Raw genomic sequence first — 56,277 nt, forward strand, 5'->3', positions numbered from 1 at the left:
ATCTTGTCCTCGGTGTCGTCCTTCGCGGTGAGGAACAGGATCGGCGAGGTGTAGCCCGAGGAACGGAGGCGCTTGGTGACGCCGAAGCCGTTCATGTCGGGGAGCATCACGTCGAGGATGATCAGGTCGGGTTCCTCCTCGAGCACGGCCGAGATCGCCTGGGCCCCGTTGCCGACCGCACGGACGGCGAACCCGGCGAAACGCAGCGAGGTCGTGAGGAGGTCGCGGATGTTCGGTTCGTCGTCGACGATCAGGATCTTGGGGCCATCGGTCATGGACACATCCTCTGACCGTTCCCTAGAGGTTTCCTGGGAGCGGCTCGTGTGCCGGCTACGCGGCTGCCTGGACCTGGTCGGCGTCGAGGATGGTGTACGCGTACCCCTGCTCGGCGAGGAACCGCTGCCGGTTCTGCGCGAAGTCCTGGTCGACGGTGTCCCGCGTCACGAGCGTGTAGAACGACGCCGGCAGACCGTCCTTGTTCGGGCGCAGGAGTCGGCCCAGTCGCTGGGCCTCTTCCTGACGGGACCCGAAGGAGCCGGACACCTGGATCGCCACGGTCGCGTCGGGCAGGTCGACGGAGAAGTTCGCGACCTTCGAGACGACCAGGACGTCGATGTCACCCTGCCGGAACGCCTGGAACAGCCGCTCGCGTTCGTCGACGGGCGTCGCTCCGGTGATCTCCGCGGCGTCGAGCGACTCCGCCAGCGCGTCGAGCTGGTCGATGTACTGGCCGATCACCAGGATCTGCTCGCCGCGGTGCTTCTCGATGAGCTCCCGCACGACCGGGGTCTTCGCCGGTGACGTCGCGGCGAGCCGGTAGCGCTCGTCGTCGCCGGACGCGGCGTACTCCAACCGGTCGGCGTGCGGCAGGTCGATCCGGACCTCGTAGCAGGCGGCGGGGGAGATGTAGCCCTGCGCCTCGATCTCCTTCCACGGGGCGTCGTAGCGCTTCGGCCCGATCAGCGAGAACACGTCGCTCTCACGCCCGTCCTCGCGCACGAGCGTCGCGGTCAGGCCGAGCCGACGGCGCGCCTGCAGGTCCGCCGTCAGCTTGAACACCGGCGCGGGGAGCAGGTGGACCTCGTCGTAGACGATGAGGCCCCAGTCGAGGGCGTCGAGGAGCGACAGGTGCGTGTACTCGCCCTTCCGGCGGGCGGTGAGGATCTGGTACGTCGCGATGGTGACCGGGCGGATCTCCTTCGACGTGCCCGAGTACTCGCCGATGTCGTCCGCGGTCAGGCTCGTCCGGCGGAGGAGCTCGTCGCGCCACTGCCGCGCGGACACGGTGTTCGTGACAAGGATGAGCGTCGTCGCCTTGACGGTCGCCATCGCACCGGCACCGACCAGCGTCTTGCCCGCGCCGCAGGGGAGCACGACGACGCCGGAACCCTGCGCGAAGAAGGTGTCGACCGCCTGCTCCTGGTACGGCCGCATGTGCCACGACGCGGTGTCGAGGTCGATCGGGTGCGGCTGCCCGGGCGTGTAGCCGGCGAGGTCCTCGGCCGGCCAGCCGAGCTTCACGAGCTCCTGCTTGACCTGGCCCCGTGCCCACGGCTGCAGCTCGATCTCCGAGGACGACCGCTGGTCGCCGAGCAGCGGCTTGATCCGCTTCGAACGGGTCACCTCGGCCAGGACGGACGGGTCCTCGGCCGTCAGGAGCAGCACGGGCTGGCGCTCGAGCTCCTCGGTGGGTGAGTTCGCGATCACCGGGGCGTCCGGACGCTCCTCACGCCGGATCACGAGCCGTCCGTAGCGCGACACCGTGTCGCGGATGTCCACCGTGACGCTCTGCGGGACCGGGAACTTCGCGAAGCGCTCGAGCGTGCCGATCATCGCCTCGGCGTCGTGCCCCGCCGCCCGTGCGTTCCAGAGCCCGAGCCGCGTGATCCGGTACGTGTGCACGTGCTCCGGGGCGCGTTCGAGCTCGGCGAAGGCGGCGAGCTCGTGCCGCGCGTCCTCGGCGTCGGGGTGCGCGACCTCGAGGAGCACGGTGCGGTCGCTCTGCACGATCAGCGGTCCGTTCATGACGGATCAGCCTAGGCGTCGCGGCTGCGAGCTGCCGTGCCCGGCCCGGACGCTGCGCGTCGCGGCCCTCGGCGTCACGCCTCGCTCTCGACCGCCACGACGAGCGACAGCGGCAGGGTGCGTTCGACGTCGACCGCCGTGTCCCGTCCGCGCACACGGCCGGCCGCGATGGAGGTCGGGATGATCGAGACGGGCCGTTCGGATCCGTCCGGCATGCGCACCGTCAGCCGGATCGGGGTCTTCCCCCGCACGGCCAGGTCGATCTGCCGGCCGAGCCACTCCTGCTCCGGCTCCGCCTCGCCGCGCTCGGTCGTCAGCCGCAGCCGCTCGACGAGTGCGTGCGCCGCCTGTTCCGGCGTGCGTCCGGCGGCACGGCGACGGACGGGAGGCACGCCCTGCGTCGCGGGGCGGGCTGCGGCCGTCAGCACGGCCGGGTAGCGCTGGTCCTCGAGCGCCGCGTGCACCACGTGCGCCGGGTGCCGGGTCACGAGGGTCGTCAGGTCGGGCCGCTCCCACGCGAGCTGGCGGAGCTCGGCGTCGACCCCGACCAGGTCGAGCTGGTCCGGCGTGCCGTGCACCCGGGTGCCGACCCCGCCCGGTCCGACGTCGACGACGATGCTGCCGTCGCGTCCGGCGACCTGCTCGACGAGGTAGCCGAGCGGCTGCGGCACGCCCGTGGCGGACAGCCGGTCCAGCAGCGCGAGGAGCTCGTCCTTCGTGCTGCCGGCGCGGAGGGCACGGCGGACGGACTCCTCGGACACGCGGTACCGGGCCGCGAGCCCCGGGGCCTCGAGGTCGGCCACCGAGCGGAGGGCCGCGTCGTCGGCGGGGGAGAGCGGCCCGGGAGCGATGACCGTCAGGTCGTGCTGCAGGTACACGCCCTCGACCGTGGGCGGCAGGTCGGCGGCGGCGGCGTCGGCGTCGGCGTCGAGCACGGCCCGACCGGTCGGGGTGAGCACACCGTCGACCGCGAGCCCGATGGACTCCGCGGTGCCGGCCACGACGAGGAGCTCCGCGTCGAGCCACCGCGCACCGGCCGGGTACGCCCAGCGCCCGAGCGCCACGAGGTCGCGCAGGTCGTCGCCGGCGGTCTCGAGCACGTCGTGCACCGCCGGGTCGAGGGCGTCCCGCCAGCGCCCGGCGAGCCCGACCCAGCGGTCCGGCCACGGCGCGACGAGCCAGTCGTCGCCCGCCGGTGTGGTGTGCCAGAGCCCTTCGCCGGGGTCGGCGAACCCGACGCGGGCGAGGAGCGCGAGCCGGTCGGGCACGAGCTCGGGATCCGTGCCGGTGCGCTCGCCGAGGGTCCTGGCGAGCGGCGTCCCGATCCCGCCCTTCACGAGCTCCTTCACGCTCCCGGCGCGGACGGCGCGCAGGAGCTCGGCGAGGACGGTCATCGTCGCGAAGGCGCGTTCGGCACCCGTGGCGCGCGCGCGGTCGGGGTCAGCCGCCTGCGTGACGTCGCCCGACCGCCGGACGCCGGACGGGCCTCCTGTCCGGTCCAGTGCCACGAGGTCGGGGTGGGCGGCCAAGCGGGCCGCGACCGCGTCGTCGACGCCGCCGGACGCGTCCGCCAGGCCGAGCGCCACGGCGGGGGCGAGTGCGTCACCCGCCTCGCCGTCCCGCAGCGCGAGCAGCGCGGCACGGGGCAGGTGCTCGAGTGCGGCGTCGACGGCGTCGTCGGTCCGCAGCGCCTCGGCGAGGTCGAAGAAGTCGGCGGCGTGCTGCGGACCGGAGTCCGCGAGGACGGCCGCGGGCAGCCGTCGGGCGACGACGAGTCGTTCGAGGTCGTCGTCGGGCGTCGCGCGCAGGCGTGCGGCGAGGTCTGCGGTGGTCGTCATCGTCCGCCGCTCCGGTCGTCGCCGGTCCTCAGCGTGCCGACCGGTTCTCGCGGGCGCGCTTGGACCAGGTGAGACCGAGGAGGACGAAGACGAGCACCATCCCGATCGGCAGACCGATCAGCGGGATCGCCATGATCACGGGCCAGGGCATCGAACCCTGGGCGCTCGGGACGGTCAGCCACATCACGATCATGGCCGCGATGCACAGGAAGGCGGCGATGAAGATGCCCCCGACCATGAACCCGAGGACGCGTTCGGTACGATTGAACGTCACCGAGGAGTCCGCTGCGTCGCGGGGGGTCCCGGTGGATCGGGTCGGCTTGGCCATCGACCCAGGATATCCGACGCACCACGGCCGTTCCACGACCACGAGGAGTCCACGCATGCCCACCGGCAAGGTCAAGTTCTACGACGACCAGAAGGGGTTCGGGTTCATCTCCGGAGACGACGGTGAATCCGTGTTCCTGCACGCGTCCTCGCTGCCGGACGGTGTCACCTCGGTCAAGCCCGGGACGCGGCTGGAGTACGGGGTCGTCCAGGGCAAGAAGGGCTCGCAGGCGCTGTCCGCCCGCCTGCTCGAGCCCGCACCGTCCCTCGCGAAGATGTCCCGCCGGTCGGCCGACGACATGGCCGTCATCGTCGAGGACCTCGTGAAGGAGCTCGACCGGATCAGCGGCGACTTCCGGCACGGTCGCTACCCGAAGAACGGCGAGCGCATCGCCGCGATCCTGCGCCACGTCGCAGACCAGCTGGACGCCTGATGGTGGACAACACGGAGCTCGCGCGGAAGGCGCTGCTCGAGGTCACGCCGGAGTCCACGGTGGGGCAGCCGGTCGGCACGGTCGACGAGGGCGACGGGGTCGTCTCGGTCCAGTTCTCGAACCGGATGCCCGGGTACCCCGGCTGGCGCTGGACCGTCTCGATCGCGCAGGTCGAGGGTGACGAGCCGACCGTGCTCGAGGTCGAACTCCTGCCGGGTGACGGCTCGCTGCTCGCGCCGGAGTGGGTGCCGTGGTCCGAGCGCCTCGCCGAGTACCGGGCGGGGCACGACGACACGGAGGCGGAGGCGGAGTCGGACGAGGACGAGGACGACGACGAGTCCGACGAGGACGACGACGAGGACGCGGACTACGAGGACCCGGACGACGACGAGGCGGACGACGACGAGTCGGACGACGACGACGCGTTCGGCGACGAGGACGAGGACGACCTCGAGGAGTCCGACGACGACGAGCTCGACGGGGTCGACGTCGACGCGGCGGACGAGGACGGCGAGGAGCCCGCTCCGGTGCGCTCCCGCGGCGCCCGACGTCGTGCTGCGCGGGTGCGTCCCGTCGACCCGGACGACGACCTGGAGCTCGACCGGCTCGACCCGACCGAGGTCGACCCGGACCGGCACGCCTGACGCCGAGCGCCGGGCCCGGCCTCCGGGCCCGGCATCCGGGCACGGCCTCCGCAAGACGCAACGAGGGCGGTTTCCCGTAGCGACGTTCCGCTGCGAGGAACCGCCCTCGTTGCGTCTCGGGACCCGAGCCAGCTCGCGCGCCCGGCCGCCGCGGGGGTCAGCCGCGCAGGGCCTGCACCACGAAGTCGATCGAGCGGACGAGCTGGGCGACGTCGTCCGGGTCGATCGCCGTGAAGGTCGCGACGCGGAGCTGGTTGCGCCCGAGCTTCCGGTACGGCTCGGTGTCGACGATGCCGTTCGCGCGGAGCGTCGCCGCCACGGCCTTGGCGTCGATCGCGTCGTCGAGGTCGATCGTCGCCACGACCTGCGACCGGTGCCCGGGGTCGGTGACGAACGGCGTCGCGTAGTCGACCGACTCCGCCCAGTCGTAGATCGTCGCGGACGACGTCTTCGTGCGGGTGTCCGCCCACGCGAGCCCGCCGGACTGGTTGATCCAGGACACCTGGTCGTCGAGCATGAGCAGGGTCGCGAGGGCCGGGGTGTTCAGCGTCTGGTCGAGCCGGGAGTTGTCGACAGCGTTCTTGAGCGACAGGAACTCCGGCACGTAGCGGTCGCTCGCGGCGACCCGCTCCACGCGCTCGAGCGCCGCGGGGGAGAACAGTGCGAGCCACAGGCCGCCGTCCGAGGCGAAGTTCTTCTGCGGCGCGAAGTAGTAGACGTCGGTCGCGCTGACGTCGAAGGCCGCACCGCCGGCGGCGCTCGTGGCGTCGACGACGGTCAGGGCACCGGGGTCGCCGGCCGCGCGGACGACGGGGGCCATCACGCCCGTGGACGTCTCGTTGTGCGGGTAGGCGTAGAGGTCGACGCCCTCGACCGGCTCGAGTGCGGCGAGGGAGCCGCCGGGGGCCTCGACCACGTGCGGGGCCTCGAGCCACGGGGTGGCCGTGGCCTTCGCGAACTTCGAGCCGAACTCGCCGAAGGACAGGTTCTCGGCCCGGCGCTCGACGAGCCCGAACGCGGCGGCGTCCCAGAACGCGGTCGAGCCGCCGTTGCCGAGGACGACCTCGTAGCCGTCGGGGAGCTGGAAGAGGTCGGCGAGGCCGCGCCGGACGCTGCCGACGAGGTCCTTGACGGGCTTCTGCCGGTGGGACGTGCCGAGGATCGTCGCCCCGCGCGTCACGAGGGACTCGAGCTGCGCGCCGCGGATCTTGGACGGTCCGCAGCCGAAGCGGCCGTCGGTCGGGAGGAGGTCGGCGGGGATGACGATGTCTGCCATGGAGCGATCCTAGCGAGCGGTATCCCAGCCCAGCCGACCCTGCACCGGCCGGACGGGGCGGGCGTGGGGCATGCCTCCAGGCCCGTCGCCGCGTGCCGGACGGGACCCGGACGCGCGTGACGATCCCTCGGGACGGTCTGTCCCCTGACGGACGTCGGTCCGTCGCTGTCACCGTGAACAAGTAGGGTGGGGCGCGCTGGAACCGGACCTGAGAGGCGGACCGTGACCGATCTCGTCGACACCACGGAGATGTACCTCCGGACGATCCTCGACCTCGAAGAAGAGGGGATCGTCCCGCTGCGAGCGCGCATCTCCGAGCGCCTCGGTCACTCGGGTCCGACGGTCTCGCAGACCGTCGCCCGGATGGAGCGCGACGGACTCGTCGTCGTCTCCGGCGACCGGCACCTCGAGCTCACGACCGAGGGCCGCTCCCGTGCGACCCACGTGATGCGGAAGCACCGGCTCGCCGAACGCCTGCTGTCCGACGTGATCGGGCTCGACTGGGCGTTCGTGCACGACGAGGCCTGCCGCTGGGAGCACGTGATGAGCGAGCAGGTCGAGGTCCGCCTGCTCGAGATGCTCGGCAACCCGACCGAGTCGCCGTACGGCAACCCGATCCCCGGGCTGGCCGAGATCGGCGGGCCGACGGCGCCGGGCTTCCTCGACGGTGTGCGGAACATCGTCGCCGCGACCGAGGGCACCGACGCCGTGGCGACCGGGGTCGTCCGCCGTCTGGGCGAGCCCGTGCAGTTCGAACCCGAGCTCCTGCACCAGCTGCGGACCGCCGGCGTGATGCCGGGTCGGGTCGCGAGCGTGCAGCGTGCGGGGGCCTACGTGGCCGTCCGGGTCGAGGGCGAGGAGTCGGGCATCGAGCTCCCGGCCGAGGTCGCCCAGCACGTCTACATCGAGCACGCCTGACCCTGGCGCGGTTCGCAACGAGCACCCCTGAGCCTGAGAAACCGCACAAGGTCATGCAGGTGACGGGCCCCTGATCAGGGATTCGTCATCGTTCCGTTACCGAACCACCGTTTCATCTCGACACGGTAACGACGCCCACGTACACTCGTCGAGTCCCGGGTCGCCCACGAGGCCCAGGACCCGTGGCAGGACGTCTCGCGCCCGTCTCCTGCCTCGATCGGAAACGATGACGAACGGATGGGGTTGCACGACCGGGAACACCCGCCCGGCCGTGGTGACGAGACGCCGGAGACACCACCCTTGACGCAGACCGGTTCCGCCGCGGACGGCCAGACCCCCGCGAACCCGACGAACACCGCGAACGCCATCCCCACGGCAGCCGCCCCGCTCACCCGGCGGGCAGCACGCCAGGCCCCCGCGACCACCTCCACCGTCCGCAAGGTGACCCCGGTCCGCGACGCGCCGCTCCCCGGAGGTCGTCGTGCCGCGCAGGCCGCCCTCGCCGCCGAGAAGACGAAGGCGAGCGCCACCGCCCGCAAGCGCCGCTTCCTGGCACCGGTCGTCCTCACCGTCGCGTGCGGCATGTTCGGCACCGTCGCGGTCGCCCCGGCGTTCGCCGCGACGCAGCAGACCGGCTCCGCCGCGGCCACCGCCCAGCGCGAGGTCCGTGCGACCCAGGCGCAGGAGTTCTCCGTCTCGGACGCCGTCGCCCTCGCCGGCACCAACCGTGACGGCTACGGCGCGACCTCGCAGGCGACCCTCGACCAGGAGGCCGCGCAGAAGGCCGCAGCGGACGCCGCCGCCGAGGCAGCGAAGCAGGCCGAGGCGACGCAGGCCGCCCGTGCCGCGACGGCGAAGCAGTACTCGTCGTACAGCGGCCCGAGCGCCGAGCAGATCGCCGCGACCTCGGCGAACACCCCGTTCTCGCTGCCGGCCGTCGTCGCCACCGCCAAGCAGTACATCGGCACGCCGTACGTCTTCGGCGGCGCGGACCCGTCCGGCTTCGACTGCTCGGGCTACGTCATGTACGTCTACGCGCAGTACGGCATCAGCCTCGCGCACTCGGTCCCGCTGCAGGACGCGGCCGGCACCACGATCCCCGAGTCCCAGGCGCAGCCCGGCGACGTCGTCGTCTTCAACGACGGCTCGCACGACGGCTTCTACATGGGCAACGGCATGATCATGGACGCGCCGAAGCCCGGCGGCAAGGTGTCGATCCGCCCGATCTGGACGAGCAGCTACCACATCGTCCGCTTCGGGATCTGACCCCGGCCCTACCCCCCGCGGTGACGACCCGTGTGTCGTTCCCGTGAACACTCCCGGAAACCGGCCCGCACACCCTCGTGCTGGGCCGGTTCCTGACGTAGCCTGATGCTGCACCGGTCCGAACACGGCCCGACCACGGGAGACCTCATGTCAGCGATCCGCACGACCCGCACCACGGGTCGGCGCGCGCTCGTGGACATACGGTCCACCGCCCCCTGCGTGCACCATCACGCCCTGACCTGACGAGAGCACTACCCATCCGGGTGGTGCTCTTCGTGGTTCCGGGCGTGGTCGCAGACCGCGGTCCCACGTCGGCGTCGCTCGGTCCGACGCACCCGCAGCGCCTGGAAGCCGTCCAGGCACGTCGGAAGGGAACCCATGCGCACTCTCGTCCTCAACGCCGGTTACGAGCCCCTCGCGGTGATCTCGGACCGACGGGCCCTCGTGCTGGTGATGAACCAGAAGGCCGCCATCGTCACCGCCGACGCCGAGCACCCGGTCACCGGGTCGACGTCGTCGTTCGACCGTCCGTCCGTCATCATCCTCACCCGCTACGTGCGCATCCCGCACGCCCGGCTCGTGCCCGTCTCGCGCCGCGGGGTCCTCCGGCGCGATGCGAACCGCTGCGCGTACTGCGACCGGCACGCGACGACGATCGACCACGTGCAGCCGCGGTCCCGCGGTGGGCAGGACTCGTGGGAGAACCTCGTCGCCTGCTGCCTGGCGTGCAACAACACCAAGGGCGACCGCACCCCGCAGGAGATGGGCTGGCGACTCCGGTTCCGGCCGAAGGCGCCGCACGGTGCCTCGTGGGTGGTGCGCGGCATCGAGCGGCCGCAGTCGGAGTGGAACGAGTACCTCGTCGCCGCGTAGCGGTGGCTGCCGCAGCGACGGGCGGACGGGAGGCACGGTGCGGCACCGCCACGTGCCTCCCGTCCGGCGGTGGTCGCGCCCGGCGACCGTGGCGGGCCGATCCGCGCGTGGTGGGCCGATCCGCGCGTGGTGTGCCGATCCGCGCGTGGTGTGCCGATTCGCGCGTGGTCGGTCGGGTGTTCCTGCGCATCATGCGCGGAACGTCCTCCGATCGCGAGCGTGATGGGAAGGAACACGCGGGCGTAGCGTGCGCTGCATGAGCGAGACGCCGGACATCGACGACGCCACCATCACGGACCTCCGGGCACGCCTCCGGGCGACCCGCTGGCCGGACGCGACCGGTGTGGACGGCTGGTCGCTCGGCGTCGACCTCGACGAATTCCGCCCGCTCGTGGCGTACTGGGCGGACGGGTTCGACTTCGACGCGCACCGCGCCGCCCTGGCCGCCCTGCCGTCGCGTCTGGTCGAGGTCGACGGCATCCGGGTGCACGTGCTGCACGCGCGGTCCGGACGGGACGACGCGATCCCGCTGCTGCTCGCGCACGGTTGGCCGGACTCCGGGTGGCGGTACCGGAAGGTGCTGCCGATGCTCGTCGCGGCGGGCTTCGACGTCGTCGTCCCGGACATGCCCGGCTACGGGTTCTCGGACGCGCCGCCGCAGGTCCTCGACGCGCGACAGGTCGCCGGGATGTGGGCGGAGCTCATGACGACGCTCGGGTACGAGCGCTTCGCGGCGTCCGGCGGCGACATCGGCACGCACGTGGTCCGGTACCTCGCGCTCGACCAGCCGGACCGGGTCGTCGCAGTGCACCGCATCGACGGCGGCTTGGCGTGGCCGGGGCTCGACGCCTCGGCGCTCTCGCCGACGGAGCGGGCCTTCGTCGACGAGACGGCACGGTGGCGGACCGACGAGGGTGCCTACGCGATGCTGCACCGGACGAAGCCGCAGACCGCGGCGGTGGGGTTGACGGACTCGCCGGCGGGCACGGCGGCGTGGATCGTCGAGAAGCTGCGGTCGTGGAGCGACTGCGGCGGGGACCTGTGGTCGGTGTACACGCGGGACGAGGTGCTCGCGCTGCTGACCGAGTACTGGGCGACCGGGACGATCGGGTCGTCCATGCGGATGTACCACGCGAACGCGGCGATCCCGGCGGAGCAGCTGGCCCGGCGGGTGGAGGTGCCGTCGGGGTTCTCGGTCTTCCCGGGGGACCTCGTGCGGGCACCGCGGGAGTGGCTCGAGCGGACGACGAACCTCGTGTACCACCACGAACTCGACCGGGGCGGCCACTTCGCGCCGGTCGAGGTGCCGGAGCTGTACGTGTCCGAGGTCCGGACGTTCCTGGAGCCGTACCGCCGCTAGAGTGGACGGGCCAGCCTCTGTAGCTCAACGGAAGAGCAGTTCCGTCCTAAGGAAACGGTTGGGGGTTCGAGTCCCTCCAGGGGCACCAGGGGCACCAGGGCCGCCAGAGCATCAGGACACGATCGATCCACAACCGTCGGCCCGGACGGTAGTGCGGCCCAGCGGACCCGTACGATTGTCACCGTGTCCAAGGTCCTGAGCAGTCTCCCCGTCGGCGAACGAGTCGGCATCGCGTTCTCCGGAGGTCTCGACACCTCCTGCGCGGTCGCCTGGATGCGCGAGAAGGGAGCGGTGCCCTGCACGTACACGGCCGACATCGGCCAGTACGACGAGCCGGACATCGACGCCGTCCCCGGTCGCGCCCACGAGTACGGCGCGGAGATCGCCCGCCTGGTCGACGCGAAGAGCGCCCTGGTCGAAGAGGGCCTCGTCGCGCTGCAGACCGGTGCCTTCCACATCCGCTCGGGCGGCAAGACGTACTTCAACACGACGCCGCTCGGCCGCGCCGTGACGGGCACGATGCTCGTCCGCGCGATGAAGGAGGACGGCGTCGACATCTGGGGCGACGGCTCCACCTACAAGGGCAACGACATCGAGCGGTTCTACCGCTACGGCCTGATGGCCAACCCGCGGCTCCGCGTCTACAAGCCGTGGCTCGACTCCGAGTTCGTCGAGGAGCTCGGCGGCCGCAAGGAGATGAGCGAGTGGCTCGTCGCGCGCGGCTTCCCGTACCGCGACTCCACCGAGAAGGCGTACTCGACCGACGCCAACATCTGGGGCGCCACGCACGAGGCGAAGAGCCTCGAAGAGCTCTCCAGCGGGCTGGACATCGTCGAGCCGATCATGGGCGTCGCCGCCTGGCGCGACGACGTCGACGTCGCGACCGAGGTGGTCTCGGTCCGCTTCGAGGCCGGCCGCCCGGTCGCGATCAACGGGGTCGAGTTCCCGGACGCCGTCGCGCTGGTGTACGAGGCGAACGCCATCGGTGGTCGGCACGGCCTCGGTGCGTCCGACCAGATCGAGAACCGCATCATCGAGGCGAAGAGCCGCGGCATCTACGAGGCGCCGGGCATGGCGCTGCTGCACATCGCCTACGAGCGGCTCCTCAACGCGATCCACAACGAGGACACCGTCGCGGCGTACCACAACGAGGGTCGTCGCCTCGGCCGTCTGATGTACGAGGGCCGGTGGCTCGACCCGCAGTCCCTCATGCTGCGCGAGTCGCTGCAGCGCTGGGTCGCGTCGGCCGTCACCGGCGAGGTCACGCTCCGCCTGCGTCGCGGGGACGACTACACGATCCTCGACACGACCGGGCCCGCGCTGTCGTACCACCCGGACAAGCTCTCGATGGAGCGCGTCGGGGACGCCGCCTTCGGGCCGGACGACCGGATCGGGCAGCTCACGATGCGGAACCTCGACATCGCGGACTCGCGCGCGCGGCTCGAGCAGTACGCGGCGGCCGGTCTGATCGGCGGCGCGACGGGCGAGCTCGTCGGGCAGCTGCAGGCGGGCGAGGCCGAGGAGATCCTCGGCGGCGCGGTCGTGACCTCCGACGCGGACGACGCGCTCGGGCGGGCGACGGACGCCGCGTCCGAGGGTGCTGCGTTCGACTCCGGGACCGACTGACCCGTCCCGTCGGGTCGAGGCCGGACACGACGAAGGGGAGCCACCGCGGCGTGCGGGGGCTCCCCTTCGTGGTGCGTGGGCGGCGTCGGTGCCGCGCCGGCGCGCTACCGCCGCTCGGCGGTCTCCGGGCGCTTCTGCCGCCACGGCAGCGCAGGCTGCCCCGGTCCGTCCCACACCTGCACGGCACCCCAGGCCGCGGCGAGCAGCGGCACCGAGATGATCGCGCCGGTGATGCCCGCGAGCACCGTCCCCGCGGTCAGGCCGATCAGGATGACGAGCCCGTGCAGCTTGAGCGTCTTGCCCATCAGGACGGGCTGGAGCAGGTTGCCCTCGAGCTGGTTCACGAGCACGACGATGCCGACGACGACGAGGGCGGCGACGGGGCCGTTCGCCACCAGGGCCACCAGGGCGGCGAGGATGCCGGCGGCGGTCGCACCGACGATCGGGATGAACGCCGTGATGAACACGACGACGGCGAGGGGGAGCGCCAGTGGGACCCCGACGATCGCGAGCCCCACGCCGATGCCGATCGCGTCGACCGCGGCGACGCTGGCCGTGCCGCGGACGTACCCGCCGAGGGTCTGCACCACGCGGTCGCCCACGCGGCGCGCCCGCTCGTAGCGGGCCCCGGTGAAGGGGCGGAGCAGGAACTCCCAGATCGCCGGACCGTCCTTGAGGAAGAAGAACAGCACGACGATCATCAGCACGAGGCCGGTGAGGAAGTTCGCGGTGGCCGAGGCGCCCGCGAGTGCGCCGGAGCCGAACTGCGAGCTGGTCAGGAAGCCCTGGACCCCGTCGACGACCTGGTCCACCTGCTGGTCGGAGATCGCGAAGGGCAGGTGGTCGACCGCGTCCTGGAGCTGCTGGAAGCCGCTGATCGCGGACTTCTGCAGGTCCGGCCACTGCGCGATCACGGCGACGACGATGAGCCACCCGACGAGCCCGAGCACGACGAGCACGCCGAGCAGCACCGCGAGGGTCGCGAGCACCGACGGCACCTTGTGGCGTCGGAGCCAGGAGACCACGGGGTGCATGGCCGACGCGATGATGAGCGCGAGGAGCACCGGGATGGTCACGACGCTCAGCGTCGCGGCGGCGTAGACGATGCCGATCGCGACGACGAGCACCACGATGATCTGCAGGCAGCGCGTCGCGAGGGTGCCGAACGGGTCGGCCCACCTGCGGGCGAAGACACTGGGGGCGGCGTCGGGGCGGGCGGCGTCGGACTGGGCGTCGCTGGGACGGCCGAACAGGGGCATGGGGCTCCTCGTGGTCGTGCGGAGCCACCACGCTACCGGCGCGGCAGCACCTCGGCGGGGTCGCCGCTAACCGCATCCACCTGGACGCGGTCCACCACCACTCCTACCCTGGAGTCACCGGGTTCTCCTCCAGGTCCCGTCGTCACGATGCCCTCGCGGTCTGCGAGGTCTGGCACAGCGGGACGGCCCGGTCGGATCCGAGGTCTGCAACTCCTCGATGAAGGGCTGTCACCATGGCCGCCACGAACTGCTCGTGCACCGCACACCCCCTCGACTTCTCGGCGGGCCAGACCCGCACCCCCGTCGTCCCGTCCGCCACGACCGTCCTGCTGGGGCTCTCGTGACGCCCCGGGCCCCGGAGGACTGGCACCGGCACGGTCTCCGGTCCCCGGAGGAGGTCGCCGACATCATCTCCGAGCGGATCGCCGGCGCCTCGGACGCGTCCGCGCCCGCCGGCGCGGAGCACGACGAACCGTCGTACGCCGACTTCCTCGGCGAGCAGGTCTGACCCGCGCGTCGCGACGCGCCCACCCAACGGACGGGAGGCACGGTGCCAGCTGGCACCGTGCCTCCCGTCCGTCAGTGCGGTCCGTGGCTCTCGCTGGCTGTTCCGCGCGTAGCCTTGTAGATTGCTCATGTCTCCGCGTGCCCGGCGGAGGTGCCTCCACATCACCGGTGGAGCGCGGATCAGCGGCGGGCACGGGGCGACCCGTGGCCGCCGGAGAGCGAGGACCCGAGTGCACGACCACGACACCCACCCCCTGGACCGGCACGTCGGCCCGCCCCACGTCGAACGCTTCCGCCTGACCCGCGGCGACGAGACGTTGCGCGTGGTCTGCACGTGCGCGATCGGGACGGACCACGACAACACCATCCGCCCGGAAGGAGCCGCGACCTCGCGGTGAATCCGTGCCGTCCGCGGCCCTGCGCGCGATACTGGAACGGTGCGTGAACTCCAAGCCGCCATCGCCGCGGACCTCGACGTCCAGCCGACCATCGACCCGGAGCAGGAGATCGCCCGACGCGTCGGGTTCCTCCGGGACTACCTGACCACCACGGGTGCGAAGGGCTTCGTCCTCGCCGTCAGCGGCGGCCAGGACTCCACGCTCGCCGGGCGGCTGACGCAGCTCGCGGTCGAGGGCCTGCGCGCCGACGGGCACCCGGCCGAGTTCGTCACGGTCCGCATGCCGTACCGCGTGCAGGCCGACGAGGACGACGCGCAGCTCGCCCTCCGCTTCATCGCGGCGGACCCGGGCATCGTCGTGAACATCGAGCACGGGGTCGACGGGGTGGTGCAGGACACCACGGCCGCCGGCGTCGAGCTGAGCGACTTCGTCAAGGGCAACGTCAAGGCCCGCATGCGGATGGTCGCGCAGTACGCGGTCGCCGGGCAGCGCGGGCTCCTCGTCGTGGGCACGGACCATGCAGCCGAGGCGGTCACGGGCTTCTTCACGAAGTACGGCGACGGCGGCGTGGACCTCACCCCGCTGACGGGCCTGACCAAGACCCAGGGGCGGCAGCTGCTCGAGCACCTCGGGGCGCCGGCCCGACTCTACGAGAAGGCGCCGACGGCGGACCTGCTCGACGACCTGCCCGGCCAGACGGACGAGGCGAACCTCGGCCTGACGTACGCCGAGATCGACGCGTACCTGCAGGGACACGACGTCCCGGACGAGGTCGCCGAGGCGATCGAGGCGCGCTACCGCGCGACCGAGCACAAGCGCCAGGTCCCGGCGACGCCCTTCGACGCGTGGTGGCGCCAGGGCTCCTAGTCACCAGGAGGGCGCCGGGTCACCACCGCGGCCACGGACAGGAGGCGCGGTGCGGGTTCGTCCCGCACCGCGCCTCCTCGTGTGCTCGGGCTGGTCAGCCGTCGTCGCGGGGGTCGTCGTCGCGTCGCTGCGGGTGCCCGGCGTCCTCGCGCTCGCCGGCATCGGTGTCCGTCCCCGGGTCCGCCTCCGTCGGCCGCGGCGCGCTCGTGGCCGCGGCGTCCCGCTCGGCGGCGAGGCGCTGCTGCCAGACGACGCTCCGGGCCGCGCCCTCGAGCACGTCGTCGACGCTGCTGCCGGTCTTCGCCGCGAGCGCGCCGCTCAGGCCGGCCGTCAGGGTGCCGCCGGCCGAGGCCAGGCGCTCGACGACCTGCTCCTGCCGGTCCGTGAGGGGTTCGTCGACCATGCTGTCGACGGTCTCGCGGATGTTCTCCTCGCTGGCGTCGAGTGCGCCGTCGTCCCCGGCGTGCAGGGCGGCGGCCTCGCCGACGACGACGAGTCCGAGCCGTGCGGCGTCGTCCTCCGGGCGGGGGTGTTCGTTCGCGTCGGTCATGGCGGGGACGGTACGCCGCGCACCCTGGACGCGCTGCGCACTCGACGCGCGCCTGAAGATGCGTGCAGACGGGGCAACCTTGCACTGGTGGCAAAGGTGCCACGGGTGTAAAGTTGCATGGTCTGCAAGAGAGAGTCCCAGGAGGATCGATGTCCACTGCCACCGCACCCGTCGAGGTGCCGCGCGGCCGACCGGAGGCCACGGCTCCCGCACCCGCGAAGCCGATCATGACCCACCGCCAGATCCTGCTCGTCATCTACGGGCTGATGGCGGGCATGTTCCTGTCCTCGCTCGACCAGACGATCGTCGGCACCGCGATCCGCACCATCGGCGACGACCTGCACGGGCTCGACCAGCAGGCCTGGGTCACGACGGCGTACCTCATCGCGTCGACGATCACGACGCCGATCTACGGCAAGCTCTCCGACGTCTTCGGCCGCCGACCGCTCTACATCTTCGGCATCAGCGTCTTCGTGCTCGGTTCGCTGCTCTCGACCTTCTCGACCTCGATGGTCATGCTCGCCGCCTTCCGGGCGTTCCAGGGCATCGGTGCGGGCGCGCTCATGTCGCTGCCGCTCGCGATCATGGGCGACATCCTCGCGCCCCGTGAGCGTGCGAAGTACCAGGGCTACTTCCTCGCGGTGTTCGGCATCTCGTCGGTCATCGGTCCGCTCATCGGTGGGCTGTTCGCCGGTGCGTCCTCGATCCTCGGGGTCACCGGGTGGCGGTGGGTGTTCCTGGTCAACGTCCCGATCGGCATCGGCGCGCTCCTCATGGTGATCGCGTTCCTGCACCTGCCGAAGTTCGGCGACGCCGCGCGGAAGCCGCGCATCGACTGGTGGGGCGCGACCGCAGTGATCGTGGCGCTCGTGCCGCTGCTGCTCGTCGCCGAGCAGGGCCGCACCTGGGGATGGGCCTCCGCTGGCTCCATCGCCTGCTACGTCGTCGGCGGGCTCGGGATCGTGGCGTTCCTGGTCGCCGAGACGCTCATGCGCGACGACGCGATCATCCCGCTCAAGCTGTTCCGCTCGGGGACGTTCTCGATGGCCACGGTCCTCGGGTTCCTGGTCGGCTTCGCGATGTTCGGCGCCATGCTGACCATCCCGCTGTACCTGCAGATCGTCACGGGGCTCACCCCGACGGAGTCCGGCTTCGCGACCCTGCCGATGATCGGCGGCCTGATGATCGCGTCGATCGCCTCGGGCCAGATCGTGGCGCGCACCGGCCGCTACCGGGTGTTCCCGGTGATCGGGACCGCGCTGGTGTCCGCCGGCTACGTCGTGCTGACGTTCATGACGATCGACAAGCCGCTCTGGTTCCTGATGATCGGCATGTTCCTCATCGGCCTCGGCCTCGGCCAGCTCATGCAGAGCATCACCCTGGCGTCGCAGAACTCGGTCCAGCCGCGCGACATGGGCGTGGCGACGTCGTCGGCGACCTTCTTCCGGCAGATCGGTGGGACGCTCGGCACCGCGGTGCTCCTCAGCGTGCTGTTCTCGCTCATGCCGACGAACATCACCGCGGCGACCGCCGACAAGGCGAACCTGACCGGCGCGCTCGACGCGGCCCTGAACCCGACCGTCGCGAGCGCGAAGGTCAACCGTGGCGTGATGGACCAGCTGTGGACACCGATCGTCACCCCGCTCGAGCAGCAGGTGCAGTCCGGGCTCGACCAGGCCACGGCGAAGGTGACCGCGGCGACCGCCGGTGCCCCGGAGGCCGTGCAGCAGCAGGCGCTCGCGGCCGCGGCCGACCAGGCGCACGCGTCCGTGCAGGGTGACCGCCTGGTGGTCGACTGGTCGGACACCGCGCAGCGCACCTACTGGGTCGACCAGCTCGCGCCGAAGCTCTCGGACGCGATCTCGTCCGGGTCCGGCAAGGGCGGGAGTGCCACCGCGGAGACGAGCGACACCTCGTTCCTGAACGGGGCGGACCCCGCGCTGACGAAGCCCTTCATGACGGGCTTCAACGCCTCGGCGGTCACCGTCTACTGGGTCGGCTTCGCGGTGATCCTGCTCGCGTTCGTCCTGAGCTGGTTCTTCAAGGCACCCCCGCTCCGGAAGAGCTCGGCGCTGCAGGAGCAGGCCGACCGGGCCGGTGCGGCGGAGGACCTCCCCGCGACGGCGGCGGTCCGCGCCTGACCCGACCGCGAGCGGGTGTGTGCCCGCCGGGGTGACGCAGTCCGCAGAACGCCCCGTGGCAGCCGCCACGGGGCGTTCTCCGTGTCACCGGTAGGACGACTCCGCCGCTCCTGACCGCAGAACGCGGGCCGATCGGCTCTTGACAGCCGAGACATCCGATGTTTCGATGTCCTCGTTCGGTCGACGGCGACCGGACGGGCAGGAGCAACGATGAGCCGCATCACCGGTCTGCGGGTCCGGGACATCCGGTTCCCGACCTCGCGGGAGCACGACGGGTCGGACGCGATGAACCCCGACCCCGACTACTCCGCGGCGTACGTGGAGGTCACCACGGACGCCCTCGACGGCCTGACCGGTTCGGCGTTCGTGTTCACGATCGGTCGGGGCAACGAGGTGCAGGAGGCCGCGATCGCCGCGCTCCGCGGGCACGTCGTCGGTCGCGACGCCGAGGCACTGCTCGCCGACATGGGCGGCACGTGGCGGAGCATGGTGCACGACTCGCAGCTGCGGTGGCTCGGCCCGGAGAAGGGCGTGATGCACATGGCCATCGGCGCGGTGGTGAACGCGCTGTGGGACCTGAAGGCCAAGCGCGCCGGACTGCCCCTGTGGGCGCTCCTGGCATCGATGTCGCCGGAGGACCTGGTCGACCTGGTCGACTTCCGGTACCTGACCGACGCGATCACCCCGGCCGAGGCCCTCGAGCTGTTCCGCGCCGCCGAGCCCCTCCGTGCGGAACGCCGACGCCGGCTCGAGCAGTCCGGCTACCCGGCGTACACGACCACGCCCGGCTGGCTCGGCTACGACGACGACAAGCTCGCCCGCCTGTGCCGCGAGGCGGTGGCCGACGGCTTCACCCAGATCAAGCTCAAGGTCGGCGGCAGCGTCGACGAGGACGTCCGACGTCTCCGCATCGCCCGGCAGGTCGTCGGCCCGGACGTCCGGATCGCGATCGACGCGAACCAGCGGTGGGACGTCGACGAGGCGGTCGCGTGGATCGACCGGCTGCGGGAGTTCGACATCGCCTGGGTCGAGGAACCGACGAGTCCGGACGACGTCCTCGGGCACGCCGAGATCGCCCGCCGCATCGCCCCGGTGCCGGTGGCGACCGGGGAGCACATGGCGAACCGCGTGATCGCGAAGCAGCTCATCCAGGCGGACGCGATGCGGGTGCTGCAGATCGACGCCACCCGGGTCGCCGGCGTCAACGAGAACGTCGCGATCCTGCTCCTCGCCGCCAAGCACGGCGTCCGGGTCTGCCCCCACGCGGGCGGCGTCGGGCTGTGCGAGGCGGTGCAGCACCTGTCGATGTTCGACGCGGTCGCGCTCTCCGGGGCGCTCGAGGACCGCTGCATCGAGTTCGTCGACCACCTGCACGAGCACTTCGTGACCCCGGTCGACGTCCGCGGCGGCCGCTACTGGCCCCCGACCGCCCCGGGCGCCGGCACCGAGATGCTCGCCGACTCCCTCGACGCCCACACCTACCCCGACGGCCCGGTCTGGGCGGCGGCCTCGGCCGCCGACCCGGTCCGCGACACGATCCGCGTCGCCTGAGCCGGACACGTCAGACCGACTCGCCAGACCAACCCCGACACACCCCAGCACCACCACGACGAAGTGGAGACACCGATGCAACGACGTTTCATCGCGGGGCTCGCGGCAGCAGCTGCCGTGACCCTCGTGCTGACCGGCTGTTCCTCCGGCAGCAGCGCCGGCGGCGGCCAGACCGAGGACTCCCTGACCTGGTCGATGTGGATCGCAGGGAAGGAGGACCAGGCCGCCTGGCAGAAGGTCGCCGACACCGTCAAGAGCGACGACGGCATCACCCTGACCATCCAGGGGGCGCCGTTCGAGAACTACTTCACCAAGCTCAGCACGCAGCTCAGCGGCGGCAGCGCCCAGTGCGTCGTGAGCATGCAGTCCCTGCGCGCGGCGAACTACACGTCGTCGCTCCTGCCGCTCGACGACCTGGCGAAGAAGGACGGGCTCGACCTGTCCGCGTTCGACAGCACCGCGCTCGACGGCATGAAGGTCGACGGCAAGCTCTACGGGCTGCCGTACGACACCGGGCCCATCATGATGTTCTACAACCGGGACCTGTTCAAGCAGGCCAGTGTCGACGAGCCGAAGCCCGGCTGGACCGTCGACCAGTTCGAGGCCGCCGGTGCCGCGCTCAAGGCGAAGGGCATCACCGAGTTCGGCTCCACCGTCAGCGACCTGAACCTCGAGTCGATGATCTACGGCTACAACGGCGGTCGGGTGATCACCGAGGGCGGGAAGATCGACGCCACGGACGCGAAGTTCGCCGAGGGCCTGGACTGGCTCGGCAGCCTGGTGCAGAAGGGCTACGCCACGCAGGCGTCGTCCGACTCGTCCCAGTCGAGCAACGACTTCGCCGCCGGCAAGGTCGCCATGTACACCGACGGTCCGTGGTCGCTCATCAGCCAGAAGGCCAAGGTGCAGTTCGACCTGGGCGTCACGACGCTGCCGAGCGGCACGTCCGGCCCGTCGACCTTCGCGGCCGGCTCGGGCTTCGGCATCTCGAAGCAGTGCAAGTACCCGGAGCAGGCGTTCAAGGCCGTCCAGACGATGACGAGCGAGAAGGTCCTGACCTCGCTCGCCGAGGAGGGCCGCGCCTTCCCGGGACGCACCGCCGCCCAGGCGTCGTGGTACTCCAGCGCCGGCATCGAGGGCGCCGAGGAGGCGCTCAAGGCCGCGCTGGCGAAGTCGTCGCCGCTGGTCGGCAACAGGCAGAGCGACCAGCTGTCGCAGCTCTTCACGCAGTACGCCCTGCAGGCGGTCAACGGGCAGGCCTCGGGGAAGGACACCATGTCCTCCATCTCGGGTCAGCTCGGCTCGCAGTGAGCGAGCCCACCACCTGACGGACTGGAGGCACGGGTCGACCCCGCCCCGTGCCTCCCGTCCGCCCCATCCCGCCACCAGGACCGCGTGAACGACGAGGAGGTCGTCGCATGACCACCATCCAGGACCCACCCGCCGCGGCCGTCCCCGCGGTCGCGACCGCGGTGGCCGGGCCGGCCGCGCCGCGCCGGACCACCGGCGACGCCGAGGGCGTCACGGGCCGCCGCTCGTGGTGGGGTGCCGTCTTCGCGGCACCCCACTCCATCGGGCTCGTCGTCTTCACGGCGTTCCCGATCCTGGCGTCGCTCGTCGTCAGCTTCATGAACTGGCCGATGCTCGGCGAGCGCACGTTCGCGGGCGTCGAGAACTACGTCCGCCTGTTCAGCGACCCGGTGTTCCGCACCGTCGCGCTCAACACGACGCTGTTCGTGGTGCTCTACGTGCCGCTCAACCTGGTCGTCTCCCTCGGACTCGCCGCCTGGCTGACGCCGCGGATCGCCGGCCGGCACGTCTTCCGCGTCCTGTTCTTCATCCCGACCATCACGCCGATCGTCGCGAACGTCGTCGTCTGGCGGATGCTGTACCAACCCGACGGCGCCATCGACGCGACGCTGCAGTCGACCATCGGCGTACATGCGCCGAACTTCCTGGCCGACCAGCACTGGGCGATGCTCGCGATCGTCGCGATGAGCGTCTGGCAGGGCTTCGGCTACAACATGCTGATCTTCTCGGCGGCGCTCGACGCGGTCCCGGAGAACCAGATCGAGGCGTCGCAGCTCGACGGTGCGAACGCGTGGCAGACCTTCTGGGCGATCAAGTTCCCGCTCATCTCGCCGTCGGTGTTCTTCGCGACGATGATGACGCTCATCACCTCGTTCCAGGTCTTCACGCAGCCCTTCGTCCTGACCAAGGGCGGACCGGGCACCGCGACCGAGACCCTGGTGCAGTACATCTACAACACGGGCTTCCAGAACCAGCAGCTCGGCCTCGCCTCCGCCGGTGCCTGGGTGCTCTTCGTCATCATCCTCGGGATCACGGCCGTCCAGTTCCTCGGACAGAAGCGGTGGGTGCACTATGAGTGAAGCGGTCCGCTCGCGCCTCGGCGCGACCACGTCGAACCGGACGGTCAACCCCCGTGCCGTCGCCCGCACGAAGTCGGCGCCGCGCCCCGGCCGGGTCCGCCACGCCATCGGGTACGTGCTGCTCTGCCTCGTCGCGCTGCTGTTCGTCTCGCCGCTCGTGTACATGGTCGCGACGAGCCTGAAGCCAGCCGACCAGGTGTTCACCACGCCGCCGACGCTCTGGGGACGCTCGCTCGAGTGGGACAACTACGTCCAGGCGTTCACGTACCTGCCGTTCGCGCGGTTCATCCTGAACGGGATCCTCGTCGCGGTGGCCGGCACCGCGATCAACGTGACGGTCGCGGTCCTGTCCGGCTACGCGTTCTCGCGGCTGCGGTGGCGCGGGCGGAACACGGTGTTCGTGCTGTTCCTGGCGACGCTGATGATCCCGCAGGACGTCCTGGTGATCCCGATGTACGTGATGATGCAGGGGTTCGGGTGGGTCGACACCTTCCAGGCGCTCATCATCCCGTGGGCGTTCACGGCCCTCGGCGCGTTCCTGGTGCGGCAGTTCTTCCTGACCGTGCCGCAGGAGCTCGACGACGCGGCGCGCGTGGACGGCGCGGGACCGATCCGCACGTTCTTCTCGGTGATGCTCCCGCTCGCGCGGCCGACCATGGCGGTGCTCGCCGTCTTCTCGTTCATCTCCTACTGGAACTCGTTCCTGTGGCCGCTCGTCGTCGTGAACGACGTCGAGGCGCACGGGACCATCCCGCTCGGGCTCCAGCAGTTCTTCGGCCAGCAGGGTTCCGAGTGGAACCTGGTGATGGCGGCGTCGGTGATCTCGATGCTGCCGACGGTCGTGCTGCTGGTCCTGCTGCAGAAGCACCTCGTCAAGGGCATCGTCACCTCCGGCCTCGGCGGCCGGTGACCACCTCCACCTCCACGAAAGGAACACCGGTCCCATGACCATCACCGCACCCGCCCAGCCGCAGCCCGACACCGACGCCTCCGGCCTGCCCGCGTGGTTCACCCACGACCGGTTCGGCATGTTCATCCACTGGGGCCTCTACGCGCTCCCGGCTCGCCACGAGTGGGTGAAGAACTTCGAGCGGATCACCGACGAGGACTACCAGAAGTACTTCGACCACTTCGACCCGGACCTGTTCGACCCCGCCGACTGGGCCCGCCGCTCCCGCGAGGCCGGGATGAAGTACGTCGTGCTCACCACGAAGCACCACGAGGGCTTCTGCCTGTGGGACACCGCCCTCACCGACTACAAGTCCACGAACACCCGCTTCGGACGGGACATCGTGCGCGAGTTCGTCGACGCCGTCCGCGCCGAGGGGCTCCGGGTCGGTTTCTACCACTCGCTCATCGACTGGCACCACCCGGACTTCACGATCGACGGCGTGCACCCCCGTCGGGACGACAGCCCGGAGGAGATCGCCCGGCTCAACGAGGGCCGGGACATGGCCCGCTACCGCGAGTACCTGCACGGGCAGGTCGAGGAGCTGCTGACCGGCTACGGCCGGATCGACTACCTCTTCTACGACTTCTCGTACCGGGACAACGACCACGAGGACCGCTGGGGCGGCAAGGGCCGCGACGACTGGGGCTCCGAAGAGCTGATGGCGCTGACGAAGCGGCTGCAGCCCGGGATCATCGTCAACGACCGGCTGGACATCCCCGGCGACCTCGTCACGCCCGAGCAGTACCAGCCGGACAAGCCGATGGAGGTCGACGGCGTCCCCGTGCCGTGGGAGGCGTGCCAGACGCTCAACGGCTCGTGGGGCTACGACCGCGACAACCTCAACGTCAAGAGCGTCGACCTGCTCGTCCGGATGCTCGTCGACGGGGTCTCGAACAACGGGAACATGCTGCTCAACGTCGGGCCGACCGGCCGCGGCGAGTTCGACGGGGTGGCGCGGAGGGCGCTCGAGGGCATCGGGGAGTGGATGCGCCGACACGACCGCTCGGTGTACGGCGCCGGACCGTCGTCGTACCGCGCGCCGGCCGGCACGGTCTACACGCAGCGGGGCGACCGGCTCTACCTGCACCTGCTCACCTGGCCGTTCGAGCACGTGCACCTGCCCGACCTCGCCGGCAAGGTGGCGTACGCGCAGCTCCTGAACGACGCGTCCGAGGTGCACTTCCGCGAGATCCCGCCGGGCACCCGCGCGCAGAACACCGGACTCGGCGGCCAGCCCGCGGGGACGCTGACCCTGACGCTGCCGATCGTCCGCCCCGACGTGGCGGTGCCGGTCGTCGAGCTGTTCCTCCGCGACTGATGCAGCGGATCCTCTCCCGCACCAGGCTGCGCGCCGGACACGAGGCCGAGTACGAGCGGGTGCACGCCAGCATCCCGCCCGAGCTCGCCCAACGCCTGCGCGCCGCCGGGGTCGCGAACTGGAGCATCTGGCGCGACGGCCAGGACCTGGTCCACCTCATCGAGGTCGAGGACTACCGTGCGATGCGACGGGCACTGGCCGACGACCCCGTGAACGCGGCGTGGCAGGCCGTGGTCAACCCGCTGCTCGAGGCGGACGACGACTACTCCGGCAACGACGACGGCGTCCCCCTGGTGTGGACGCTCGAAGGGCAGGCATGAGCGACGTGGACCTGGACCGCGGGCCGTTCTGGTTCGGCGGGGCCGGCATCGGGAACCTGTTGCGGGAGGTGTCCGACGACGACGCCCGTGCGACGGTCGACGCGGCGTGGGACGTCGGCGTCCGCGGCTTCGACACGGCCCCGCACTACGGCCTCGGTCTGAGCGAGCGGCGGCTCGGGGCGGCGCTCGCCGGACGGCCGCGGGACGAGTACGCGATCTCGACGAAGGTCGGGCGGCGGCTCGTGCCCGGGCCGGGCGACGGGGTCGACGACGACGGCTTCGCGGTGCCGAACGACCTCGTCCGGCAGTGGGACCCGACCGCCGACGGGGTCCGTCGGTCGCTCGACGAGTCCCTCGACCGGCTCGGCCTCGACCGGGTCGACATCGCGTACCTGCACGACCCCGACGTGTACGACCTGGCGGCCGGGCTGACCCAGGCGCTGCCGGCGCTCGCCGCGCTGCGGGACGAGGGCGTGGTCCGCGCGGTCGGCGTCGGGTCGAACTCGGTGGCTGCGCTGACGGCCGCCGTCGAGACCGGGCTGTGCGACGTCGTCATGCTGGCCGGGCGGTACACGCTGCTCGAACAGCCCGCCGCCGCGCTGGTCGACCGGTGCGCCGAGACCGGCGTGGACGTCGTCGCGGTCGGGGTCTACAACTCCGGGCTGCTCAGCCGTCCGCTGCCGGCGCCGGACACCACGTACGACTACGCCCCGGCCCCGCCCGAGCTGGTCGAGCGGGCGCGGGCGCTCGCCGCGGTGTGCGAACGGCACGGGGTCACGCTGCCCGAGGCCGCCGTCGCGTTCCCGCTCCGGGCACCCGCGGTGCGGGCGATCGCGGTCGGCGCGCAGTCCGCCGAGCAGGTGCGGTCGAACGCCGAGCGTGCCGCGGTGCACGTGCCCGCGGCGCTCTGGGACGAGCTGCGGTCGATCGGGCTCCTCGCCGACTGACGGCTCCGGCTGGGTTCCGGTCGACTGGTCAGCGCCGACTGGTCAGCGTCGACTGGTCAGCGTCGACTGGTCAGCGTCGACCGGTCAGCGTCGACTGTTCCTGGCCGACCGGTCAGGGGCGGCTCCGTCGGAAGAACGACCATCGCCTGCGCCGGACCGGTCGAGCGGGAGGAGGACCGTCGGCCAGGGCCCGGAGCTCACGGACGAGCGCCGGGTCGTCCTGCGGGACCCCGACACCCGGGTGCCGGGGGAACGGCGAGCCCTCGACGGCGAGGATCGCCAGCGCCGAGCGGGCGTGCTCGGCGGCATCCTCCGGCCGTCCACGGCGGTGGGCCACCCGGGCCAGAGCGGTCAGCCAGCGCACGACGCGGTTCCGGAAGAACGCGGTCCGCAGGATCTCGGGTTCCACCGCCACGAGCAGCGCATCGGCCTCGGCGAGCGATGCTGCGTCGCCCTTGCCGAGCAGGACCTCGGCCAGGAGCAGCTCCGTCCCTCCCGAGGTGAACGAACTGCTGCCGCACGCGGCGATCCCACGGAGGGCCGTGCGGTACTCGTCCACGGCGTCGTCGAGCCGACCGGACACGACGTACGAGTTGCCGAGCTCCTCGTGGATCCCGTTGACGACGGTCGCGGACGCGCCGATGCGGTCCCGCTCCGCCAGGTAGCGACGGAGCAGCGACCGACCGGCGCGCCGTGTGGCCTCGTCGGCGGTCGCCTGCACGGCGAGCGTCCCGCCCTGGATCCGGAGGTACTCGCCCCGCGACGACCGCGACCTCGCGAGACGCGCCTCGAACGCCTCTGCGATCGCGGTGTTCCACTCGGTGGACCGGTACCAGTCGTGGTCGACGGGAGGACGGACCCGCTTCGGCGGCGCCTTCGGGGCCGCAGGCGGCAGGGCATCGAGGTGTTCGAGCGCTCGTCGTGCCGGGCGCCTCGCCCAGGCCGGGCCGTGCTCGAGTGCGCCGAGCAGGGCCGGGACGGCCGCGGGGGTCCGCAGCCGAGCGAGGGCGGTGATGGCTTCGCCGCGCACGTCCGGGTCGTCGACCAGTCCGAGGAGCACCGCCACGGCCTCGGGACGCCGTGACCTGCCGAGCGCGGCGACCGCTCGCCCACGGGACGGGCCGTACGACGGGTCATGCACGAGCGCGACGACGTCGTCGAACCACCGGTCGTCCCAGGTCCGTTCGACGGCGCCACCGAGGGCGAACCGGACGTCGGCGTCCTGTTCCACGCGGAACGCGTCGAGGAGGGCCTGGTTCACGGTCGGACGTGCCCATCGCTTGCCGAGGGCACCGGCGACGGACCGGCGGACGGCCGGCGAGTCGGCGCGCCGCAGCCAGTCCAGCAGCACCGGGAGTGCCGCCCGGTACCGCTCGCCGGAGCTCGTCATCGCGGCGAGGCTCCGCACCACGACCCCGGCGGCACGGAGGTCGTCGAGGATCGCCGCGGTCTCCCGCTCCGCGGCGGAGGGCCCGGTCACTCGAGGGAACGGCGGAGCCAGCGCTCGACGCCCTCGACGTGTGCGACCACGAGCGACTGCACGAGCTGCGGGTCGCGGCGACGGATGGCCTCGACGATGGCCGCGTGCTCGTCGAGCGTGCGCTGGACGGAGCCGTTCTGCGTCAGGCCCCGCCAGACCCGAACGCGGACGGTCTTGCTCGACAGGGCGTCGAGCAGGCCGGACAGGTACCGGTTGCCGCCGATGCCGGCGATCGTGGAGTGGAAGTGGAGGTCGTGGGCGACGAGGTCCTCGACGCCGGTGTCCTCACCGACGCTCTGCATGAGCACCGCGAGGTCGTCGATCTGCTGTTCGGTCGCGCGGGCGGTCGCGAGCACGGCGGCCGCGGGCTCGAGGATGCGCCGGACCTCGAGCAGGTCGACGAGCGACCGGTCGTGGTGCATGTCGACGACGAACGACACCGCCTCGAGCAGCACGTTCGGCTCGAGGGACGTGACGTACGTGCCGTCGCCGCGACGGACGTCGAGCACGCGGATGAGCTCGAGTGCCTTCACCGCCTCGCGCAGGCTGTTGCGGGACAGACCGAGCGATTCGCTCAGTTCCTTCTCCGGAGGGAGGCGCTGCCCCGGTCGGAGCTCACCGCTCACGATCATCTGCTGGATGCGTGCGATCGCATCGTCCGTCAACGACGCCACGTCACCACCTCCTGCTGCAGCCCGGCAGCGCCGGGTCGACGGGCCGGGCCGCGTACGCGTCCGGACACGCCGAATCTAGCCGACCCGTGCCTCCCGGCCGGCCCCGCCCGCCACGCGCCGTCCGTCACGCGGGTCGGAGACGGAGGGCCTGCATGCCCCCGTCGACCGCGAGGTCGACCCCGGTCGTCGACCGCGCGCTGGGGCTGCTCAGGTAGGCGACCGCCTCGGCGACCTCCTCCGGCGCGACGAGGCGACCGTGCGGCTGCCGTGCCTCGAGCGCGGCACGCTCCGCCTCGGGGTTCGCCGCCGTCGACAGCAGCCGGGCGACCCACGGGGTGTCCGCGGTGCCCGGGTTGACCGCGTTCACGCGGATGCCCTCGCGGAGGTGGTCGGCGGCCATCGCACGCGTCAGCGCGGCGATCGCGCCCTTCGTGGCCGAGTAGAGCGCGCGCTGCGGCAGCCCGGCGGTCGCGGCGATGGAGCAGGTGTTGACGATCGACGCGGCCGTCGACGCCCGTAGGTGCGGGAGGCACGCGCGCGAGAGCCGCACCGCGCCGAGCACGTTGACCTCGTACACGCGCCGCCACTCGTCGTCCGGGTTGTCCTCGACCGTGCCCTGCGCGCCGATGCCCGCGTTGTTGACGAGCACGTCCAGTCCGCCGAGCTGGTCGACGGCCGCCGCCACGGCGGCCCGGACGGAGTCGTCCGACGACACGTCGCACGTGACGGACGGCGCCGACGGGGACGGCTGCAGGTCGAGCACGACGACGGTCGCGCCGCGCTCCTGCAGTGCTGCGACGATCGCGGCGCCGATGCCGGAGGCGCCTCCGGTGACGACGGCGCGGAGTCCCTCGTGCGTCCCGGGCATCACGCAGCCCCCATCGTCTGGCGCTGCGTGCCGAGGCCGTCGATCGAGCACTCGACCACGTCCCCCGGACGGAGGTACGGTGCGCCACCGCCGAGGGCGACACCCGCCGGGGTGCCCGTGTTGATGACGTCGCCGGGCTGCAGGACCATGAACTGCGACAGGTACCGGACGACCTCGACCGGGTCGAAGACCATGTCCGCGGTGGTCCCGTCCTGCCGGACCTCGCCGTTCACGGTCAGGCGCATCCGCAGGTCGGCTGGGTCGACGGCGTCCGCCGTGACGAGCCAGGGTCCGAGGGGGTTGAAGGTCTCGCAGGACTTCCCCTTGTCCCACTGCCCGCCGCGCTCCAGTTGGAACGCTCGCTCGGAGACGTCGTTCGCGACGGCGTACCCGGCGATGCACGCAGCGGCGTCGGCGGCGGAGGCGCAGTAGCGCGCGGTCCGCCCGACGACGACCGCGAGCTCGACCTCCCAGTCGGTCTTCTCGCTGCCACAGGGGACGAGCACGGTGTCGTCCGGCCCGACCACGGTGGACGGGTCCTTCATGAAGACGATGGGTTCGGTGGGGATGTCGGCGCCCGTCTCCGCGGCGTGGTCCCGGTAGTTCAGGCCGATGCAGACGACCTTGCCCGGGCGGGCGACCGGGGCGCCGCGGCGCATGGTGTCCGCGCCGGTGAGCTCGGGCAGGTCGCCGGCGTCGCGGGCGTGCCGGACGAGCTGCGCGGGGCCGGGGTCGCTCGCGAGGAACGTCCCCGTGATGTCGGAGGTCAGGCTCCGCAGGTCGAGGACCCGGCCGTCCTCGTCGATGGCCACCGGGATCTCCTCGCCGATCGGGCCGAGTCGTGCGAACTGCATCGTTCCCCGTTCCTCTGGGTGTGCGCGACCGGACGTCGCGCAGACATCCTATGTCTGGCTCGGGTGCTCGACAAGGTACGTCCTGGTGGCGGTGCCGGCGAACACGGTGTCACGCTCGGTGGGGGAGAGGTCGGCGAGGGCGGCCTGCGTGGTGGCGAGCACCGTGGCGTGGTCGGCGACCAGGGTGGAGACGGGCCAGTCCGAGCCCCACATCGTGCGGTCCGGGCCGAAGTGCTCGACGGTCTCGCGGATGTACCGGTGGACGGGGCGCTCCCGCCAGTCCGGGCCGGCCTCGGTGAGGAGTCCGGAGGCCTTGACGACGACGTTCGGGCGGGCGGCGAGGTCGCGCATGCGGGAGCGCCAGGCGTCGGCGGGGCCGGGGTCGCCGGGGCCGCGGTCGGGGTGGGCGGCGGCGGCACGCAGCTCGGCGGCGCACGGTTCGCCGGCGCGCGGTCGGGTGGTGCGCGGTTCGTCGGCGATGGCCGGTTTGCCGGCGTGGTCGAGGACGAAGCGCCCCTCGGGGACGGCGTCGACGAGGGCGAGGGCAGCCGCTTGCTCCCGGGCGCGGACGAGCAGGTCGAACGCGAGTCCGGCGGCGGCGACGGCACGGACACCGCGGACCACCTCGGGGCGGGCGAGCCAGCCGGGGTCGGGTTCGTCGTGGGCCTGGTGCCGGATGCCGACCAGGCGGGGGCCGGAGTCTGCGCCGCGGGCGCCGGGGCCGGCGCCGCCGGGGCCGGGGCCGGCGGGGCCGGCGCCGCCGGGGCGGGCGCCGTCGACCAGGGCGGCCAGTCGGTCGGCGACGTCCGGTGCCGTGAGGTCGACCCAGCCGACGACCCCGACGACCGGGCTGGGCTGGGTCAGGAGCCACTCGGTCTCGCCGGGGTCGTGCGCCGCCTGCACGACGATCGTCCGGTCGATGCCAGCGGCTCGCGTGAGGGCGCGGAGGTCGTCCGTGTCGAAGCGGCGGCGGAGCGGGGCGACCGAGTCGTCCATCCAGGGGTACGGCCGGTCGGACGGGTCCCAGAGGTGGTGGTGAGCGTCGATGATCACGAGCTCATCCTGCCGGATTCATCCGATGTCCGCGCGGGGGTGCGCGCTCCCGACCCGCGGGCTGGTGGCGTGGCCGGGTCTCGCGCTGGACGACGAGTCTCGCGAATGCGCGACCGGGACTCGTCGCTCAGCGCGAGACTCGAGCCGCGCAGACCCCGCGGCCGGCGTCAGACCACGCCGGACGCCTCGAGCTCGCCCTGCAGTTCGGCGTCCGACGGCTCCACGAAGTGCTTGCCGTTCGGGAGCACCACGACGGGGATGTTCTTCCGTCCGCTGATCGCCTCGGCGCGGTCGGCCGCCGACAGGTCCGCCTCGACGTCCACGTACTCGTAGTCCACGCCGAGCCGGTCGAGCAGCGCCTTCGACCGCCGGCAGTCGCGGCACCAGTCCGCGCCGAACATCGTCACCTTGTCGAACGTCTCGTCAGTCATGTCCACACAGTACGTCCGTACAGGTCCGGACATTCCCGCGGCATCGGCGGCGCGGCGGGAGCACGATGGCCGCATGACCCTGACGACGGACGTCGCCGTCCACCCGCACCACCGCCACGGCTGGTGGTGGAAGACCCTGCTCGCCGGCTTCCTGCTCTGGGCCGTGACCATCGTCGTGACGGTGGTGACGCTCAACACGAACCTCGTGCCGACGATCATCCTGCTCGGCAGCTTCCTCGTGCCGTTCACGGTCGTCCTGTTCGTGATCGAGCGGGTGACCGGGACCGTCAGCACGATGCAGCTCGTCACCGCGTTCTTCGTCGGCGGGATCCTCGGCGTGCTCGGCGCCTCGCTCCTCGAGGCCGACCTGCGCCAGGGCGCCTTCATCTACGTCGTCGTGGGCTTCGTCGAGGAGTTCGTCAAGGGTGTCCTGCTCCTGTTCGTCGGTTGGCGCGTCCGCCCGAAGACCGCCGGTCAGGGCGCTCTGCTCGGCGCGACGATCGGCGCTGGCTTCGCGGCGTTCGAGTCCGCCGGCTACGCCTTCAACGCGGCGATCACCGAGCGCGGCATCGACCTGGTGTCCCTGCTGCAGACCGAGGTCGTGCGGGCCGTGCTGTCACCGGTCGGGCACGTGCTCTGGACGGCGATCCTCGGGGCGGTGCTGTTCGGCGCCGCGCGGGGCGGGGCGAAGCTCCGCTGGTCGTGGTGGATCCCGACCGCGTACGTCGTCGTCTCGGTGCTGCACGGGCTGTGGGACAGCAACAGCACCCTGTCGACGCTCCTGGCGTTCGTGTTCACCGGAACGCCCCTGTCGGCGGCGCAGACCGGGACGTTGCCGCCCGGGCTCGCCTCGCTCGCGACGACGCTGTACGTCGTCGGGCTGCTCGTCGTGACCCTGATCGGCGTGGTCGTCCTCGTCGCGGTGCTCGTGCACCACCGCCGCCGAGACCGTGCACACGCGGCGATGCGGGCCGCCGGGCCCGCCGCGATGCCGGCGGCCGAACCGGCGTGGTGGAACGGCGGACCGGACGGCCGTCCGCGGTCCGCGGCCGACTGGGACAGCACACCGTCCCCACGCCACGAGCGCTGAGGCGCTCCGCGCACCCAGCGCTCGAGCCGTCGCTCAGCCCGTTCCATCCGTGCCACCCGTGGCGCGCAGCCAGAACGGATCGTCCTGCCAGTCAGTCGGGAACCCCATCCCGCGGATCGGCACCGTGGGGTGCGTCCGCAGGGTCGTGTCGAGGCGAGCTGCCCAGGTGGACGACGGCGCGATGGTGCTGAGGACCGACTGCAGGGACACCAGCACCGGGTAGAGGCGCCGGGCGCGGTCCGGCACGGTGCTGAAGACCTCGGGTCGGACCCACGGCACCGCTCCGCGCCGGGGGAGTGCCGGGTAGACCCCGAGCCCGAGGTTCCAGAGCCGCCCGTGGTGCGCGCAGACGTTCCGGACTCGGACGTAGCTCCGCAACCACGACCGGAGGAGCGGCGCGGGGAGACCGAGCTGTGCACCGACCCTCCGGGTGTCGCTGGTCCTCGCGAGGTTCGCCACGAGTCTCTCGACCTGGCCGATCGTGAGGGTCTCGACCACGACCCAGGACGGAGGCAGTTCCGGCTCGCCGTAGGTGAGGAGGAAGTGTTCCAGCGCGGAGCGGTGCACGAGGTCACCATCCGACTCCTCAGCCGAGCGCTCCAGGCGATCGGTGGCGGTCCTCCTGACCATCGCGACGAACCGGGCGTGCACCGCCGGATCGCTGAAGTGGCGGCCGTCCAGGTACCAGAACGGGTCCTGGTAGGTGGTCGCCATGTGGTCCGTCAGTGCAGCGCGGACAGCGACCTCGATGCGCTCCACCGCATCCATGACGAGCAGCCGGAGCGTCCGGTCGAACTCGTAGAGGTCGAGGACGTCATCGAAGGTCGTCCCCGGTCGCACGGCGTCCGTGAGAGGTGCGGCTCGGAACGGTATGAGGTAGGGCGACAGGCGGTAGTAGCCGATGTGCCGGAGCGACCGGAGTGCCGACCCCTCGTCCGGGACCCCGACCCCGCGGCGGACGAGGCGGGCGAGCAACTGCTCGTCGGTCAGCGCGGGCTTCGCGTACCGCGCTGCGCCACGCTGCCGCGGCCGGTCGGGAGGGATCGCCATCCATCGATCCTGGCGTGACGGCCATCCGCGGGCCAAGAAGAGAAAATCCCCCGAGTTGCGCATCGTTGAGAGGCGTGGGGGATGTGGTGCCGTCAACGCTACACGACGAGTGCGGCCAGGGCGAGCGACTCCCCACCCCCGCCCCCGCCACCCCCGCCCCCTACGATGTCCCCATGCCGCAGCGACCCGACCCCGCCCGGGCCGCGTGGGCCTCGGCAGCCGTCCGCCGCTTCGCCGCCGCGACGAACCTGCTCGTCGCCGCCCGCACCTACCGCATCGTCGGTGGCGACCCCCGCGACACCGCCGCGCTCGACGCCCTGCTGACCGGACTCGGCGCCCGTCCGGCCGAGTCACATGAGCCCGTCGACCAGCTGTGGTGCCTCGGGGACCCCGCCGAGTCGACCGCGGCCGTCGAACGCGAGGCCGACCGCCCCCGCGGCGCGACCCTCGTCGTGGTGGACGCCGGCCGGTACGTCCCCGCCGTCGACGAGGACGCCTTCGGCCCGGTCGCCCCGGCACGCCCCGGGGTCCTCGCCGTCCCGGCGCTGTCCGACGACGTGTTCCTCGTCTCGACGGGCCGCGACCCCGAGGACGACCCCGCCGCGGCCGCCCGCATCCGCTGGGCCCGGCGCTCGATGCCGGTGTCGCGCGCGGTCGCCGCCGAGCTCCGGGACGGCGGGCTGCTGCGCGGCACACGGGTCGGGGTGTCGATGGTGCTCGAACCGAAGACCGCGGTCCTCGTGCTGCTCCTGCGGGACGCCGGCGCCGAGGTGGTCGTCTACGCGCACGCCGACGAGACCGACGACGCGGTCGCACAGGCGCTCCGGGACGCGGGTGTGCCGGTGCACGCCTCGAGCACGGCGACGACCGCCGAGCAGAAGACCCTCGCGCTCGCGATGCTCGACACGCGTCCGCACGTCCTGCTCGACGACGGCTCGCACCTCGTCCGGCTCGCCCACCAGGAGCGGCCGGACCTGCTGCCGACGATGCTCGGCGCGGCGGAGGAGACGACGAGCGGCCTCCGACCGCTCCGCACGATGGCGGCGCGCGGCACGCTCGGCATCCCCGTGGTCGCTGTGAACGACGCCCGCAGCAAGACCTTCTTCGACAACCGGTACGGCACCGGGCAGTCGACGGTCGCCGCGACGCTCGACCTGGTCGACGGGCTCGCGTCGTCCGCGCACCGCGTCCGGCCGGGAGGCTCGGCGGTCGTCGCCGGGTCCGGTCCCGTCGGCGAGGGGGTCGCCCAGGTGCTCCGTGCCTTCAGCTTCCGGGTGACGGTCGCCGAGGTCGACCCGGTCCGGGCCCTGCAGGCCCGGTTCGCCGGCTCCGCGGTGGCGCCGCTCGTCGACGCGGTGCGGGACGCCGACCTGGTGATGAGCGCGACCGGGGTACCGGACACGATCGACCACGCGGTGCTCCGGGCCGCAGCAGCCGGCGCGGTCGTGTCGGTCGCCGGCGGGGTCGACAACGAGGTCGCCGTCGAGGACGCCCTGGCCGCCGGGGCGACCCGTGTCCCCGAGGCGCCGGGCGTGGAGCGCCTGACCTGGCCGGACGGCCACCACGTGCTGCTCCTGGCCGGGGGTGCCGGGGTCAACACGAGCGCGGCCGAGGGCAACCCGGTCGAGATCATGGACCTGTCCTTCGCGGTGCAGCTCGGGGCCGTGCGGATGCTCCTCGAGCACGGTGACGAGCTCGACCGCGCCGTCGTGCCGGTCGACCCCGCGGTGGACGACGCGACCGCCCGCGCGGCGCTCGCCGCCTGGGGGAGCCGCTGCGATCCTCCCGTCCGTCCCGCCGGCCACCTGCCGGACCGCGAGCCGGACGTCCGCACCCACCGCTTCGGCGACCCGTCGACGGACCACCGGCCGTGAGCGCCGCGCACCCGACCGTCGTCCACTCCGCCCGCGTGGTGGTCCCGATGACCGCGCCGCCCATCGCCGACGGCGCGGTGGCGGTCCGCGACGGACGGATCCTGCACGTCGGCGACCGCTCGTGGGTCGTCGACCAGCTCGACGGCCAGCCGTTCACCGAGCGGCGGTGGCGGGGCGCCCTGCTGCCCGGGCTCGTGAACGCGCACTCGCACCTGCAGTACACCGGCATGGCGGGTGTCGGGCAGCGGCAGTACCAGGGGTTCGAGGACTGGGCCGCCGCGTTCAACGTCGACTACGCCCGGCCGCACGACTGGCGGGCCGAGGCGTCCGCCGGCGCCGAGGCCTCGCTGCTGGCCGGTGTGACGAGCATCGCGGACATCGTCACGGACATCGAGGCGGCGACCGTCCTCGGCTCCTACGGCCTCGGCGGGATCACCTACTGGGAGGTCATGGACCAGGAGAACCAGGCGTGGCAGGAGCACGGCCGCGCCCAGGTCCTCGGCGAGCTCGCGCGGATCCCGACCACGCCCGGCGCCGGACTCTCCCCGCACGCGCCGTACTCGCTCGACGTCGCGCCCCTGCTCGAGCTCCCCGACATCGTGCGGCAGCGCGGACTCCGCCTGCACCTGCACCTCGGCGAGGCCGCGTTCGAGGGCGAGCGGACCGCGCTCGGCCCGGTCCCCGGGCTCGAGGGCGTCGACGGTGTCGGACCGGCCGGGGGCGGACACAGCGCCGACTGGCACCTGGCGAACGTCCCGTCCTTCCGGGCGATGCGCGCGCTCGGGTTCGGCGCGAGTGCCACCGCGTTCGTCGACCGGCTCGGGGTCCTCGGGCCGGACTGCCACATCGCGCACGGCGTGTACGTGACCGCCGCCGACCGGGCACTGCTCCGGGCACGCGGCACCGCGGTCGCGCTCTGCCCGCGCTCGAACGCCGTCATCGGACTCGACCCGCCCCCGGTCGCCGACTACCTGCGCGAGGGCAGTCCGATCGCGATCGGCACCGACTCGCTCTCGTCGTCGCCCTCGCTCGACCCGATGGCCGACGTCACGGCCCTGCACCGCATCGCCCGCGCCCAGGGCTACGGCCACCGCGACCTGCACGAGCGGCTCCTGGCCGCCGCGACCCTCGGCGGCGCGCACGCGATGGGCCTCGCCGTCGGGCCGGACCGCGCCGGGCACCTGGCCGTCGGGGCGCGGGCCGACCTGGCCGTGTTCGACGTCGACGCGCGCACCGTGCCGGACGCGCTCGCGGAGCTCGTCGAGGACGGTGCCGGTCGCGCCGTCGCCACCGTCGTCCGCGGGGCGGTCCGTGCGAGTGACGGCGTCCTGCACCCGTTCGACGCCGGCACCCCCGTGCCCGACCCCGTTCCCGCCCACGTTCCCGCCCCCGAGGAGTCCCGATGACCGACACCGCACCCCGTCCCGGCATGGTCCCCCGTCGCACCGTCGACGGCCGCGTGCTCGAGTGGCTCGACGTGCCCCAGCGTGCCGCGGCGCTCGGCATGGACCCGCACCCCGAGGGCGGCTGGTACGTCCGGACGTGGACCTCGCCCTCCGAGGTCGCCACCCCCGCCGGGCAGCGTCCCGCGGCGACGCTCATCCACTTCCTGCTGCCCCCGGGTGAGGCGTCCGCCTGGCACCGGGTGACGAGCGACGAGATCTGGATGTGGCACGGTCCCGACACCGTCGTGCTCGAGCTCGGCGGCAGCGGGGACCAGCCCGAGCCCGGCGACCGCATCACGCTCGGCCCGGACGCCGGCCGGCACCGGCTGCACGACGCGCAGGCGTTCGTCCGCGGCGGGGTCTGGCAGCGGACCCTGCCGAGTGGCGGCGAGGTGCTGCTGAGCTGCATGGTCTCGCCCGGCTTCTCGTTCGACGACTTCACGATGGCGGACCCCGCGTGAGCGGACCCGCGCCCGCCTGCCCGGCCCGTCCCGACCGCCCCGCGTGTCACGGGCAGTCGCCGGCGTCGCGCTGGTATCCCACCCGCCGGTACACTGCGTCCTGCCCCCGACCCTCCTGACGAAGGCCCGCCCGTGACCCGCACCCGCCGTCTCTCCCTCGCAGTCGCCACCGCCGCGGTCGCCGCCCTCGCGCTCGCCGCCTGCTCCGCCGGGGGCAGCAGCTCCGCCGACGGCAACGTCACCGCGGGCAAGCTCACGATCGCCACCGGCGACCCGGCGTACTCGCCCTGGGTCGAGGACAACGACCCGCAGTCCGGGAAGGGCTTCGAGGCCGCCGTGGCGTACGCCGTCGCGAAGGAGATGGGCTACGGCAAGAGCGACGTGGTCTGGAAGCGCAGCACCTTCGACAGCGCGATCGCCCCCGGACCGAAGGACTGGGACCTCAACGTCCAGCAGTTCTCGATCGACGCCAAGCGCAAGAAGGCCGTCGACATGTCCACGGCGTACTACACGACCACCCAGGCCGTCGTGACCACGACGAAGTCGAAGGCCGCGAAGGACACCACGATCGCCGCGCTCAAGGGCGACACGATCGGCGTCGCCGCCGGGTCGACGAGCATCCAGAGCGTCAAGGACGTCCTCGGAGTCACCCCGCAGGTGTTCAACTCGAACGACGACGCGGTCCTCGCCCTGAAGTCCGGGCAGATCGACGCCATCGTCACCGACCTGCCGACTGCGTTCTACATGTCGGGCGCCCAGCTCGACGACGGCACGGTCTCGGCGCAGTTCCCGCAGGACGGCACGGGCGACCAGTTCGGCTTCGTGCTGCCGAAGGGCTCCGCGCTGACGAGCAAGGTCGACGAGGCGCTGGCCGCCCTGAAGTCCGACGGCACGCTCGAGCGGCTGCAGACGACCTGGCTCTCCTCGGCGACGAACACCCCCGTCCTGAAGTAGCCCGGTGACCGTCCCCGCAGGCGCCGGCACCCCGGTCGCCACACCAGCGCCGAGCCCGGTGGAGGCCGAGCGCCGGCTGTACCGTCGGCAGCGCGGCCGCCGCTCGGTCGTGGTGTCGGTCGTCTCGACGCTCGTCGTCGTGGTGGTGCTCTGGCTCGGCGTGGTGAACACCCCCGGGTGGGCCGCCGTCCAGCAGTCGTTCTTCGACCCGCAGACCGCCGTCGACGTCTTCCCGCAGGTCCTGCTCGGCCTCTGGCTGAACATCCGGATCCTGTTCTTCGCGAGCATCGGCGTCGCGGTGCTCGGGACGCTGCTCGCGGTCGTCCGGGGCCTGCGGAACCCGGTGTTCTTCCCGCTGCGGATGCTCGCGACGGCCTACACCGACCTGTTCCGCGGCCTGCCGCTCATCATCGTGCTGTACCTGGTCGGCTTCGGCATCCCCGGGCTCGGCATCTTCCCGCGCCAGCCCCCGGAGGTCTGGGGCACCATCGCGATCGTGCTCACCTACTCGTCGTACGTCGCCGAGGTCCTGCGCGCCGGCATGGAGGCCGTGCACCCCTCGCAGCGGCTCGCGGCCCGGTCGCTCGGGCTGTCGCACGCCGGGACGCTCCGGCTCGTCGTGCTGCCGCAGGCGATTCGCAAGGTCACACCCGCGCTCATGAACGACTTCGTGTCGATGCAGAAGGACGTCGGGCTCGTGTCGATCCTGGGCGCCGTGGACGCGGTCCGCAGCGCGCAGATCGCCCAGGCCGAGGCCTACAACTTCACGCCGTACCTGGTCGCCGGACTCCTGTTCGTCGTGATCAGCCTGCCGCTGATCCGCGTCACCGACGCGGTCGCGCGGCGCCAGCAGCGCCGTGAGCAGATCGGAGGGACCGTGTGACCGAAGCATCCGCTGCGGGGGCGGGCCGCGCCTCCCGTCCGATCACCGGCCTGGAGGCACGTGGTGCGTCCGACGCGTCGGTCCCCGTCCTGGAACTGCGCGGCCTGCGCAAGGCCTTCGGTGGACACGAGGTCCTGCGCGGCATCGACCTGACCGTGCACCGGCACGAGGTGATCTGCGTCATCGGGGCGTCCGGCTCCGGGAAGTCGACGCTCCTCAAGACCGTGAACCTGCTCGAGGGCATCGACGACGGCGAGGTGCTGCTGCAGGGCACCGACATCGCCGACCCGCGCATCGACGTCGACGCCACCCGGGCGCGCATCGGCGTCGTCTTCCAGCAGTTCAACCTGTTCCCGCACATGCGCGTCCTCGACAACGTGACGCTCGCGTCCCGTCGGGTGCACGGCGTCCCGCGGGCCGAGGCCGAGGCGACGGCCCGGCGGCTGCTCGAGCGGATCGGACTGTCGGACTTCGCGGACGCGTACCCGGACCGGCTCTCCGGCGGGCAGCAGCAGCGCGTCGCGATCGTGCGTGCGGTGGCGACCTCGCCGGAGCTGCTCCTGCTCGACGAGGTGACGAGCGCGCTCGACCCGCAGCTCGTGGGCGAGGTGCTCGACCTGGTGCGCGAGCTCAAGGAGCAGGGTTCGACGATCCTGATGACCACGCACGAGATGCAGTTCGCCCGGAAGGTCGCCGACCGGATCGTGTTCCTGCACCGCGGCGAGGTCGTCGAGCAGGGCGCCCCGGCCGACGTGCTCGACCGCCCGCAGCACCCCGCCCTCGTCGAGTTCCTGGCGCGCGTCCACGCCTGACCCGGCGTCCCGCGCCTCCCGTTCCGCAGAACGCAATCGTGGCGGTTGCTCGCAGCGGTATGACGCTGCGAGCAACCGCCGACGTTGCGTTCTGCGGAGGGCTTGCTACGGGCGCAGCAGCACCTTCCCGACCACCTCTCCGTCGCGCACCCGGCGGTGCGCCTCGGCGGCGTCGGCGAGCGGCAGCACGCTGTCCACGACGGGTCGGACGCTGCCGTCGGCGACGAGCGGCCAGACGTGCTCCCGGACCGCGGCGACGATCGCGGCCTTCTCGTCGAGGGGCCGGGCGCGCAGGGTCGTGGCGCTGATCGTCGCGCGCTTCCGCATCATCGCGCCGAAGTCGAGCTCGCCCGTCCTGCCGCTGCCCGCCGCGATGACCGCGATGTGCCCGTTTGGCGCCAGGACGGCGAGGTGCTTCGCCAGGTAGTCCGCGCCGACGACGTCGAGCACGACGTCGACCCCGCGGCCGTCCGTGAACGCCAGGGCCCGCTCGACGAAGTCCTCGGTGCGGTGGTCGACGACCAGGTCCGCGCCGAGCTCCTGCGACGCCCGGACCTTCCGCTCGCCGCCGCTCGTCGCGATCACCCGGACGCCCATGGCCTTCGCCAGCAGCACCGCGTGCGAGCCCATCCCGCCGGTGCCGCCGTGCACCAGGAGTGTCTGCCCGGCACGCAGGCCCGCGATCATCCCGAGGTTCGACCAGACCGTGCACGCCGCCTCGGGCAGCGCCGCGGCCTCGACCAGGTCGACGCCGTCCGGGACCGGGAGCACCTGCGCCGCCGGGACCGCCACGAGCGAGGCGTACCCGCCGCCGGACAGCAGGGCGCAGACCCGGTCGCCGCGCGCGAACCCGGTCACCCCGTCGCCCAGGGCACGGACGGTGCCGGAGACCTCGAGGCCGAGCACGTCCGAGGCGCCGGGCGGCGGCGGGTAGTTCCCGGCGACCTGCTGCAGGTCCGCGTTGTTCACCCCGGCCGCGGCGACCTCGACCAGGACCTCGCCGGGACCGGCCACCGGGTCCGGGAGCTCGTCGAGTCGGGGTGCGCCGTCGTGTGCCGTGATCGCCTGCATGCCCTCGACGCTAGCCCCGGGACCCGCGACCACCTGTGCGTCCGCCATGTACCGTCGACGGCGACCCGCGCACGACCGAGGCGCGGGCACGGACTCCAGGGGGACCCACATGGCCAGGAAGACCACCGCACTCGCGACCGCCGCACTCGCCGTCGCACTGCTCGCCGGCTGCTCGGCCGGCGGATCGGGCGGCAACGGCAACGGCAACAGCAGCGGGAGCGGCAGCGGCAGCACGGGACAGAGCAGCGCACCGAAGGCGTCGTCGCAGGCGTCGTCCCAGTCGAAGGCCGAGGCCTGCTCCGCCTTCCAGTCGAAGGTCGAGGACGCCGCGAAGGGCCTGCAGTCCCAGGTCTCCGCGCTGCAGTCCGACCCGAACGCCGCCGTCGCGAAGCTCAAGGAGTTCGACCAGTCGCTCTCCGACGGCGTCGACGCCGTGCAGAACACGGACGTGAAGCCGAAGGCCGAGGCGTTCCGCTCCGCCTACGACGAGATGCTCACCCAGATCGAGTCGATCGCGAAGGACCCGAAGTCCGCCGACCTCTCCGCCTTCACCGCGACGACGCAGAAGGTCCAGGACGCGGGCACCGAGTTCCAGAAGGTCTGCACGGCCTGACCCCGGGCTGCACGACGACGCCCCGCCCGGCACCACTGCCGGACGGGGCGTCGCTGCGCCGGGGGAGCGGGAGCGCGGCAGACGCGCCGCGCAGGACCTCGCGCCGCGTGCGCCGCAGCGCCCGTGCCTCAGGCCGCAGGCCGTGCGGCGTCGAGCCGGGCGACGTCCTCGTCGCGGAGCTTCACGGTCGCCGCGACGACCGAGTCCAGGATCGACTGCGGCCGGGACGCCCCCGGGATCGGCACGACGACGTCGCTCTTCCGCAGCTCCCACGCGAGCGCGACGACCTGCGGGGACACCCCGCGCTCCCGGGCGATGACCGCGAAGTCCTCGTACGCGGTGCCCAGGTCCGCGGCCTTCGCGATGCCGCCGAGCGGGCTCCAGGGCAGGAACGCGATGCCGAGCTCGTCGCACAGCTCCAGCTCGGGCTCACTCGACCGGAACGCGGGCGAGAACTGGTTCTGCACCGACGCCAGTCGCCCGCCGAGGACCTCGTTCGCCGTGCGGATCTGGTCCGGGTCGGCGTTCGAGATGCCCGCCATCCGGATGACCCCCTCGTCGAGCAGTTCGGCGAGCGCGCCGACCGAGTCGGCGTACGGGACCGCGGGGTCCGGCCGGTGGAACTGGTACAGCCCGACGGCGTCGACGCCGAGTCGCTTCGCCGAGGCCTTCGCCGCCTCCTTGAGGTATTCCGGCCGCCCGTCCTGCGCCCACGGCCCCGCCTCGGGGCGCAGGTGCCCGCCCTTCGTGGCGATGAGCACGGCGTCCGTGTCGCCGTGGAACTCGCGCACCGCCTTGGCGATGAGCGTCTCGTTGTGCCCCACCTCGTCGTGGCCGGCCAGGTGGTAGGCATCCGCGGTGTCGATGAGCGTGACGCCCGCCTCAAGCGCCGCGTGGACGGTCGCGATGGACCGCCGTTCGTCGGGCCGGCCCTCGATGGACATGGGCATGCCGCCCAGTCCGATCGCGCTGACCGACACGTCTCCGATGACTCGTTGCTTCATGTCGCCAGCATGCGCCCGTCCGTCGGGTGGGTGCCCAGTGTGCGCACGGCCTGGAGGCACGGTGCCCGTCCCACGGGTCTGCTCGCGTCCGCCGCCCGGTCCGGTCTGGTCGGGTCCGGGGCACGGGGCCGCTCGGTAGCATCGGCGCATGGCGTTCCGGTGGTGGCGACGACGGCGTTCCGAGGCGACCCCCGACACGACCACTCCGGTACCGGCGCCGGCACCCGTCGCACTCGACCCCGTGGCGCTCGCCGAGACGATCGACGCACTCGTCCTGCCCGGCTTCACCCCGTTCGAGGACGTCGTCGAGACGGTCGTCGAGGTGCACGAGGACGAGGTCGACGACCCGGAGACCCTCCGGCCGGTGGTCGAGCGGGCCGTCCGCGACCGCTGGGCCGCGCGCCTGACCGAGCAGCACGCGTGGGAGCCGGGATCCGGACAGTACGAGCGGCTCCGGGACGCCTTCGCCACGCTCCGCGAGCAGGGCTTCGTGACCGGCATGGCGGTCGGCGTCGACCAGGCCGACGGCGTCGCCGAGTGCGCGGACGCCCGGACGCCGGACCCGACCGCGCCGGACGGGCACCGGGAGTGGGCCTACGTGTTCTTCCACCAGCAGGACGCCGAGCGGCTGGCCGAGCCGACTGCGCTGCTGTACCTGGCCTACGGCGCCTTCCGACCGTCGCCCGACCTCGAGCCGGACCACGTCGCGCTCGCGGAGCAGTCCGTCGACGGGCGGGCCGTCCTGGGCCGGCACAGCCGCGTGAGTGCGGCCTCGGCGGTCGTGGCGGCCCTCGTCGACCACGGGCTCGACGCCGACTGGGACGGGCAGACCACGCAGCGCATCACGGTGCGGATCGACCGCTGGCAGAAGCCCCTGCCGGCCTGAGCGTTCCTGGCGGTCAGCGCCGTGCCCAGGCGGGGGCGTGCTCGGGGAGCGGCCCGAACGCCACCGCCCGCGCGTAGAGGCCCCGCGCCGGGGGCACCCAGCGGGCGAGGAGCACGGGCAGGAGCGGTGGCCCGTCCTGCAGCTCCCCGGCGAAGGCGCGCTCGAACACCACCCGGTGCAGGAACCGCTGCGCCGTCTGCACCACGACGGTCGGGGGCGTCCGACGGCGCTGCACGGCCCGGAGCGCGGGGTCGAGGGCCCGGCCGCGCAGCCCCTGCCGGAGTGCGGGGACCAGGGCGGTGGCGGTCGCGACCGCGTCCTGCACGGCCAGGTTGATGCCGACCCCGCCGGCCGGGGACATCGCGTGCGCGGCGTCGCCGATGCAGAGCAGCCCGGGACGCCACCAGCGACGGAGCCGGTCGGTCCGGACGTCGAGCACGTGCACGTCGTCCATCGACCGGATGCCCTCCACCCGGTCGGCGAAGTCCGGTCGCAGCCGCGCGATCCGCGCCCGGAAGGCCTCGACGCCCGCGGCACGCAGGGCGGCGTCGGACCCCTTCGGCGCGAAGTACGCGACCTGGTGGTACCCCTGCCGCGGGAAGGCGAGCAGGACGTCTCGACCGGTGAAGGCCGGCACGAGCGCGGTCGCGTCGTCGTCCTCGTGGCGGGGCAACCGGAACCACCACGTGTCGAACCCGACCGGGAAGCGTCGCGGACGCAGTCCCGCCGCGGCACGCAACACCGAGTTCCGGCCGTCGCACGCGATGACCACGTCGGCGCGCAGCTCCTCGGGCTCGCCGCCGTCGCGCGGCGTCAGATGCACGCCGGTGACCAGCCCGTCCTCCACGATCAGGTCGGAGGCCGCGGTGCCCATGGTGATGGTGAACGAGGGCTCCTGGCGCGCCGCGGTGGTGAGCAGGTCGAGCAGGTCCCACTGCGGCACCATCGCGACGTGGTCGTACGGCGGACGGAGCCGCGAGAACTCGCCGAGCACGAGCCGTGACCCGTCCGGCCGGGGCAGCGAGAAGTCGTCGAGGCGCGACTGTGGGAGCGCCCGGAACCGGTCGCCGAGCCCGAGCTCGTCGAGCAGTCGGATGGTCGAGGCGTGCACGGTGTCGCCGCGGAAGTCGCGGTTGAAGTCGTGATGCGACTCGACGACCCGCACGTCGACGCCGGCCCGAGCGACGAGCAGCCCGAGCACCACACCGGCGGGGCCGCCCCCGACGACGGCGACCGACGTCCGCGAGACCCTCACGGTGCTGCGGTCGCGGTCCCTGCCGTCCCGACACCGTCCGCCGCGTCGGCGAACACCACGCCGCCCCAGGTGATCACGGCGATCGCCAGGACGAAGCCGATCGCGGCGATCCACCACGACGAGCGCCGCCGGAGCCAGGCGCCGATCGTCAGCACCACGGTCGCGACGCCGACGATGAAGGCGCCGCCGACCGCGATGGCCGTCCCGCCGAGGTAGCCGCCGGGCGAGCACCCGGTCGCGGCGTCGCACCCAGCGGTGGCGGAGACGAGCGCGACGATGCCGACGACCGCCGTGACGAGCGTCATCACGGCGCCGAACACGAGCAGGAGCACGGTCGACACCCGGTCGGCGATGCGCCCGGCGGGGAACAGTGTCGTCCCGCCGCGCGCCCACTCGGCCCGCTGCTGGGCGTCGCGGTCGTGGGGACCGCCGGTGGGCGAGGACTGCGGCGGACCGCCGGGCACGTTCGACCAGGTCATGGGGACCGGTCTACCGCGCCTCGACCCCGAACGCCTGGGCGAGTCGCTGGATCTTCTGCGCACGGCCGAGTCGCGGCAGGTCGGAGCCGTCGCGGATCACCCGGCCCCGGGCCTCGAAGTCGTCGAGGAAGTCCTGCGCCCAGGCCACGTCGGTCGGCGTGGGGGAGATGACCTCGTTGATGACCGGGAGCTGCTCGGTGTCCAGGCAGAGCTTGCCGGTCAGGCCGAGGGACACCGCCACCTGCGACTGCTCACGCAGGATCGCGTGCGCGGACCCGACCGTCGGGCCGTCGATCGGCCCGGGCAGGTCGCCGACGCGGGACGCCACGACGAGCCGGGAGCGCGGGTACGCCATCGCCATCGTGTCGGCGGAGGTGCCGGTGTCACGGCGGTAGTCGCCGGAGCCGAACGCCAGTCGGAAGGCGCCCTGCGCGCGGGCGATCGACGTCGCCTCCTCGATGCCGAGCGCCGACTCGACGAGCGCGATCACGGGCGTGTGGCCGCCGAGCCGGTGCCACGTGTCGGTGACCTGTGCGGGCGACTCGGTCTTCGCGAGCATGACGCCCTGCAGGCCGGGCAGGCCGCGGAGCTCCTCGACGTCGTCCGCCCAGAAGTCCGTCGTGACGTCGTTGATCCGCACCCAGGCCTCACCGCCGCCGGCGAGCCACGAGGCCACCGTCTGGCGGGCGCCCGGCTTGGCGGCGGGGTCGACCGCGTCCTCGACGTCGAGGATGATCTGGTCGGCCCGGGACCGCTGCGCCCGCTCGAACCGGTCGGCGGCGGTGCCGGGGACGAGGAGCCACGAACGGGAGATCTCGGCGGGGACCGATCGACGCCGGTCCGGCGCAGGGGTGGACGTGGTGGTGCGGTCGTCGATGGCCATGTCCATGTTGGTACCACACGCGGGTGGCCGGGGAGCCCGACCGTCCCGGGGCGGCCCGGAATCCCGGAAACCTCGGTTCATTGCCAGAGAGGGCGGTCGCTTCCGCCTACAGTGTCCGATGTGTGGCGAGCGGACAGGGTGACCGACGACGAGGGCGACGCGAACGGCGACGTCCCCGCGCGCGGCCGCGCCGTGCCCGCCGACGGCCGGGGGGAGCAGGACGACCAGCAGGTGGAGCAGGGAGCGAACGTCGTGACGGACGAACCGGACCGGACCCTGCGGCCGGAGCTGCAGCTCACGAGTCCGCAGGCGATCAGCCTGGGTGATCCGCGCCTCCAGGCCGGCAACGCCGCGGAACCCGCGTGGGACGCGTGGCGGAAGCAGCTGACCGGGGTCGGCGGCGTCAGCCCGCTCACGCACTTCAGCGACCACCCGCGCACCCGCATCGAGCTCTCGACCACCCACCCGGGTGGCCTCGCGCAGTTCATCACCGGCAAGACCACCCTGCTCTCCAGCCTGATCCGCGACGAGGTGGCGCTCCGCGCCGCCCGCGTCGCCGCCGCCCGGGTCGAGGAGAAGGGCACCGAGCTCGCCACGGTCCGCGGCATCGACGCGGTCGAGCTCGGCATCGGCATGGCCGACTGGACGCACGCCGACGAGCACTTCCGCGGCCCCGTGCTGCTCCGCCCGCTGGCCATCCGACGCCACGGCCGCGACTTCGAGGTCCGCCTGCTCGGCGAACCCGTCCTGAACCCGGGCCTCGCCGACGCCCTGCACGAGCAGTACGGCGTCATCCTCGACGCGCAGTCCTTCGTCGCGCTCGCGCAGCAGGACGGCTCGTTCACGCCGAACCCGGTCATCGACCGGCTCCGCGGCCTGACCGCGCACATCCCCGGCTTCTCGGTGCACGCGCGCCTGGTCGTGTCGACGTTCGCCGAGGTCGCGAGCGGCCTGGTCGAGGACACGGAGGACCTGTCGCACCCGGTCCTCGACGCCCTCGCCGGCAACCCGAGCGCCAAGTGGCAGGTCGAGCAGTCGTACCACCCGGTCGAGCAGACGCCGTCCGACGAGCGCAGCCCCGAGACCGACACGCTCCTGCTCGACGCCGACGACGAGCAGGAGAACGTGATCGCGCAGATCACGGCCGGCAACTCGATCGTCGTGAAGACCCTCCCCGGCACCGGTGGCACGCAGACCATCGTGAACGCCCTCGGCGGGCTCGTCGCGGCGAACAAGCGCGTCCTCGTGGTCAGCCCGCGCCGCGCGACCCTGCGGGGGATCGCCGCGCGCTTCGCCGAGGTGCAGCTCCCCGGGGTCGCCGTCACACCGTCCACGCTCCGCCGTGACGTCGTCCGCGCCATCGCCCGGAACGAGAAGGCGTCCAGGCCGAACCTCCGCGAGGTCGACGACGCCCTGGTCCGGCTCCGCAAGGTCCTCACGGACTACCGCGGCTCGCTGACCCGGGTCGACCCGCACTTCCGCGTCTCCGTGCTCGACTGCCTGGTCGAGCTGTCCCGGCTCTCGCTCCTGCCGGTGCCGCCGTCGACGACCGCGCGCCTGTCGTCCACCTCGGTGACGAGCATGGTCGAGGGCCGTTCGCGCGTCGCCGAGACCATGGTCAGCGCCGCGAACCTCGGCGAGTTCCGCTACGGCCCCGACGACTCGCCCTGGTACGGCGCGAAGTTCGGCTCGAGCGACGGGGCGCAGCGGGCGCACCGCACCGCGCAGGACCTCGACGCCGACGGGCTGCCGACGCTGCTCCGCCGTGCTCAGGACCTCGTCGCCTCGACGCACATGCGGCAGTTCACGACCATCAACGAGCTCGGCATCTACCTCCGCCTGCTCACCGAGATCCGGGACACGCTGGACCGCTTCCTGCCCGTCGTGTTCGACCGCTCGGTCGCCGAGCTCGTCGCCGCCACCGCCCCGCGCGGCGAGGGCGCCCCGATGTCGTCCACGAACCGGCGCCGGCTGAAGAAGCTCGCGCGCGAGTACGTCCGCCCGGGCGTGCACGTGTCCGACCTGCACGAGGCCCTGACCCGCGTGCAGCAGCAGCGCGTGCTCTGGCAGCGCTACGTCGCCGCCGGCGTGAACCCCGAGGTGCCCACGGGCATCGGGGACGTCCAGGTGCTCTTCTCGAACGTCGTGCAGGACCTCGCGCGCCTGGACGAGCCGCTCGGCCGCACGTCGCGCGAGACCCAGCTGGCCAACCTGCCCATCGACGAGCTCGTCCCCACGATCGCGCGCCTGGCCGAGGAGTCCGACGTCCTGCACAACCTGCAGGAGCGCACCGAGCTCATGCAGACCCTGCGCGACCTGCAGCTCGAGCCGCTCATCACCGACCTGGCGAACCGCCACGTCCCGGACACCCAGGTGCCCGCCGAGCTCGAGCTCGCGTGGTGGCAGTCCGCCCTCGAGACCATGCTCGAGTCCGACCGGGCGCTGCTCGGCGGCAACACCGACATGCTCGACCGCGTCGAGGCGGACTTCCGGCTCGTCGACGACGCGCACGCCGCCGGGGTGTCCCAGGGTCTGGCGTGGCAGCTCGCCGAGAACTGGAAGGTCGGTCTCGTCGACTGGCCGGAAGAGGCGACCGCACTCCGCACCCAGCTCAAGGAGGGCGCGATCACCTCGCGCCTGCTCCAGGACTCCGCGCCGCACCTGTCCCGGTCGATCGCGCCCGTGTGGCTCGCATCGCCGTACGAGGTCGCGCAGATCGCCGACACGATGCCGTTCGACACGGTCATCCTGGTCGACGCCGGCGCCGTCACGATCGCCGAGACCGTCGGTGCGATCCGTCGCGCCCGGCAGACGGTCGCGTTCGGCGACCCGGTGACGCAGACGCCGTCGCCGTTCCGGATCGCCGTCGACCCCGACCACCGCGCCCTGCAGGTGGACGAGGGCACGCTCGACGCCCTGCACGCCGACTCCGCGCTGGCGAAGCTCTCCACGCTGCTGCCGACCCTGTCGCTCACGCGGTCGTACCGCGCCGGCGGCGAGGACCTCGCCGAGCTCGTGAACCGGCGCTTCTACGGCGGCCGCATCGAGTCGCTGCCGTGGGCCGGGTCGTTCCTCGGGCACGGCTCGATCGCGATCGACTACGTCAGCGACGGCAAGGCGGTCCCGGACCCCGAGTCCGGCGCCGTCGAGAGCGTCGATGCCGAGGTGGACCGCGTCGTCCGGCTGGTCATGGAGCACGCCCGCACCCGGCCGTCCGAGTCGCTCATGGTAATCACGGCCTCCGCGAAGCACGCCGTCCGCGTCGAGCAGGCGGTCCTGACGGCCGCGCAGGGACACAAGGACCTCACCGAGTTCGTCATCGGCGACCGGGCCGAGCCGTTCATCGTCGCGACGCTCGAGCAGTCGGTCGCCCAGAGCCGCGACCGCGTCGTGTTCTCGATCGGCTACGGGCGGACGCCGCACGGCCGGGTCCTCCGCGACTTCGGGGCGCTCGGCAAGCCGGGCGGGGAGCGCCTGCTCGCCGTCGCGATGACCCGTGCGCGCCGCTCGATGGTCATCGTCACGTGCTTCCAGCCGTCCGACATCGAGGCCGAGCGGATGGGACACGGCACCGTCGCGCTGGCCGAGATCCTCGCCGAGGTCCGCGCGCGCACCACGGCCGAGTACGTGCCGGACGACTCCGACCCGCTGCTCGTCGACCTGGCGCGACGCCTCGAGATGCGCGGCATCCCGGTGGCGCTCGGGCACCGCGGGAAGCTCGGCCTGGTGGCCGCGCACGGCGGGGTCTGCGTCACGATCGAGACCGACGCGTCGCTCGTCCGCGGGTCGCTCCGCGAGAGCCTGCGACTCCGTCCCGAGGTGCTCCGTCGACTCGGCTGGCACTACGTGCGTGTGCACGCCTTCCAGCTGTTCTCCGACCCGGACCGCGTCGCGGACACGGTCGCGTCGGTGCTCGGCGTCGACCGCGGGGCCACCCAGGAGATCAGCATCCCGCCGATCCCGGCCCGCCGATGAGCGCGTCGGATCTCGCGCCCCGCGTGCCCGCTCCGGGCCCCGCCCGCCGATGAGCCGCAGGGCGCACCGGCCCGCGGGACCGGTGACGCCCGACACGGACCAGCTGGTGGGCACGTGGACGCGGGCCGACGACGCGCCGGACCCCGCGCCTCCCGTCCGGCCGGCGGCTGCCGGACCGGAGACGGGGGACCGGCCTGGAGGCACGGCGCGACCCCGTCGGCGCGTCACCACCCAGCCGGTGCCGGGCAGCGACCCCGCTCCCGCACCGGAACCGCCGCGGCACCGCACGGGGGAGAACGACGACCAGCTCCGCCGCGACGTCCCCCCGCACTGGTGACGGGTAGCCTGGGACGCGATGACTGACACCGTGCGGCAGCGCCCCGACTGGCAGACGTGGCCGAACCTGATCACGGTGGTCCGCTTCCTGCTGATCCCGGTGTTCATCGGGCTCGTCGTCGCACACCACTCGGGCTGGGCCCTGGTGACCCTCGTCGTCCTCGGCGTGAGCGACTGGGCGGACGGGTTCATCGCGCGGAAGTTCGACCAGGGTTCGAAGCTCGGCAAGGCCCTCGACCCGATCGCCGACCGGCTCGCCATCATCGCGATCGTGCTGTCGCTCGTGCTCGTCGGACTGCTGCCGTGGCCGAGCGTCGCGATCATCGTGCTCGTCGACGCGGTGCTGGCGCTGCTGTCCGGGCTGTGGTTCCGTGGCGATCCCGACCTCGACGTCACCTGGACCGGCAAGGTGCGCTCGGCCCTGCTGTTCGTCGGCCTGCCGCTGCTGCTGTTCTCGTCGACGTCGTTCGCGGCCGACCACGACTGGGTGCGGGTCACCGCGCTCGTGTTCGTCTGGGCGGGGACGATCGGACACGTCGTCGCGGGCGTGCAGTACGCCAGGGCCCTCGCCGCGAAGCACCGCGCGGAGTCCCGCGCGCGCTGACGCGCCGCCCGCCATCGCGGGCGGATCGAACCACGAAACCGACGTGGAATCAGCACACGTGCATGGTTCGACGTCGGTTTCGTGGTTCGGAGCGGGGCGACCGCGGTCGCCCAGCGCGCTACAGCTTGGTCGTGCCGGCGATCCCCGGACCCTCGGGCGCGGTCGACGGGGCCACGTGCGCCCCGCCACCCGTGCCGACCGCGGCGCCGTTCTGCGTGCGCAGCAGGTCGCGGATCTCGAGCAGCACCTCGACGTCCGTCGGCGGGACGTCCTGCGGCGTCTGCTCCTGGTTCTTCTGCACCCGCTCGAAGGCGAGCTTCTTGAGGTGGTTCACCGGGAGCACGAGTGCGAAGTACACGACCGCCGCGACGATGACGAAGTTGATGACCGCGCCGATCACCGCGCCGAAGTACATCACCGCCTCGCCGCCCGAGACGGTCGGGATCGCGACGGGCAGCGCCTTGTCCAGGCTCGACGCGTTGAAGACCGCGCCGATCGCCGGGTTGATGACGGCGTTGACGATCGCGGTCACGATGGCGGTGAACGCCGCACCGATGACGACCGCGACGGCCAGGTCGATGACGTTCCCGCGGAGCAGGAACTCCTTGAAGCCCTTCACGCGGGCCTCCTTCCGTGTCGAGGAGACCCCACCGTACCGATGGGGACGAGTCCTCGTCAGGAGGCGCTGGGCGCGGCCGGCTTCGACTCGGTCTTCTTCGGTGCGGCCTTCGACGTGCTCGACGAGGAGTCACCGGACGACGAGCCGCCGGACGACGAGCCACCCGACGACGAGCCACCGGACGAGGGCGTCGACCGCGAGTCGGTGCGGTAGAAGCCGCCGCCGTTGAACGTCACGCCGACGGGGGAGAAGACCTTGCGCAGGACGCCCCCGCACACCGGGCACTCGGTGAGTGCGGCGTCGGAGAACGACTGCTTGACGTCGAAGGCGTTGTCGCACGCGGTGCAGCGGTACGAGTAGGTGGGCACCCTAGCTCCGGAAGGTGATGATGCGCGACGGCGTGATGATGCCGTCGACGGGTTCGTCGTGGGCCTCGCGCGGGACCTCGTCGAGGTACTCCGCGTCGAAGATCACAGCATAGACGGGCGGACGGTTCGCCATGGACCCGAGCGTCTTGTCGTAGTAGCCGCGGCCCCAGCCCATCCGGCAGCCGTCCTTCCCGACGGCGGCCGCGGGGGTCAGGATCGCGTCGACGTCGCCGAGCGCGAGCGGGGAGAGCACCTCGCCGACGACCTCGGGCATGCCGGACAGGCCCTCGCGCTCGGACTCTCCGTCGCCGACGGCCCAGTCGAGCAGACCGTCCTCGCGGGTCACCGGCAGGAGCACCCGCACGCCGTGCTCGTGCGCCCAGTTCAGGAACGGTCGCACGTCGGGCTCGTCCGGCGCCGACAGGTACAGCGCGAGGGACCGGACCTGCCGTTCCTCGACGAAGCGCTGCAGGCTCGCGGTCAGGGCGAGGCTGTCGCCCTCCCGTTCGGTCGCGGTCCGGGTGCGCCGGCGCTGCCGGAGCTCGGCCCGCAGGGCTCGCTTCTCGTTCCCGAGGTCGGCGGTCATGGCGAGGAGTCTAGCGAGCGGGCACGATGCGGCTTCCCGCCGCTCGACGCGGGAAGCCGTGTCCCCAGCAGTGACGACATGCCCCGTGCAGGGGCCATCCGATACGTTCTCGGCATGGGCTTCCAGATTTCGAAGGCGGTGATCCCGGCCGCAGGCCTGGGCACGCGCTTCCTCCCCGCGACCAAGGCGATGCCGAAGGAGATGCTCCCGGTCGTCGACAAGCCGGCGATCCAGTACGTGGTGGAAGAGGCCGTCGGTGCCGGACTCACCGACGTGCTGATGATCACCGGGCGCAACAAGAACGCACTCGAGAACCACTTCGACCACGTGGCCGAGCTCGAGGAGACGCTCCGCAAGAAGGGCGACCACGAGAAGCTCCAGAAGGTCAACCAGTCGACCGACCTCGCCGACATGCACTACGTCCGCCAGGGCGACCCGCTCGGCCTCGGCCACGCGGTGCTCCGGGCCAAGATGCACGTCGGGCGCGAGCCGTTCGCGGTCCTGCTCGGTGACGACATCATCGACGCCCGCGACCCGCTCCTCAAGCGCATGATCGAGGTCCAGGGCGAGAAGAACGCGACGATCGTCGCGCTCCTCGAGGTCCCGGCCTCGCAGACCCACATGTACGGCATCGCGACGGTCGAGGAGACCGACACCGACGACGTCGTGAAGATCACCGGCCTGGTCGAGAAGCCCCCGCAGGGCGAAGCCCCCTCGAACCTCGCCATCATCGGCCGCTACGTCATCCGCCCCGAGGTCTTCGACGTCCTCGAGAAGCAGGAGCCGGGCAAGGGCGGCGAGATCCAGCTCACCGACGCCCTCATGAAGATGGCCGGCGCCGAGGAGTGGACCGGCGGCGTGTACGGCGTCGTGTTCCGTGGACGTCGGTACGACACCGGTGACAAACTCGACTACATCAAGGCGATCGTGCAGCTCGCCTCGGACCGCGATGACCTCGGCCCCGACCTCAAGTCGTGGCTCAAGGAGTTCAACGCGGGCGAATAGCCGACCCCGTGCGAACGGGTCCGGGGGTCACCCCCGGGCCCGTTCGTGCATCCACCCGGCCGACCACCGGGTACCGGAGGAACCACAGCGATGACGACGATCCCGACCCTGTCCCACGGGCGGGTCACCATCCGGCCCCTCCGCCTCCGGGACATACGCGACCTCGACGTCGCCCTGGCCTCGAACCGCAGCTGGCTCCGGACGTGGGAGGCCACGAACCCGTCCGGCCACGTGTCGACGGACGTCCGCGGCAGCATCCGCGCGCTGCAGGCCAACGCCCGCGCCGGGCTCGGGCTCCCGTTCGCGATGGAGCTCGACGGTCGCTTCGTCGGCCAGCTCAACGTGTCCGGCATCTCCTACGGCTCCCTCGCGAGCGCGTCGATCGGCTACTGGGTCGTCGAGGACGCCGCCGGGCACAACGTGACCCCGATCGCCGTCGCGATGGCCGTCGACCACTGCTTCCGGGTCGTCGGCATCCACCGCATCGAGATCTGCATCCGTCCGGAGAACGCCCCCAGCCTGCGGGTCGTCGAGAAGCTCGGCTTCCGGTACGAGGGACTCCGCCGCCGCTACATCCACATCAACGGCGACTGGCGCGACCACTTCTGCTTCGCCCTCGTCGCGGAGGAGGTCCGCGAGGGCGTCCTCGACCGCTGGGTGGCGGGTCGCGTCCCGGCCGGCGTCGGCAGCGTGCCGCTGGCGGCCCGCGACGAGGCCGCCATGCCGCTCGACACCCGTCCCCGCATCCAGTGACCGCGCGCATCCAGTGATGGCCGGGAGGCGCGCCCCGCCTCCACCGGATCCGTCGCGACCCGCGCAACACGCGACCGGCAATCACCCGCCAGGGGAACCCGCACCCCTACCGTTGCCCCATGGCAGGTATCGGCTCCTGGGGCGGCGGCATCGTCCTGCTCATCGCGGCCGTGCTCTGGGTCGTCTACCTGATGCCCTCGTGGGCCGCCCGACGCCAGTACCTCGCCACCGAGCGCAACGCCATCCGGCTGCAGCAGACCCTCCGCATCCTCGCCCAGACCGCCGAGCTGCCGGACGAGGTCCGCGTCGAGATGAACGCCCGGTCGCTCGCCGAGGCGCAGCGCGTCGCCCGGTCGGAGGAAGCGAAGCGCGCCGCGATCGTCCGCGCCCACGAGGCTGCTCGGCAGCGTGAGATCACCCGGCGACTCGCCGAGCAGCAGCCCCAGCTCGAGCGCGTGTCGGCCGTTCCGGCACTGACCGCCCGTCGGATGCGACGGTCCCGGCTCGGCGCGACGACCTTCGGCGCGATCGGCCTCGTCGTCGCGCTCGTCGTCCTCGTCGCCGCACCGTCCGCGTGGCTCGTGGCGGTCGCCGGACTCGTCGCGGCCGGAGCGTCCGCCGCCGTGCTCGCCCAGCTGCACCAGGTCGCCCAGGCGCGGAAGGCGCGTGCCGCAGCCGGCGCTGCCGACGCGCGCCGTGCCTCCCGGCCGTCGACCACGTGGACGGACCCGGCGCCGCCGCTGCCCACGGAACAGCAGACGGAGCCCACGCGCGACCGCACCTGGACTCCGCCGGCTGCCGTCCCGAAGCCGCTCTACGTCGAGCGCCCCGCCGCACCGACCCCCTCGCCGGAGTCGTCCGCGGAGCTCGCCGCACGGCTGCGGGAGCGCGTCGCCGCGGCGAAGGCCGAGGCGGACGCCGAGGCCGCGGCGATCCGCGCCGCTGAGACGGACCCTTCGCTCGCCAGGGTGTCGCGGATGCGGCCGGACGTCGAGGAAGCGGTCGCCTCGCTCTCCGCGCACGACCAGGGCCGGCTCGCCGAGCGGCTCGGACTGCGGGCGCCCGCGCCGGAGCCGCGCGGGCAGGAGACCGCCGCTGCCCCGACCGCCGAGCCCGTGGCGGAACCGGCCCCGCCGAGCCGCTGGGCGGGCATGGGCGTGCTCGACGAGGACGGCTTCCAGCAGGCCGACCTCGACGCGATCATGCGTCGCCGTCGCGCGGTCTGACCAGCGTCCACTCCGCGGCACGCCCGAGCGGGTCGGACCGATTTCGCATCGTCGACGACGTGGTGCTAGTGTGGTCGAGCAGTCGGGGCTATGGCGCAGTTGGTAGCGCGTCTCGTTCGCAATGAGAAGGTCAGGGGTTCGAATCCCCTTAGCTCCACTCGAGTGCAGAAGGCCACCCCGCGGGGTGGCCTTCTGTGTTTCCCGGGCTGTCTTTCCTGGGCGGTGTTCCCCGGGCCGCTGGGTCAGCTCGCGATGCTGTCCGTCAGGATCCCGGCCTGGGTGAGCTCGGCGTGGATCGCGTTCGCAGCCTGCTCGAACGCGCGGTTGCCGCGGGAGATCCCGATCGCACCGCCCTTCAGCGCGGACTTGCCGGAACCGCGGAGCAGGCGGGCGACCGTGCGTCCGTCGGGCGCGACCATCACCTGCACGTCGAGTCGGGTGTGGAACGTGCGGTCGTTCGCGAGGCCGCCGATGAGCAGCGTGAGGCCGAGGCTGCCACGGGTGGCCTGCAGGGCGCCCTGCTCACCGTCGACGACGGCGTACCCCTCGCGGACGAGGGCGTCGCGGACGCGGGCTCGGGTGGACTCGGGGTCGGCGGCGACGAAGAAGTCGTGGCTCTCGGGCATGGTCTGATCCTTCCGGTGCTGGTCGGGTTGCTACGGGTGATCCTGCCGCACCGTCGCCTACCCTGGACAGGTCATGTCTTCCTCGTTCACGCGTCGTTCGCTGCTCTCGCTCGCCGGTGTCGCCGGCATCGGCCTCGCCGTGGCCGCCTGCTCCCGTGGTGGGGACGGCGGATCGGACCCCACCGGGGCCGCCTCGGGCCGTGCGTCCGGCGGGTCCGGCAGCGCGGCCGGCACGGCGACACCCGCGGCCTCCTCGCTCGAGCCGGCGCAGG

55 protein-coding genes and 2 tRNA genes (2 of these 57 running past the window's edge) are annotated in these 56,277 nt (G+C 72.6%); 34 read left to right on the plus strand and 23 right to left on the minus strand.

Annotated elements, in window-relative coordinates; all coding sequences use genetic code 11:
• The 4 genes from DEU32_RS04325 to DEU32_RS04340 form a co-directional block, all read right to left on the minus strand.
• A protein-coding gene (locus DEU32_RS04325; RefSeq protein ID WP_058740468.1) for a response regulator transcription factor crosses the window boundary here: on the minus strand, positions 1–275 show its start. Its footprint begins 421 nt before the window's first position; only the first 275 of its 696 coding nucleotides appear in the window; its start codon is at positions 273–275; the stop codon falls past the left edge of the window.
• Between the two features lie 55 nt (positions 276–330).
• Complete coding sequence (locus DEU32_RS04330; RefSeq protein ID WP_114849475.1) at positions 331–2,025, minus strand: DNA repair helicase XPB; 1,695 nt, start codon at positions 2,023–2,025, stop codon at positions 331–333.
• Between the two features lie 74 nt (positions 2,026–2,099).
• Positions 2,100–3,863: a helicase-associated domain-containing protein gene (locus DEU32_RS04335; protein ID WP_114849476.1), complete on the minus strand. Its 1,764-nt coding sequence runs from the start codon at positions 3,861–3,863 to the stop codon at positions 2,100–2,102.
• A 28-nt stretch (positions 3,864–3,891) separates the two neighbouring features.
• On the minus strand, positions 3,892–4,191 hold the full coding sequence (locus DEU32_RS04340; RefSeq protein ID WP_058740465.1) for a hypothetical protein: 300 nt from the start codon (positions 4,189–4,191) through the stop codon (positions 3,892–3,894).
• A gap of 55 nt (positions 4,192–4,246) precedes the next feature.
• On the opposite strand from DEU32_RS04340, the gene DEU32_RS04345 reads away from it, so the two are divergent.
• Positions 4,247–4,624 carry a cold-shock protein gene (locus tag DEU32_RS04345; protein WP_114849477.1) on the plus strand — a complete coding sequence of 126 codons (378 nt, stop codon included), beginning with the start codon at positions 4,247–4,249 and terminating at the stop codon, positions 4,622–4,624.
• A complete protein-coding gene (locus DEU32_RS04350; protein WP_114849478.1) occupies positions 4,624–5,268 on the plus strand; it encodes a DUF3027 domain-containing protein in 645 nt (214 codons plus the stop codon). Before DEU32_RS04345 ends, DEU32_RS04350 begins: the two co-directional genes overlap by 1 nt.
• A gap of 157 nt (positions 5,269–5,425) precedes the next feature.
• Here DEU32_RS04350 and serC read toward each other — a convergent pair whose 3' ends face one another.
• Positions 5,426–6,544 (minus strand): phosphoserine transaminase, encoded by a 1,119-nt coding sequence (gene serC / locus DEU32_RS04355; protein ID WP_114849479.1) that lies wholly within the window; start codon positions 6,542–6,544, stop codon positions 5,426–5,428.
• Positions 6,545–6,766: 222 nt separating this feature from the next.
• On the opposite strand from serC, the gene DEU32_RS04360 reads away from it, so the two are divergent.
• The 6 genes from DEU32_RS04360 to argG all read left to right on the plus strand — a co-directional run bounded on the left by DEU32_RS04360 (position 6,767) and on the right by argG (position 12,587).
• Positions 6,767–7,462, plus strand: a complete 696-nt coding sequence (locus tag DEU32_RS04360) for a metal-dependent transcriptional regulator (RefSeq protein ID WP_114849480.1) — start codon at positions 6,767–6,769, stop codon at positions 7,460–7,462.
• A gap of 300 nt (positions 7,463–7,762) precedes the next feature.
• A complete protein-coding gene (locus DEU32_RS17640; protein ID WP_114849481.1) occupies positions 7,763–8,728 on the plus strand; it encodes a C40 family peptidase in 966 nt (321 codons plus the stop codon).
• A gap of 378 nt (positions 8,729–9,106) precedes the next feature.
• On the plus strand, positions 9,107–9,601 hold the full coding sequence (locus DEU32_RS04370) for an HNH endonuclease (RefSeq protein WP_114849482.1): 495 nt from the start codon (positions 9,107–9,109) through the stop codon (positions 9,599–9,601).
• A 256-nt stretch (positions 9,602–9,857) separates the two neighbouring features.
• Positions 9,858–10,961, plus strand: a complete 1,104-nt coding sequence (locus DEU32_RS04375) for an epoxide hydrolase family protein (protein WP_114849483.1) — start codon at positions 9,858–9,860, stop codon at positions 10,959–10,961.
• Between the two features lie 13 nt (positions 10,962–10,974).
• A tRNA-Arg gene (locus tag DEU32_RS04380) sits at positions 10,975–11,049 on the plus strand.
• Between the two features lie 95 nt (positions 11,050–11,144).
• Positions 11,145–12,587, plus strand: a complete 1,443-nt coding sequence (gene argG / locus DEU32_RS04385) for an argininosuccinate synthase (protein ID WP_058740458.1) — start codon at positions 11,145–11,147, stop codon at positions 12,585–12,587.
• A gap of 104 nt (positions 12,588–12,691) precedes the next feature.
• On the opposite strand, the gene DEU32_RS04390 is transcribed toward argG, so the two are convergent.
• Complete coding sequence (locus tag DEU32_RS04390) at positions 12,692–13,846, minus strand: AI-2E family transporter (protein ID WP_114849484.1); 1,155 nt, start codon at positions 13,844–13,846, stop codon at positions 12,692–12,694.
• A gap of 340 nt (positions 13,847–14,186) precedes the next feature.
• Here DEU32_RS04390 and DEU32_RS17075 point away from each other — a divergent pair, with 340 nt between their 5' ends.
• Together DEU32_RS17075 and nadE are read left to right on the plus strand one after the other, a co-directional pair.
• Entirely contained in the window at positions 14,187–14,354 is a 168-nt protein-coding gene (locus DEU32_RS17075) for a hypothetical protein (RefSeq protein ID WP_167510149.1), read from the plus strand.
• 436 nt (positions 14,355–14,790) lie between these two features.
• Positions 14,791–15,618 (plus strand): ammonia-dependent NAD(+) synthetase, encoded by an 828-nt coding sequence (gene nadE, locus DEU32_RS04395; RefSeq protein ID WP_058740456.1) that lies wholly within the window; start codon positions 14,791–14,793, stop codon positions 15,616–15,618.
• 94 nt (positions 15,619–15,712) lie between these two features.
• Here the strand turns inward: nadE and DEU32_RS04400 are convergent, their stop codons facing one another.
• Complete coding sequence (locus tag DEU32_RS04400; protein WP_114849485.1) at positions 15,713–16,168, minus strand: hypothetical protein; 456 nt, start codon at positions 16,166–16,168, stop codon at positions 15,713–15,715.
• Positions 16,169–16,317: 149 nt separating this feature from the next.
• Here DEU32_RS04400 and DEU32_RS04405 point away from each other — a divergent pair, with 149 nt between their 5' ends.
• The 8 genes from DEU32_RS04405 (at position 16,318) to DEU32_RS04440 (ending at position 25,787) form a co-directional block, all read left to right on the plus strand.
• Positions 16,318–18,309: an MDR family MFS transporter gene (locus tag DEU32_RS04405; RefSeq protein WP_181819192.1), complete on the plus strand. Its 1,992-nt coding sequence runs from the start codon at positions 16,318–16,320 to the stop codon at positions 18,307–18,309.
• A 210-nt stretch (positions 18,310–18,519) separates the two neighbouring features.
• Positions 18,520–19,860, plus strand: coding sequence for an enolase C-terminal domain-like protein (locus tag DEU32_RS04410; protein ID WP_114849486.1), 1,341 nt, complete (start codon positions 18,520–18,522; stop codon positions 19,858–19,860).
• Between the two features lie 75 nt (positions 19,861–19,935).
• Positions 19,936–21,171, plus strand: a complete 1,236-nt coding sequence (locus DEU32_RS04415; protein WP_258554778.1) for a sugar ABC transporter substrate-binding protein — start codon at positions 19,936–19,938, stop codon at positions 21,169–21,171.
• Positions 21,172–21,278: 107 nt separating this feature from the next.
• Positions 21,279–22,250, plus strand: a complete 972-nt coding sequence (locus tag DEU32_RS04420; RefSeq protein WP_114849488.1) for a carbohydrate ABC transporter permease — start codon at positions 21,279–21,281, stop codon at positions 22,248–22,250.
• On the plus strand, positions 22,243–23,160 hold the full coding sequence (locus DEU32_RS04425; RefSeq protein WP_083519734.1) for a carbohydrate ABC transporter permease: 918 nt from the start codon (positions 22,243–22,245) through the stop codon (positions 23,158–23,160). The genes DEU32_RS04420 and DEU32_RS04425 overlap by 8 nt, the downstream gene beginning before the upstream one ends.
• 34 nt (positions 23,161–23,194) lie before the next feature.
• Positions 23,195–24,520 (plus strand): alpha-L-fucosidase, encoded by a 1,326-nt coding sequence (locus DEU32_RS04430; protein ID WP_114849489.1) that lies wholly within the window; start codon positions 23,195–23,197, stop codon positions 24,518–24,520.
• The gene (locus DEU32_RS04435) at positions 24,520–24,840 is read left to right on the plus strand and encodes an L-rhamnose mutarotase (RefSeq protein WP_114849490.1); all 321 of its coding nucleotides are present in this window, start codon (positions 24,520–24,522) and stop codon (positions 24,838–24,840) included. The genes DEU32_RS04430 and DEU32_RS04435 overlap by 1 nt, the downstream gene beginning before the upstream one ends.
• Complete coding sequence (locus tag DEU32_RS04440) at positions 24,837–25,787, plus strand: aldo/keto reductase (protein WP_114849491.1); 951 nt, start codon at positions 24,837–24,839, stop codon at positions 25,785–25,787. The genes DEU32_RS04435 and DEU32_RS04440 overlap by 4 nt, the downstream gene beginning before the upstream one ends.
• Positions 25,788–25,899: 112 nt before the next feature.
• Here the strand turns inward: DEU32_RS04440 and DEU32_RS04445 are convergent, their stop codons facing one another.
• From DEU32_RS04445 to DEU32_RS04470, 6 genes are all read right to left on the minus strand, one after another.
• The gene (locus DEU32_RS04445) at positions 25,900–27,267 is read right to left on the minus strand and encodes a HEAT repeat domain-containing protein (protein ID WP_114849492.1); all 1,368 of its coding nucleotides are present in this window, start codon (positions 27,265–27,267) and stop codon (positions 25,900–25,902) included.
• Positions 27,264–27,941, minus strand: a complete 678-nt coding sequence (locus DEU32_RS04450; RefSeq protein WP_083519733.1) for a FadR/GntR family transcriptional regulator — start codon at positions 27,939–27,941, stop codon at positions 27,264–27,266. The genes DEU32_RS04445 and DEU32_RS04450 overlap by 4 nt, the downstream gene beginning before the upstream one ends.
• 124 nt (positions 27,942–28,065) lie before the next feature.
• Entirely contained in the window at positions 28,066–28,809 is a 744-nt protein-coding gene (locus DEU32_RS04455) for an SDR family NAD(P)-dependent oxidoreductase (protein WP_114849557.1), read from the minus strand.
• Positions 28,809–29,663 carry a fumarylacetoacetate hydrolase family protein gene (locus DEU32_RS04460; RefSeq protein WP_114849493.1) on the minus strand — a complete coding sequence of 285 codons (855 nt, stop codon included), beginning with the start codon at positions 29,661–29,663 and terminating at the stop codon, positions 28,809–28,811. Before DEU32_RS04460 ends, DEU32_RS04455 begins: the two co-directional genes overlap by 1 nt.
• A 48-nt stretch (positions 29,664–29,711) precedes the next feature.
• The gene (locus tag DEU32_RS04465; protein ID WP_220152767.1) at positions 29,712–30,716 is read right to left on the minus strand and encodes an amidohydrolase; all 1,005 of its coding nucleotides are present in this window, start codon (positions 30,714–30,716) and stop codon (positions 29,712–29,714) included.
• 167 nt (positions 30,717–30,883) lie between these two features.
• Positions 30,884–31,147: a glutaredoxin domain-containing protein gene (locus DEU32_RS04470; RefSeq protein WP_114849559.1), complete on the minus strand. Its 264-nt coding sequence runs from the start codon at positions 31,145–31,147 to the stop codon at positions 30,884–30,886.
• A 73-nt stretch (positions 31,148–31,220) separates the two neighbouring features.
• Here DEU32_RS04470 and DEU32_RS04475 point away from each other — a divergent pair, with 73 nt between their 5' ends.
• Positions 31,221–32,237, plus strand: coding sequence for a PrsW family intramembrane metalloprotease (locus tag DEU32_RS04475; protein WP_114849494.1), 1,017 nt, complete (start codon positions 31,221–31,223; stop codon positions 32,235–32,237).
• 33 nt (positions 32,238–32,270) lie between these two features.
• Here DEU32_RS04475 and DEU32_RS04480 read toward each other — a convergent pair whose 3' ends face one another.
• Complete coding sequence (locus DEU32_RS04480; RefSeq protein WP_114849495.1) at positions 32,271–33,287, minus strand: Abi family protein; 1,017 nt, start codon at positions 33,285–33,287, stop codon at positions 32,271–32,273.
• 173 nt (positions 33,288–33,460) lie between these two features.
• Here DEU32_RS04480 and DEU32_RS04485 point away from each other — a divergent pair, with 173 nt between their 5' ends.
• The 6 genes from DEU32_RS04485 (at position 33,461) to DEU32_RS04510 (ending at position 39,716) form a co-directional block, all read left to right on the plus strand.
• The gene (locus DEU32_RS04485) at positions 33,461–35,161 is read left to right on the plus strand and encodes an adenosylhomocysteinase (RefSeq protein ID WP_114849496.1); all 1,701 of its coding nucleotides are present in this window, start codon (positions 33,461–33,463) and stop codon (positions 35,159–35,161) included.
• Positions 35,158–36,567 (plus strand): amidohydrolase family protein, encoded by a 1,410-nt coding sequence (locus tag DEU32_RS04490; protein WP_258554779.1) that lies wholly within the window; start codon positions 35,158–35,160, stop codon positions 36,565–36,567. Before DEU32_RS04485 ends, DEU32_RS04490 begins: the two co-directional genes overlap by 4 nt.
• Positions 36,564–37,067 carry a cupin domain-containing protein gene (locus DEU32_RS04495; protein WP_254629976.1) on the plus strand — a complete coding sequence of 168 codons (504 nt, stop codon included), beginning with the start codon at positions 36,564–36,566 and terminating at the stop codon, positions 37,065–37,067. The genes DEU32_RS04490 and DEU32_RS04495 overlap by 4 nt, the downstream gene beginning before the upstream one ends.
• A 132-nt stretch (positions 37,068–37,199) precedes the next feature.
• Positions 37,200–38,021 carry an ABC transporter substrate-binding protein gene (locus DEU32_RS04500; protein ID WP_114849497.1) on the plus strand — a complete coding sequence of 274 codons (822 nt, stop codon included), beginning with the start codon at positions 37,200–37,202 and terminating at the stop codon, positions 38,019–38,021.
• 4 nt (positions 38,022–38,025) lie between these two features.
• Entirely contained in the window at positions 38,026–38,904 is an 879-nt protein-coding gene (locus DEU32_RS04505; RefSeq protein WP_114849498.1) for an amino acid ABC transporter permease, read from the plus strand.
• 41 nt (positions 38,905–38,945) lie between these two features.
• Positions 38,946–39,716 carry an amino acid ABC transporter ATP-binding protein gene (locus DEU32_RS04510; protein WP_114849561.1) on the plus strand — a complete coding sequence of 257 codons (771 nt, stop codon included), beginning with the start codon at positions 38,946–38,948 and terminating at the stop codon, positions 39,714–39,716.
• Between the two features lie 105 nt (positions 39,717–39,821).
• Here the strand turns inward: DEU32_RS04510 and DEU32_RS04515 are convergent, their stop codons facing one another.
• A complete protein-coding gene (locus DEU32_RS04515; RefSeq protein ID WP_114849562.1) occupies positions 39,822–40,787 on the minus strand; it encodes an NAD(P)H-quinone oxidoreductase in 966 nt (321 codons plus the stop codon).
• A 109-nt stretch (positions 40,788–40,896) separates the two neighbouring features.
• On the opposite strand from DEU32_RS04515, the gene DEU32_RS04520 reads away from it, so the two are divergent.
• Complete coding sequence (locus DEU32_RS04520; RefSeq protein ID WP_114849499.1) at positions 40,897–41,400, plus strand: hypothetical protein; 504 nt, start codon at positions 40,897–40,899, stop codon at positions 41,398–41,400.
• 128 nt (positions 41,401–41,528) lie between these two features.
• On the opposite strand, the gene DEU32_RS04525 is transcribed toward DEU32_RS04520, so the two are convergent.
• Positions 41,529–42,404: an aldo/keto reductase gene (locus tag DEU32_RS04525; protein ID WP_114849500.1), complete on the minus strand. Its 876-nt coding sequence runs from the start codon at positions 42,402–42,404 to the stop codon at positions 41,529–41,531.
• A 148-nt stretch (positions 42,405–42,552) separates the two neighbouring features.
• Between DEU32_RS04525 and DEU32_RS04530 the strand changes: the two genes are divergently transcribed.
• A complete protein-coding gene (locus DEU32_RS04530; protein ID WP_114849501.1) occupies positions 42,553–43,290 on the plus strand; it encodes a DUF6891 domain-containing protein in 738 nt (245 codons plus the stop codon).
• Positions 43,291–43,303: 13 nt separating this feature from the next.
• Here the strand turns inward: DEU32_RS04530 and DEU32_RS04535 are convergent, their stop codons facing one another.
• Genes DEU32_RS04535 through DEU32_RS04545 form a run of 3 tightly spaced genes read right to left on the minus strand, consistent with a single transcriptional unit; the run spans position 43,304 to position 45,907 of the window.
• Positions 43,304–44,545 carry an FAD-dependent oxidoreductase gene (locus tag DEU32_RS04535; protein ID WP_114849502.1) on the minus strand — a complete coding sequence of 414 codons (1,242 nt, stop codon included), beginning with the start codon at positions 44,543–44,545 and terminating at the stop codon, positions 43,304–43,306.
• On the minus strand, positions 44,542–45,024 hold the full coding sequence (locus DEU32_RS04540; RefSeq protein WP_114849503.1) for a DUF6264 family protein: 483 nt from the start codon (positions 45,022–45,024) through the stop codon (positions 44,542–44,544). Before DEU32_RS04540 ends, DEU32_RS04535 begins: the two co-directional genes overlap by 4 nt.
• 10 nt (positions 45,025–45,034) lie before the next feature.
• Positions 45,035–45,907 (minus strand): CoA ester lyase, encoded by an 873-nt coding sequence (locus DEU32_RS04545; RefSeq protein WP_058743103.1) that lies wholly within the window; start codon positions 45,905–45,907, stop codon positions 45,035–45,037.
• Between the two features lie 138 nt (positions 45,908–46,045).
• On the opposite strand from DEU32_RS04545, the gene DEU32_RS04550 reads away from it, so the two are divergent.
• Positions 46,046–49,882 (plus strand): ATP-binding protein, encoded by a 3,837-nt coding sequence (locus tag DEU32_RS04550; RefSeq protein ID WP_058743104.1) that lies wholly within the window; start codon positions 46,046–46,048, stop codon positions 49,880–49,882.
• 355 nt (positions 49,883–50,237) lie between these two features.
• Positions 50,238–50,822, plus strand: coding sequence for a CDP-alcohol phosphatidyltransferase family protein (locus DEU32_RS04560; RefSeq protein ID WP_114849505.1), 585 nt, complete (start codon positions 50,238–50,240; stop codon positions 50,820–50,822).
• A gap of 118 nt (positions 50,823–50,940) precedes the next feature.
• On the opposite strand, the gene mscL is transcribed toward DEU32_RS04560, so the two are convergent.
• Genes mscL through DEU32_RS04575 form a run of 3 tightly spaced genes read right to left on the minus strand, consistent with a single transcriptional unit; the run spans position 50,941 to position 52,395 of the window.
• The gene (gene mscL, locus DEU32_RS04565; protein WP_058743106.1) at positions 50,941–51,441 is read right to left on the minus strand and encodes a large conductance mechanosensitive channel protein MscL; all 501 of its coding nucleotides are present in this window, start codon (positions 51,439–51,441) and stop codon (positions 50,941–50,943) included.
• Positions 51,442–51,497: 56 nt separating this feature from the next.
• On the minus strand, positions 51,498–51,809 hold the full coding sequence (locus DEU32_RS04570; RefSeq protein WP_058743107.1) for an FmdB family zinc ribbon protein: 312 nt from the start codon (positions 51,807–51,809) through the stop codon (positions 51,498–51,500).
• A gap of 1 nt (position 51,810) precedes the next feature.
• Positions 51,811–52,395, minus strand: a complete 585-nt coding sequence (locus tag DEU32_RS04575; protein WP_114849506.1) for a 5-formyltetrahydrofolate cyclo-ligase — start codon at positions 52,393–52,395, stop codon at positions 51,811–51,813.
• A 114-nt stretch (positions 52,396–52,509) separates the two neighbouring features.
• On the opposite strand from DEU32_RS04575, the gene galU reads away from it, so the two are divergent.
• The 4 genes from galU (at position 52,510) to DEU32_RS04595 (ending at position 55,536) form a co-directional block, all read left to right on the plus strand.
• Positions 52,510–53,400 (plus strand): UTP--glucose-1-phosphate uridylyltransferase GalU, encoded by an 891-nt coding sequence (galU, locus tag DEU32_RS04580; RefSeq protein ID WP_114849507.1) that lies wholly within the window; start codon positions 52,510–52,512, stop codon positions 53,398–53,400.
• 90 nt (positions 53,401–53,490) lie between these two features.
• The gene (locus DEU32_RS04585) at positions 53,491–54,153 is read left to right on the plus strand and encodes a GNAT family N-acetyltransferase (protein ID WP_114849508.1); all 663 of its coding nucleotides are present in this window, start codon (positions 53,491–53,493) and stop codon (positions 54,151–54,153) included.
• A gap of 119 nt (positions 54,154–54,272) precedes the next feature.
• Entirely contained in the window at positions 54,273–55,379 is a 1,107-nt protein-coding gene (locus DEU32_RS04590) for a hypothetical protein (RefSeq protein WP_114849509.1), read from the plus strand.
• An 84-nt stretch (positions 55,380–55,463) separates the two neighbouring features.
• A tRNA-Ala gene (locus DEU32_RS04595) sits at positions 55,464–55,536 on the plus strand.
• Positions 55,537–55,621: 85 nt separating this feature from the next.
• Here DEU32_RS04595 and DEU32_RS04600 read toward each other — a convergent pair.
• On the minus strand, positions 55,622–56,005 hold the full coding sequence (locus DEU32_RS04600) for a hypothetical protein (protein WP_114849510.1): 384 nt from the start codon (positions 56,003–56,005) through the stop codon (positions 55,622–55,624).
• A 73-nt stretch (positions 56,006–56,078) separates the two neighbouring features.
• Here DEU32_RS04600 and DEU32_RS04605 point away from each other — a divergent pair, with 73 nt between their 5' ends.
• Positions 56,079–56,277 carry the beginning of an amidase domain-containing protein gene (locus DEU32_RS04605; RefSeq protein ID WP_114849511.1) on the plus strand. It continues 851 nt past the right edge of the window, so only the first 199 of its 1,050 coding nucleotides appear in the window; it begins with the start codon at positions 56,079–56,081; its stop codon lies beyond the right edge, outside the window.

It is taken from the genome of Curtobacterium sp. AG1037 (assembly GCF_003349855.1).
In the GTDB taxonomy this organism is placed as follows: domain Bacteria; phylum Actinomycetota; class Actinomycetes; order Actinomycetales; family Microbacteriaceae; genus Curtobacterium; species Curtobacterium citreum.

Bases quoted from the DNA above. Each gene is read 5' to 3' on its own strand.
- DEU32_RS04420 (WP_114849488.1), top strand. From the start codon at position 21,279: ATGACCACCATCCAGGACCCACCCGCCGCGGCCGTCCCCGCGGTCGCG.
- DEU32_RS04350 (WP_114849478.1), top strand. From the start codon at position 4,624: ATGGTGGACAACACGGAGCTCGCGCGGAAGGCGCTGCTCGAGGTCACG.
- DEU32_RS04575 (WP_114849506.1), bottom strand. From the start codon at position 52,395: ATGACCGCCGACCTCGGGAACGAGAAGCGAGCCCTGCGGGCCGAGCTC.
- DEU32_RS04515 (WP_114849562.1), bottom strand. From the start codon at position 40,787: ATGCAGGCGATCACGGCACACGACGGCGCACCCCGACTCGACGAGCTC.
- DEU32_RS04440 (WP_114849491.1), top strand. From the start codon at position 24,837: ATGAGCGACGTGGACCTGGACCGCGGGCCGTTCTGGTTCGGCGGGGCC.
- DEU32_RS04435 (WP_114849490.1), top strand. From the start codon at position 24,520: ATGCAGCGGATCCTCTCCCGCACCAGGCTGCGCGCCGGACACGAGGCC.
- DEU32_RS04560 (WP_114849505.1), top strand. From the start codon at position 50,238: ATGACTGACACCGTGCGGCAGCGCCCCGACTGGCAGACGTGGCCGAAC.
- DEU32_RS04545 (WP_058743103.1), bottom strand. From the start codon at position 45,907: ATGGCCATCGACGACCGCACCACCACGTCCACCCCTGCGCCGGACCGG.
- DEU32_RS04430 (WP_114849489.1), top strand. From the start codon at position 23,195: ATGACCATCACCGCACCCGCCCAGCCGCAGCCCGACACCGACGCCTCC.
- DEU32_RS04525 (WP_114849500.1), bottom strand. From the start codon at position 42,404: ATGAAGCAACGAGTCATCGGAGACGTGTCGGTCAGCGCGATCGGACTG.
- DEU32_RS04410 (WP_114849486.1), top strand. From the start codon at position 18,520: ATGAGCCGCATCACCGGTCTGCGGGTCCGGGACATCCGGTTCCCGACC.
- serC (WP_114849479.1), bottom strand. From the start codon at position 6,544: ATGGCAGACATCGTCATCCCCGCCGACCTCCTCCCGACCGACGGCCGC.
- DEU32_RS04495 (WP_254629976.1), top strand. From the start codon at position 36,564: ATGACCGACACCGCACCCCGTCCCGGCATGGTCCCCCGTCGCACCGTC.
- DEU32_RS04520 (WP_114849499.1), top strand. From the start codon at position 40,897: ATGGCCAGGAAGACCACCGCACTCGCGACCGCCGCACTCGCCGTCGCA.
- DEU32_RS04475 (WP_114849494.1), top strand. From the start codon at position 31,221: ATGACCCTGACGACGGACGTCGCCGTCCACCCGCACCACCGCCACGGC.
- DEU32_RS04330 (WP_114849475.1), bottom strand. From the start codon at position 2,025: ATGAACGGACCGCTGATCGTGCAGAGCGACCGCACCGTGCTCCTCGAG.
- DEU32_RS04455 (WP_114849557.1), bottom strand. From the start codon at position 28,809: ATGCCCGGGACGCACGAGGGACTCCGCGCCGTCGTCACCGGAGGCGCC.
- DEU32_RS04590 (WP_114849509.1), top strand. From the start codon at position 54,273: ATGGCAGGTATCGGCTCCTGGGGCGGCGGCATCGTCCTGCTCATCGCG.
- DEU32_RS04345 (WP_114849477.1), top strand. From the start codon at position 4,247: ATGCCCACCGGCAAGGTCAAGTTCTACGACGACCAGAAGGGGTTCGGG.
- DEU32_RS04585 (WP_114849508.1), top strand. From the start codon at position 53,491: ATGACGACGATCCCGACCCTGTCCCACGGGCGGGTCACCATCCGGCCC.
- DEU32_RS04480 (WP_114849495.1), bottom strand. From the start codon at position 33,287: ATGGCGATCCCTCCCGACCGGCCGCGGCAGCGTGGCGCAGCGCGGTAC.
- DEU32_RS04460 (WP_114849493.1), bottom strand. From the start codon at position 29,663: ATGCAGTTCGCACGACTCGGCCCGATCGGCGAGGAGATCCCGGTGGCC.
- galU (WP_114849507.1), top strand. From the start codon at position 52,510: ATGGGCTTCCAGATTTCGAAGGCGGTGATCCCGGCCGCAGGCCTGGGC.
- DEU32_RS04405 (WP_181819192.1), top strand. From the start codon at position 16,318: ATGTCCACTGCCACCGCACCCGTCGAGGTGCCGCGCGGCCGACCGGAG.
- DEU32_RS04425 (WP_083519734.1), top strand. From the start codon at position 22,243: ATGAGTGAAGCGGTCCGCTCGCGCCTCGGCGCGACCACGTCGAACCGG.
- DEU32_RS04470 (WP_114849559.1), bottom strand. From the start codon at position 31,147: ATGACTGACGAGACGTTCGACAAGGTGACGATGTTCGGCGCGGACTGG.
- DEU32_RS04415 (WP_258554778.1), top strand. From the start codon at position 19,936: ATGCAACGACGTTTCATCGCGGGGCTCGCGGCAGCAGCTGCCGTGACC.
- DEU32_RS04530 (WP_114849501.1), top strand. From the start codon at position 42,553: ATGGCGTTCCGGTGGTGGCGACGACGGCGTTCCGAGGCGACCCCCGAC.
- DEU32_RS04370 (WP_114849482.1), top strand. From the start codon at position 9,107: ATGCGCACTCTCGTCCTCAACGCCGGTTACGAGCCCCTCGCGGTGATC.
- DEU32_RS04340 (WP_058740465.1), bottom strand. From the start codon at position 4,191: ATGGCCAAGCCGACCCGATCCACCGGGACCCCCCGCGACGCAGCGGAC.
- DEU32_RS04390 (WP_114849484.1), bottom strand. From the start codon at position 13,846: ATGCCCCTGTTCGGCCGTCCCAGCGACGCCCAGTCCGACGCCGCCCGC.
- DEU32_RS04485 (WP_114849496.1), top strand. From the start codon at position 33,461: ATGCCGCAGCGACCCGACCCCGCCCGGGCCGCGTGGGCCTCGGCAGCC.
- DEU32_RS04400 (WP_114849485.1), bottom strand. From the start codon at position 16,168: ATGACCGACGCGAACGAACACCCCCGCCCGGAGGACGACGCCGCACGG.
- DEU32_RS04600 (WP_114849510.1), bottom strand. From the start codon at position 56,005: ATGCCCGAGAGCCACGACTTCTTCGTCGCCGCCGACCCCGAGTCCACC.
- DEU32_RS04335 (WP_114849476.1), bottom strand. From the start codon at position 3,863: ATGACGACCACCGCAGACCTCGCCGCACGCCTGCGCGCGACGCCCGAC.
- DEU32_RS04375 (WP_114849483.1), top strand. From the start codon at position 9,858: ATGAGCGAGACGCCGGACATCGACGACGCCACCATCACGGACCTCCGG.
- DEU32_RS04540 (WP_114849503.1), bottom strand. From the start codon at position 45,024: ATGACCTGGTCGAACGTGCCCGGCGGTCCGCCGCAGTCCTCGCCCACC.